The sequence below is a fragment of the Microseira sp. BLCC-F43 genome (genome assembly GCF_041929235.1).
Taxonomy (GTDB): Bacteria; Cyanobacteriota; Cyanobacteriia; order Cyanobacteriales; family Aerosakkonemataceae; genus Microseira.
This window is the reverse complement of record NZ_JBHFNP010000029.1, coordinates 57,672-113,268: the sequence shown is the minus strand read 5'-3', so window position 1 is coordinate 113,268 and position 55,597 is coordinate 57,672. Positions and strand designations below refer to the sequence as shown.

Here is a 55,597-nt window from a genome sequence, read left to right as displayed (position 1 = left end):
GCATTATCAGCGGTATCCGTCCCCAAATAGCTCAAACTATCGTCCACCTGGGCGTAGACTTGAGCGATGTGGTCACAAAAGCGACTCTAGCAGATGCGTTAGCCCTAGCAATGCAACGCCGAGGACTCACCGTAGTCCAACGCCCCTGAATTATCTTCCCACGATGATAAACTGACACAAGAACACAGGCAATTAGCAATTAGCAATTAGCAATTAGCAGGTACTTTGTGGAACGCATTCCCATACTTCAAATGGGTTCATTTCTCCTGGTAACGATCCAGGTAGATATGCACGATCGCTTAGCCCTAACATTACAAGATGACCTCACCAACCGCATCGTCAAAACCGGGGCGCGGGGCGTCCTGATCGATATTTCATCCCTGGAAATTGTAGATTCTTTTATTGGGCGCATCCTGGGCAATATTGCTAGCATGTCGCGCATTTTAGATGCGGAAACCGTTGTGGTCGGGATGCAGCCAGCAGTTGCGATTACACTGGTAGAGTTAGGTTTGTCCCTCACAGGTGTCCGCACTGCTTTAAACGTAGAACAAGGAATGGCGATGTTGCGGAAGTCGTTGGGGTTCCCTCCAGAGGAAAACGACAGCCATGCTAGAACGTGAGATAGTCGAGATTCGCTCCTCATCAGACGTTGTGATGGTGCGGCAGAAAGTGCGAAGTCTGGCGGTAGAATTGAAGTTCAGCTTGGTAGACCAAACCAAAATTGTCACTGCCGCCAGCGAACTGGCGCGGAATACGGTGGACTACGGTAAGGGAGGTACGGTGACCCTGGAAGTCCTCAACGTCGGAACTCGTAAAGGTTTGCGCCTGACGTTTGAAGACAATGGTCCCGGCATTCCAGATATCGATCTGGCATTGAAAGACGGTTACACCACGGGGAGTGGTTTGGGGTTGGGGTTAAGCGGCGCTAAAAGGCTAATGCACGAGTTTGAAATTGCCTCTGAACTGGGTAAAGGAACCCGCGTCACAATTACACGATGGCGTTAATTGAAACAAATCCCCGACTGCTTGGATCGGTCACGGAGCTAGGGAATTGAAAGCTAATAAATATGTCTTTAGTTAGATAGACAATTAAAGCTAATTATGCATATTAATAAGAAAGCTTTCAAATACTCAATTATTATAAAATATACAGCAAAACGCTAAAAATCCCTTCATGAAAGATTGTATTGCCCTACCAATTACAGAAACCTCGCAAGTCGGAGAAGCGCGCAGGTTTGCCGCCGCGCTGGCGACGGATATGGAATTCAACGAGACGGAACGGGGCAAAGTAGCAATTATCGTCACAGAATTAGCAAACAACCTGATTAAACACGCCAAAAACGGGGAAATTATTCTAAGAATTTTGCGAAATAACCCAGAATATGGCATAGAAATTATCGGCTTAGATACTGGATCGGGAATGGGGAATGTTTCACAATGCCTGCAAGATGGTTTTTCCACCGCAGGTACACCGGGGACGGGTTTAGGGGCAATTGGGCGTCAAGCTACTGTTTTTGACATTCATTCAGTGCCGGGGGTGGGTACTGTTTTAGTCGCGCAATTTTGGCCTAAGAAAAACCCAGGAATTGCCTTGCAGAATCCCGATACTTTAGAAATTGGTGTGGTGAATTTGCCCAAACTGGAACAGGAAATCTGCGGCGATGATTGGGCTGTAGTGAATTTGTATAACCGGAGTTTAATTTTAGTGGCGGATGGATTGGGTTCGGGAATTTTGGCAGCAGAAGCATCGCGGGAAGCGGTGCGAATCTTTCGTGCCAAAGCCGCACTCAATCCTAAAATAATTATGGAAATGGCTCACGCTGCTTTAAGAAGTACGCGAGGGGCGGCGGTAGCAATTGCGGAAATTAATCGAGTTGAAAAAATGGTGCGATATGTGGGAATTGGCAACATTTCGGGTGCAATCGTGACGGGAAATAAAAGCCAAAGTATGGTTTCTTATAATGGAACGGTAGGGCATCAAATTCGCAAAATTGAAGAATTTATTTATCCTTGGAACGAACGATCGCTTCTAATTATGCACAGCGATGGTTTAGGCACTCAATGGTCGCTAGAACGCTATCCCGGCTTGATTTCGCGCCATCCAGCTGTAATTGCCGCAACCCTATACCGAGATTTTAAGCGAACCCGGGATGACGTAACTGTATTGGTGGCAAAAATGAGCGAGAGCGAGCAGGTTAGCAGGTGAGGGGGTGAGCGGGTGAGTGCATAAAAATGGTTTTAGCCGCGTCAAATCGCTCTGATAATTCCACCTGCCCACCTGCACCTCTGCACCAGAATCCCCATACCCAAATTTTTATGATTTATCCAATTCTGACTGTAGAAATACGCTTCGATCAAGATATTGTTTTGGCACGCCAGCGGGCGCGTCAAATTGCTAACTTATTAGGGTTTGATATCCAAGAACAAACGCGCATCGCTACAGCAGTTTCAGAAGTTGCCCGCAACGCTTTCCAGTATGCAGGTAAAGGCAAAGTTGAATTTCTGATAGAAGGGCAATCTCCCCAAGTATTTGTTACCCGCATTTCCGATAGCGGTGAGGGAATAGCCAATTTACAAACCAACTCGCATAATGGGATGGGATTGGTAGGGGCGCGAAGATTAATGGATGAGGTGCTAGTTGAATCATCCTCTGGACGAGGAACCGGGGTGCAACTAATTAAGCAGTTTCCCAAAAACGGTACTTCCCTAACCAAGGCTCAATTAAATCAGATAGTAGCTCAACTAACGCGCCTGCCTAAAGATCCATTTGCCGAAATTCAACAGCAAAATCAGGAACTGTTGCAAACTTTAGCAGAATTACAAAAGCGACAGGAAGAATTAGCGCAACTCAACCAAGAATTAGAAGATACTAATCGGGGAGTAATTGCGCTTTATGCCGAGTTAAACGATAAAGCTGAATCCCTCAAACGCGCCAGCGAACTCAAAAGCCGCTTTCTTTCTAATATGAGTCACGAGTTTCGCACGCCGCTGAATGCTATTATCAGTCTTTCCGATATGTTGTTAAATCGTTTGGATGGAGATTTGACATCAGAACAAGAAAAGCAGGTAACGTTTATTCGCAAGTCAGCAGCGTCGCTGACTGACTTAGTTAACGACTTGCTAGATTTGGCAAAAGTCGAAGCTGGAAAAGTCGATGTTCGCGTCACCGCTTTTGAAGTGACGGATTTGTTTAGCGCGTTGCGAGGAATGCTGCGCCCCCTGCTAAATAATAACGCCGTTGCTTTAATTTTTGAAGAACCCAGCGCCATTCCAACTCTGAAAACCGATGAGGGAAAAGTTTCTCAAATTATGCGTAATTTTATTTCCAATGCGCTCAAATATACCGAAAAAGGAGAAGTGCGCGTAACTGCTAAAATGGGTGCGAACCAAACCGTTATTTTTTCCGTCGCCGATACCGGGATTGGCATTGCCCCTGGTGACCAAACCCGCATTTTTGAAGAATTCGTTCAAATCAATCATCCCCTACAAAAGCGGGTGAAAGGAACTGGGTTAGGGCTACCCTTGTGTAAAAAACTATCCGAGTTGCTGGGAGGAAGCGTTGCTCTCCAAAGTACGTTGGGGGTTGGTTCCACATTTTCTGTTACCCTGCCCATCGTTTATTGTGCAGTCGCAGAAACGGATTTTGGCGCAGGGAATGACGGCGATAATTTCACTAACAATCCAAAAATTAACAACCAAAATGCCAAATATTCATCAAAGTCTTTACTTAACAAAATTTTAATTATTGATGATGAGGAAGTGTCTCGTTATACAATTAAAAGTTGGCTGGCGGATATTCGCTGTACTGCGCTCGAAGCCGCCGATGGTTACGAAGGGTTGTATCGAGCGCGAACAGAACAGCCGCAGGCGATCTTGCTGGATTTGCTCATGCCCGGTTTAACTGGATTCACCGTTTTAGAACAGTTGAAATCCGATCCGGCAACCTCTGCAATTCCAGTAATTATCGTCACCTCGAAGCGCTTGGAGGCTGAGGAATACGAGCAGCTGGCAGCAAAAGCAGTTGCGATTGTTTCTAAAGAAAGCAACTCGCGGGAGGAAGCGATCGCTCAACTAAGAGCAGCACTATTAAAAGCCGGATTAAATTTTTAAAGATGAGGGATGAATCATGGAGGACGAACTAAAACAATCGCGAATCATCCTAGTTGTAGACGATGATGACGCCAATCGCTATGTTGTTTCTCGCATTTTGCGTCAGGCAGGTTTCCTGGTCAAGGAAGCAGCAACGGGTACAGATGCTTTGCAATTGGCAACCGAGCAACCAGATTTGATTATTTTGGATATTAAACTGCCCGATATCAACGGGTTTGAAGTGTGTCAGCAACTCAAAGCAGAACCCGCTACCAGTTTAATTCCCGTCTTGCATCTTTCCGCGTTTAAAGTCACTGCTGCGGATAAAGTCCACGGGTTAGACAGCGGCGCAGATGGCTACCTAACCCACCCAGTGAATCCACTGGAATTAATTGCTACAGTGAAAGCGCTGTTACGCATCCGCCAGACGGAAAAACAATTACAGCAAAGCGAAGAAAAATTCCGCGCTATCTTTAATCAGACATTTCAGCATATCGGAATTTTGTCACCAATTGGTTCGATTATTCAAGTCAATCAGTCGGCATTAGATTTTGCTGGACAAAAACTAGAAGATGTGGTAGGGCGTTTGTTGTGGGAAATGCCTTGGTTTTCTGCCTCGCCCGTCTCCCAAACCTGCACTGAACAGCAGTTGCAAAAAGCGATCGCACTAGCTGCTACAGGTAAGTTTGTGCGGTATGAAGTCCAGATGCAAGGAGCCAACGATAGAGTCGCGACGTTCGACTTCTCGCTCAAACCGATACTAGACGAGAGGGGAAACGTGGTACAGCTAGTTTACGAAGGAAGGGATATAAGCGATCGCCAGCGTGTAGAAGAAGAACTGCGTCGCGCGAACCAAGTCAAAGACGAATTCCTCGCGGTACTGTCCCACGAGTTAAGATCGCCCCTAAATGCGATTTTGGGTTGGTCGCAACTGCTGCGTTCTCGTAAGGTAGATGGAGTAGCGACTTCTCGCGCATTGGAAACAATTGAGCGCAATGCCAAATTGCAGACTCAAATGATTGAAGATTTGCTCGACATTTCCCGGATTATTCGCGGCAAGATAGAACTCAATATTGCCCCAGTCAACCTAGTTTCAGCGATTGAAGGCGCCATCGCCACGATGCAGTTGGCAGCACAAGCTAAAGCAATTCAAATTCAAACCGCATTAGACCCCAATGGGGCAATAGTTTTAGGCGATCGCAACCGCTTGCAGCAAATTGTCTGGAATTTGCTTTCCAACGCGATCAAGTTCACCCCCCCTGGCGGACAGGTGGAAGTAAAATTAGAAAAATTGCAGATTGAAAGAGGATTGCAGATTTCAGATTTAAGATTGCAGATTTCAGAAGAAAATAACACCTCAAATCTGCAACCTGAAATTTTAAATCTCCAATTAACTCAATCTGAAATCTCAAATCCCAAATCTGAAATCTCTTATGCTCGAATAACAGTCAAGGATACGGGTAAAGGGATTAGCGCTGATTTTCTGCCTTACGCCTTCGATTATTTTCGCCAAGCAGATAGTTCGATGACTAGAAATCATGGGGGACTGGGACTCGGTTTAGCGATCGTGCGGCATCTGGTAGAGTTGCACGGCGGGACAGTTTACGCCGCCAGTCCGGGAGAAGGAAAGGGAGCAACCTTCACCGTCATGCTACCGCTGATGAACGTTCCACCCCCGACAAAACCCGACAGGGATGGGTGGGAGAGTTACGCAGATCTGGGCGGCGTGCAAGTGTTGGTAGTTGATGATGAACCCGATACCCGCGAATATATTACCTTCGTGTTAGAAGAGTCTGGCGCAGTCGTCACCGCAGTTGCTTCGGCAAACGAGGGACTCAAGGTACTTGACAAATCGCTACCCGATGTGCTGTTGAGTGACATTGGGATGCCGGGGAAAGACGGATATGCTTTGATGCGAGAAATTAGAGAGCGATCCCCCGCAGAAGGAGGAGAGATTCCGGCGATCGCGCTGACGGCATATGCCAGAGTTGAAGACAGCGAACAAGCTTTATTAGCAGGTTTCCAAATGCACGTATCTAAACCCGTCGAACCCGATAATTTAATTACTGCGGTTGCTAATTTAATTGCAAACAAAGCTAATGGCTAATGGCTAATTGCTAATGGCTAATTGGTAAATTTTTTGGCATTAACTACCAGCTTTTTCATGTCGTTCGTAAGCTTCCACAATCTTTTGCACTAGGGAATGGCGCACGACATCTGCTTGGGTTAGCTGACAGAAGCCAATGCCTTCTACATGTTGCAGGATTTTTTGCGCCACGGATAGACCAGAGGGTTGATTCGGCGCTAAATCGGTTTGGGTAATATCTCCAGTTACGACCATGCGGGAACGAAATCCCAGGCGCGTCAGCAGCATTTTCATCTGAGCGGGGGTGGTATTTTGAGCTTCATCGACAATCACAAAGGCATTGTTGAGAGTGCGTCCCCGCATGTAGGCGATGGGAGCTACTTCAATGATGCCGCGTTCCATCAGATTGGGGATTTTTTCTGGGTCGATCAGTTCGTATAAAGCATCGTAAATCGGACGGAGATAGGGGTTGACTTTTTGCTGGAGATCCCCTGGTAAAAATCCCAACTTTTCACCCGCTTCTACTGCGGGTCGAGTTAAGATTAACCGTTCGTACTCGTTGGCTAAAAGTGCTTGAACGGCTAAAACGACGGCGAGGAAGGTTTTACCGCTACCAGCAGGTCCGATGCAAAAAGTCAAGTCGTGGGTGCGGATAGCTTTAACGTACTGTCGCTGACGGAAGGTTTTGGCGCGGATTTCTTCGCCTTTGCGGGTACGATAGAGAACGTCGCGCTGTAAATCTTGCAACTCGTCGGTGCGGTGGGTATCGAGAGCGTGACGCGCGGTGAGAATATCGACGCTAGAGATAATTTTGCCTTTGCTCCAGAAATCTTCAAGCGAGCGCACCAATCTTACAGCTAGGTCAACTTGATTCTCAGTACCTTTGATCTGTAAGTCTTGTCCCCGCATTACCAACATCGCACCTGTTTGCTTCGACAGAGTTTTCAAATTTTCTTCTTTGTCGCCAGATAGAGCGATCGCGCTTTCTATACTTGGCAGTTGAATTGTCGTCCCCTCTACCATTCGTTTAAAGAACCTTCTAGCAGATTAACCGCCTTGCTTGATTTCATCAGAAAAATTGGGTATAAACCCCGTGCTAGAAGCACGGCTTTACATTTTGTGGACTTCAGGTACAATTAAGGTTGCCACAAAGACCTTAAAGGTGGGTGAGACTCCCCGTGGTGGGACATCTAGTTAAAAGACGATAGCCCGAAATGGTCTGTTTGGTGCATTGCACTCATGCCCCAACCTCTATAAGTAAAGACTTAGAGCGAGTGAAGCAATCAGAATACTGAAAAGTAGCCTCAATCGTGGCAACACCGGATAGAGTAGTCGCAATGGGCACCGCGTATCGCACAACACGCGAGATTCGAGTAACTACGGTCTTGGGAGTTGTGGTTCGAGCAATGTCCAACGGTGGATATCTCCTTTTTAAAGAATCCTCTCGCCTTCAGCCAGAGGAGTGTCAAAAATCCAAACTCAAATATGAAAAAAGACGCCTGTCGGTTCTGCGTTGGTCTAGCTTGCCGAGTGCCAGCGCTACAACGGGAACGTACCATTCACAAGCTGCTACAGGCGTCCAATCGCGTTCTATAATATCGGCCTTCCAGCCTTAAGATCGGCATTTCTAGTACGATCGCTTGCGGGAAGCTTCCGCCTTACGCTTGCGGCGGAGGCTGGGTTTTTCGTACCGTTCGCGACGCTTGACTTCCGACAAAATACCGGCTTTTTGAATCTTCTTTTTAAAGCGTCTTAACGCCGAATCTATTGATTCATTTTCTCCTAAACGGACTTCTGCCACGCGCTATTATTCACCTCACTTATGCTCTTAGTTTGGATTGTTAATTAGCGACTGATTGGTTACTTGTAGACACGTTAACTGCAACGTCTCTACAGCGATCGCCTCTGTAGTATTGCACCTGAAAAGTCCCTATAATTAAACAGCTGTTTTAGAGCCATTTAGGCGAGCAGCTTGTAGGAAGTACTTTTCACGCCTCAATACTACGTCATCGACCGGGCTGTTTAAGGAGTTTTCGCCATCTCCACAGACAATTGTACCCAACTGCGACAGAACCTCAAGGTGCTTTGATCGCCTTTCATTCCACGGGCTAAAAGCACATAGAAGGAAAGGCGAGCCTCCTTGATTGTAATAGTTTTGCAACTTCTGCCTTTCAAAACGTGTGTAAACGTGTTGGTTTCTTGGTTTGACCCAAGCACATCGCATCTTTTGCCAGATGTATGCCCTGACGCGGGGAAGAGACCAGTAGTACCTGTCTCTTGTCTCAAACAAATACGGTTTTTAGACCGTTTGGGGCATTTCTGCCTCCACCAACGCCAATCAACGTTTTTTGATTCTATGGCTGTGGCGTCAACCCTTAACTTCCGTAGTTCGTCACGCTACGTTTTTCGGCAACTTGGTGATGTTTGATGATGTTTGCCGAAAGAAGTGTTGGCGATCGCCATCTCCCATCTACATGCTAGCTGCGGAAGCGGATTCTGGGCGAAGACCTGGGAACCGGAGCTTTGCGAGGTGGGGAACTTCTCGTGGGAGGCTCATGGCTTCCCGCACCATTTTCTCTCTCTGGCCCTATACCACCGTAAATATCCAGGTAGACTGATTGTCCAGCGGCTTTGGCAGCCGCTTCAATCACCGTCCGGATTGCCTGAATATTCCTGCCACCCCGACCAAATACTCGCCCTTTATCTTCTCCTTCAAACGCCAGACGAATCCAAACTTTTGGTTTGCTGGGGTTTGTTTCGCAGTCTATCTTCAACGAACTTGGCGACTCTAAGAAAGGCTGCACTAGAAATCGCACCAGTGCAGCATAATCTGGCATAGCTACTTGGGCTGGGATGGACGGTTTACTGGGTGGCTTTTGCGCGGACCTGCTCGAAAACATTAGCTTTTTCCAAGATGTGGCGAACGGTGTCTGTTGGCTGCGCTCCTTGTTGGATTCGCTTAACGATCGCAGGAATGTCTAGCTTTGTTTCGTCGGTTCTGGGGTTGTAGAAACCCAGTTCTTCCAAAGGACGACCATCGCGACGCGAGGTACTTTTCATGGCAACGATCCGGTAACTAGCTTCCCGCTTTTTGCCGTATCGTTTTAATCGAAGTTTGATCATGTTGCAGCAATCATGCTCTCAATTGTGACTAATCATCCATTGTACGTCTTTCGCCTGGTACTGGAAAATTGCCAGCCTGACGTACAAACGTGACACTAAACTTCCCTACGCTGTAGGGTGCGTTAACGAAGTGTAACGCACCATCTCTATCATATGCACTGTCGCTGGGTAAGTCCCGTCTCAGTTTGACGCGCTTCTGGCTGGTTCTGCAAGGGTTGCCCCTTCGGGCTTTAACACCCCAGCGAAAGTCCCCATCCCTCAAGAGGGTGGGGATGGACAGTGGGCGCGGCAGCGCCAATCTCTTGTTAATTATGATCTCAAAGTTGACCAAAGCCTTTTTTCTTTTTCTCTTTTTTCTTTTTCGGTTTGGCTGCCCCCTGGTTATAACCCCGCCAACCGGGTGGCGCTGGACGGTTGCCCCCACCAAAGGGAGAAAGACCCCCTCCCGGCATTCCAGGCATTCCCGGCATGGCAGGCATCCCGCCCCCTTGCCCCATTTGCTGCATCAGACTCCGCATTTTTTGGAAATCGCTCACCAGCTTGCTGATATCCGATTCTTGGTAGCCGCACCCGCGGGCAATGCGACGGCGGCGACTGGGGGACGCCGATAGCAAATCCGGGTTTTGGCGTTCCTCTTTGGTCATCGAATTAATCATCGCTTCAGCCCGCTTTAACTGGGCTTCCCCTTGCTGAAGTTGGTCGGATGAGAGCTTGTTCATCCCTGGAATCAACTTCAGCAAACCCCCCAGCGACCCCATATTTTTCAGCAGCCGCAACTGTTTGAGAAAATCCGTAAAATCAAACTTCGCTGCCAGGATTTTCTCTTGCATCTTGGCGGCGTCTGCCAAGTCCATTTCTTCCTGGGCTTTTTCTACCAGGGTCAGGACATCTCCCATGCCCAGAATGCGCGACGCCATCCGGTCTGGGTAGAACGGTTGCAGCGCCTCTACCTTTTCCCCGACGCCGACAAACTTAATCGGCTGACCGGAAACCCGCCGCACCGAAAGCGCTGCCCCACCCCGCGTATCCCCGTCCAGCTTGGTTAAAATCGCACCCGTAATGCCGATTTGAGCGTGGAACGTGCGGGTAAGGTTCGCCGCCTCCTGCCCCGTCATCGAATCCACTACCAGCAGGGTTTCGTGGGGTTTAACCGTCTGCTTGATGCGGGCTAATTCCGCCATCATGTCTTGGTCGATTTGCAGGCGACCTGCGGTATCGATTATTACCGTATCGATGCCTTCTGCCTTGGCTCTTTCTACGCCCTGACGGGCAATTTCCACTGGGTTGGCATCAGTGCCCAGTTGAAATACGGGTACGTTAATTTGCTGACCCAGGGTAACGAGTTGGTCAATCGCCGCTGGTCGATACACGTCCGTCGCCACGAGTAGGGTGCTGCGATCGCACTTTTGCAGGTGCAAAGCCAGCTTAGCAGTAGCCGTAGTTTTACCCGTCCCCTGCAAACCCGCCATTAGTACGATAGTGGGGCGAGTTTCTGCGATCGCTAGGGGGACGTTGGTTTCCCCCATCACGGCTACCAACTCGTCGTAGACAATTTTGATAAACTGCTGGTCGGGTCGCACCCCAGCAAAGACTTCGGCTCCTTGTGCCTTGACTTCGACCTCAGCAATAAAATCTTTAACCACCTGGAGGTTTACGTCTGCTTCTAAGAGGGCGCGACGCACTTCCCGCAGAGCCTCTTGTATATTCGACTGGGAAATGCGATCCTGCCCTCGCAGTTTCTTCCAGGCAGCTTCTAAGCGTTCGGATAGGGCATCAAACATAGAATCGGTACTTTATCAGATATCAGTTAACGAGTGAAGTACGCACTACCAGACTTAGGGGTTCTGGTGGGGGCTTCCAGTTTCATTCGCCGTTGCCACGTTGGCCGTCCGGAACAGGCATCCGGTGATGGTCTTACACAGCGTCCACGATCTTGCCGTTCCTAGCATCAGTGTGCCATCATCGCAAAAGGTTAGTCTTCGCGCCAGGAGTGACGATTGGTGGCTCGACAATTATACCTAAGTGCGATCCCTGTTAGCCAACAGGTTAAGAGCTTCTCTTTATTGTATGCCTTTAGAGCAAGTTTCCAAATATTGGTAACTTAAGCTGGCATTTTTCCAGCATAATTATCAAAGATAGCGAGATTCATTTAATTAAAATTAGCGGTTAATCAACTATTATCGTTAACCTTTAGATCGAAAGCAGCTTGAGATTTCATTCATGGCAAAAACTAACTCAAAGAAGAAATCCAAAAAACAGGCTGCATCTGAAACTCCTAAACTCAGTCCCAAGGAGGAAGCCGCACTAAAAAGGCAGGCGGCGAAGCACCGACAAGAATTCATCACCTACACGAGTGCCGTTGTCGGTGGATCGCTCTTTCTTGGCTTAATGCTGTTTCCAGTTGGCGGAGTGAAAGCCACAGTGGGGGTATTTGCCGGGTTAGTCGCGATGTGTCTGTCTTTCAAATATTACCGTCAAGCGCTTTGGGCATTTCTGATATATGTGCCATTTGGTGGTACGGTTGTGTATGCGGTTGCGGGCGGAAATGCGCTATTCCAACTGGCAAAAGATGGGTTTTACATTCCGGCAGTCGTTACCCTTTATCAGGAATGCCAGCGGAAACGGCAGCCTTTTCTGATTCCCGAAAAGCTGAAACAGCCTCTGATATTTTTACTGGTGCTTTGTTTGCTGACGCTGCTGGTGGTCAACGGCGCTCAGCAGATTCTTCCTGTGTGCAATCCGACTTTGCCACGTGGTACGGCCTGTAAAAAACAAAATGAGCAGGCAATTATCCTGGGACTGATGGGGCTTAAAGTTCTGCTGGGATACCTGCCCTTAATCACCTGTGGATACTATCAGATCCGCAATAAGAAAGAGTTGCTATTTTTGACCCGATTGCATCTGGTTCTGGCGATTATTTGCTCGGCTTTGGGGTTTATGCAGTACTTTTTCCTCACCAGTGGCAGGTGTGTGGGAACGCGAGGGATGTCTGGAGAGGCTTTATTTAAGGCAACCCTGGAAGCACGGTGTTTGGTAGGTGGTGCGTTGGTGTTTAGTCCTGAAGTTGGGATGATTCGCTTGCCGGGGACTTTCGTTTCTCCCTGGCACTGGGCTTGGTTTTTGATTGGTAATGCCTTTATGACGTTTGCCACTGCCTTTAGCGACCCCTCGCCCCTGTGGCGGATGTCGGGTTTGATTGGCATGGCTGGGGTTTTTGTCAATGCGGTGATTTCTGGTCAAAGAATTGCTCTGGCATTGGTTCCCGTAGTCACGATTATTTTGTTGGTGCTAACGGGTCAAGTGGCTAACTTGAAACGGTTTATACCCATAGCATTAGGACTTGGGGTGCTGGGGGCTGTTGCTGCGGCGATGTTCCCCGCAATTATCCAAGAACGGGTGCAAAGCTTTGTAGACCGCTGGAATGCTTCACCCCCCACTGATTTTATTGCCGCTCAGGCAGGTAGCACCTCTGGCAGACAAGAGGGAATTTTTGGGGCGGGTTTGGGACGCGCTACAAACTCGGCACGAACTTTTGGGGATGTGGAGTTAATTGAAACTTACTATCCAAAAATGTTCCACGAAATCGGCCCGTTGGGGGTGCTGGCATTTTTGGGACTGGTGACAACCCTAACGTTCGTCACCTTCAAAGCTTACCGCTCGGTGAAGGAAAAAAATTTACGCAGCTTTGGTGCCAGTTTTTGGGTGTTTGTTTTGGTCATCAGTTACAACACTTACTGGTATCCTTTGGATACCGATCCGGTTTGCGTTTATTACTGGTTTTTTGCCGGAGTGATTTTAAAATTGCCGGAAATAGATAAGCAGGAACGGGAAAAATTAGCCGCAGAGGAGGCAAAGGATCCCAAAAATAAAAAGAAACAAAAACTCAAATCTAATAAAACCGCTACTACAAAGAAGGCGGCGTAACTGGTAGATAATAAAGCCAGTGGCGAGGCTAGAACTGACAAAAGGAGCTGCTTGACCGTGACTTGGCCTTTGATTTCGGTAGTTATTCCCACTTACGGACGCGAGGAACCCTTGCGGGATACGATCGCGGATGTTTTGCAGCAAGATTATCCAAATTATGAGGTGCTGGTGGTCGATCAAACAAAGACGCACCAGAGGGAAACTCAAGCTTATTTGGAAAAACTGGCGGCAGATGGCAAAATTCGCTGGTTTTGCGTTGATTGGGCGAGTTTGCCGGGGGCGCGAAATTATGCGGCGCGGCGGGCAACGGGGGAAATTATTCTGTTTATTGACGATGATGTTCAGCTCAAACCCGGTTATTTAGCTGCCCATGCCCGTAATTATATAGATCGTCCGGAGGTGGGGGCAGTTGCTGGGCGAGTTTTCGACCGGATGAAACTAACTGATTCCGGCGGAGAATTGACGATTGAGGATTTACCACCCCAGGCGATGGATCCCGGAATTGCTTGGTATTACATTGACTTGGTGCATACAGTAAAGCCGCAGCAAGTGATTTCGGCGAGGGGATGCAATATGTCTTTTCGCCGGGAAATCTTTACGAAGTACGGACTGCACTTTGACGAACGGTTTAAAGGCAGTGCGGTGCGGGAGGAATCGGATTTTTGCTTAAGGTTGCGGCAGACTGGTTATAAGATTTGGTACGACCCAGAGGCGGATTTAGTTCACTTGGGGGAAGAAACGGGGGGTTGTCACGATATTAGTACGCGCAGTCTCCGATACCAAATCACCTTCTATCACAACCACTTCTTAATGGCACTCAAAAACTTAACGCCTTTCCAACAAATGCGATTATTTGCTCGTTTGTTTGACTGTCACGTGTTGGGGAATCCCCCTTGTAATAAAAGTGGTTCTCCCATCAAAATTATCACCCGCGCTGGATTCTACTCCCTGGGATTTATTAACGCGCTGGGTACGCTGATAAAATCTACGATTGATGACGGTCAAATTTACACTCAACAAGATAGCGTTAATGGCGTTCCCAGGCAGAGCCGTGGTCACGAGGGGTAATGGGTAATGGGTAATGGGTAATGGGTAGTATTTTAGATTTTATTGCTATATTTTTACCAATTACCAATTCCCAATTACCAATTACCAATTCCCAATCCCCAATTCCCAATTCCCAAAGTTATGAAAATTTTAGTTGCTAGCCACACCTATATTGTTGACCTCAATCGCGAAAAGCTACGTGCTTTAGCTAATCTAGAACCGGGAATTGAAGTCACCGTAGTTGTGCCGCGCCGCTGGCAACCCGGTGGCGTTCAAAATAAAACGATTGAAACGCAATTTTTACAGGAAGGTTCGTTTCAAGTCGTGCCGGTTTCTAATTTTAGTCAAAACAATCAAGGATTGCTTACTTTTGGCATCGATCTGATTTCTTTGTTGCGCCGATTTCGCCCTGATATAATTCAGGTAGAACAGGGTTCTAAGGCTCTGGCTTATGCTCAATTTATTTTCCTGAATCAGATGCTGGGATTAAAGGCAAAGAATGTATTTTTTACTTGGTGGAATTTGCCTTATGAATTAAAGTTTCCCGTTTCTGTTCTGGAAGCTTATAACCTGAGCAACACTCACGGAATTGTAGTGGGAAATAAAGATGGGGCTGAAATTTTGCGCCAGCGCGGCTACAATGGCCCGATGAAAGTTATGCCGCAACTCGGTGTTGATGAAATTCGGTTTAAACCCCAGCGTCAACCAGAATTAGCGGCTAAATTGGGGATAAATTCGACTGATTTTGTTGTCGGGTTTGTCGGGCGATTTGTTGAAGAAAAAGGATTGCTGACGCTGCTATCAGCATTGGCTGGGTTACATGATAAACCCTGGAAATGGCTCTTACTAGGTCGCGGCCCGTTGCAATCAAATTTAATGGAAATCGCAGCAGAAAAGGGAATAAAAGATAAACTGATTTGGGTAGAAAGCGTTCCTCACGATGAAGTTCCTTGCTATATCAATTTGATGGATACTTTAGTGCTGCCTTCCGAAACAACTTATAAGTTTAAAACCCTGACGGCAGCGGGGTGGAAAGAACAGTTTGGTCACGTGTTAATTGAAGCAATGGCTTGCAAAGTGCCGGTGATTGGTTCTGATTCTGGCGAGATTCCCCATGTGATTAAAGATGCTGGTTTAGTCTTTCCAGAAGGGAATGTGGAAGCTTTGCGAAATTGTTTATTCCAGTTGATGGAACAACCTGAATTAAGAGATAATCTGGCTGAGTTGGGTTATCAACGGGCAATGGAACAATATACAAACAAAGCTTTAGCTAAGCAATTGTTGGATTTTTATCAGGAAATTAGTTAAACGAACCACTCCAGGCACAGAGGACACGGAGAAGGATGGGAAGGGGGTAATTTGAGAATGCTAGGAGAACAAGATATTAAGATAAGGGAGGCAAATAAACAGGAAGATTCTCTGATTGCCAGACATTTTTATCAACTGTGGCGGGACAATGATGTTCCTAACCAATCTATCCAGTATAACTGGCTTGAAATTACGCTTCAATTTATAGAAAGGGCGCGTCAAGAACTCTGCTACAAAGCTTTTGTGGCAGAGATTGATGGTGAAGTGGTTGGGTCGGCTGGGTGTCAGCTTTTTGCTGGTTTATACCCACAGGCGCTAGCAGAAGAATACCGAAAATATGGATATATTTGGGGTGTCTATGTTGAACCGCCTTTCCGCGGACAGGGTATTGCTAAAAAACTTACTGGTATGACAGTGGATTATTTAAAGTCACTTGGCTGTACTCAGGCTATTCTACACGCTTCTCCATTAGGCAAACCTGTTTATTCTAGCCTTGGCTTTTCACAAAGCAATGAAATGCGGTTGGATCTGATTTGAAAATTGGTAATGGGTAATTGGTAATGGGTAATGGGTAATGGGTAATAGAATTAGGTTGAAAATTAAGTCTAGGGCAGGCGAGACGCCTACCCCACAAGAGTTTTTACAGAGGTATAGTTTAGTTTTGCAAGAAGTCTACCAATTACCAATTACCAATTACCCATTACCCATTACCCATTACCAATCACCAATTATCTAAAATTATGCGAATTCTGCAAATTGTTCCTTCAATTTCTTTAGTTTACGGTGGCCCTAGCCAAATGGTGCTGGGTCTTTCTGCTGCTTTGGCTAGGGCAGGGGTTGAGGTGACGGTTCTCACTACTGATTCTAATGGAGATACGGGGCAAGCGCCGCTGGATGTTCCCTTATATCATCCCGTCGAACAAGATGGGTATCAGGTGCGGTATTTCCGCTGTTCTCCATTCCGCCGCTATAAATTTTCCCTCGATTTGTTGCGTTGGTTATATCAACACGCCAAAGAGTTCGATCTGGCACATATTCATGCTTTGTTTTCGCCTGTTTCTTCTTTTGCGGCGACTGTGGCGCGATCGCGCCACCTACCCTACATTCTCCGTCCCCTCGGCACTCTCGATCCAGCCGATTTACAGAAGAAAAGGCAGCTAAAACAAATCTATGCCGCGCTGCTAGAAAAACCTAACATCGCCGGTGCTGCTGCTATCCACTTTACCAGCCTCCAGGAAGCTAAAGTTTCAGAACGATTCGGTGTTTCTACCAAGGATTTGGTCATTCCCTTGGGTGTCACCCCTTCTCCCACCCTCAACAAGGGCGAATTACAATCCAAAATTCCGATAGTGCTTTATATGTCGCGGATTGACCCAAAAAAGGGGTTAAATTTGCTACTTCCAGCTTTAGAAAATCTTTTAGCTGAGGGATTTAAGTTTCATTTTGTGCTGGCTGGTGGGAATCCGCAAGACCAGGCTTATGAGGCGAAAATAAAGGCACAGGTGCAGGGGTCGCCGTTAGTAGAACACACTACTATTACTGGATTTGTCACGGGCGATCGCAAAACAAACTTCCTACAACAAGCCGATCTATTTGTCCTGCCTTCTTATTACGAAAACTTTGGGATTGCGGTAGCAGAGGCGATGGCATCTGGAACGCCCGTGGTAATTTCAGATGGAGTTTATATTTGGCAGGATGTGCAACAGGCAGAAGCTGGCTGGATTGCCTCTCTTACCCTAGAATCACTGATGAAAGCGTTAAGATTAGCACTTAGTAATGCTGAAGAAAGACGGCTTCGGGGTGAAAGGGCGAAAGAATATGCGTTGAGGCATTATAGTTGGGATGCGATCGCGCAACAGACCATCGGGGCATATCAAGAAATTCTGTCGTTGAAATAAGACCTGGTGCGATCGCCGCTGGGGTAGGATAACAATTCCTACCCGAATGTTTTGGGCAAATTGTAAAAAGATCTATTGCCCGACCGGAGAACCGGATTTTATGGCACAATCGCAAAGTAGATAATTGATCGGTTTCAAAATCGGGGGAAACTTGTTATGGCGCTTAGATTAGGCGACACTGTACCTAACTTTACTCAAGCCTCTAGTGAAGGCGAAATCAACTTTTACGACTGGGCAGGCGACAGCTGGGTGGTTCTATTCTCGCACCCTGCGGATTATACACCCGTTTGCACGACGGAATTAGGGGAAGTCGCCCGCCTCAAGCCGGAATTTGACAAGCGAAATGTGAAAGCGATCGCTCTGAGCGTAGACGATGTAGAATCCCACAAAGGCTGGATCGGCGATATTGAAGAAACCCAAAGCGTCCAGCTCAATTATCCGATTCTGGCAGACCCGGATAAAAAGGTTTCTGACCTTTATGACATGATCCACCCCAATGCCAGCAATACGGTAACAGTTCGGTCTGTGTTCGTAATCGACCCGCAAAAGAAACTGCGTCTGACCTTTACCTATCCTCCCAGCACGGGGCGCAACTTTGATGAATTGCTGCGGGTAATTGACTCTCTGCAACTAACGGATAATTACAGCGTGGCAACTCCTGCCAACTGGAAAGATGGGGAAGATTGCGTAATTGTCCCATCCCTCAAAGATCCGGAAGTGCTGAAGCAGAAATTCCCCAAAGGATATGAGGAAATTAAACCCTATCTGCGGATGACGCCTCAACCCAATAAGTAAGGCAAAAGTCAAATAGGGTGAGCAATACTCACCCTATTTGGTTTTCCCATATTGTTAGCTTATACTTTAAAGTGTCGCTTTAAATTGTTGATGGGCTGCTCGATATAATGCCATGAAAGCATTGCCACAACAATCGTGGTTACAGTGTTAAGCACAAATTGAATTCCCACTGACTTGGGATAGGAAAAGCCCAAATAATTCAGGATAGTAGGAACAACCCAGCCAGCTACAAAACTGTGATAAATGTATATTCCATAACTAATCTTACCCAGGTAGACAAGCGGTTTGAATTCTAAAATACTGCCTGTAATGTTCCCGAAACCCCGTGCAGCACGATCTACTACCCAGACAAAAAACAAAGCGTTGATACTATCTTGAACGACTAATCTGAGTCCAGGATCTATATGGTTTTTGGTAATAATGAGAGCGAAAGACAACGAACCTCCGATCCAGAAACCCAGATTGGATAACAAACTCTTAGATCTAGATCTATTCTGGTTGTAATTGTAAAATGCTAATAAAGCTCCTAAGCCAAGGGAATCAAAGCAGGCGGGGGTAAGCAGGTTGATTCTAATTCGGTCGTTTAATGCCATTTGCAGGCATAAAATCCTGAACAAAGGCGCGATTATAATTGTTGAGTAAATTAGCTTATCAAGATGCTTTTTAGGCACGAATAAAACAAACAAAGGCCAAAATAAATAGAATTGAAACTCAATAGCTAAAGACCAAAAGGGTGAATTAATATCCCACTTATGCCAAGCATAGTAAAAATTGGATAAGTAGGCAAAATGCCAAATAAAAGATGGATGAAGCCCTAGAAAAAATATTGTTGTAAAAAAAAGAGTGAGATAATAAATAGGTAAAATTCGCAGGAAACGCCGGATATAAAAATTGCGTATATTAACCCAAATGCGTTGATTACCTTCTAGGTTTTCCCTAGTATTTAATAAGATCAAGGTAATCAGAAACCCACTAAGTACAAAGAACAACTTGACTCCAAGTGTACCTACTCCAACCGTGGAATTAAAAAAAAATTGTTGAGGTAGCCAGTGGTAAACTAGGACACCAAATACAGCTATTGCTCGTAAAGCATCTAGCTGAATCATGTGTTTTAATTGATTTTGTTTTTTGACTTTTCCGGTGAGTTGGAGTTGTAATTGCATGGAGATTTTGGAATGGCGAATGCATGTTGAATGGTGACGGCTTCTGTCTAGTAGCCGCCTTGTAAACCAAGGAAAATATGCACATAAAAATATCAGTAAACCCTGAAGGGTTTACTATATGCACCCCAAAAAAAGCTCTCCTCAACACCTACGATTAAGAGTAAGTAGGCGGCGCAAGAATTACTGTTAATGAAAGAGTGGCGAAAAGGCTAGCGCACCCTCGTTACCAGTCGCCACTGGAGATTAAATATTAGCCAAAAAACGAATATTCATTTTCACAAACCTTTCACAAAATATTAGCTGTAGGCCAATGAATGCATAACCATATTGCCTGACTGTCAATCGAGATAACAGGGAACAAACTTACCGACAGAAGTCATAGGCATACACTCGATATTGCTGGCACTATATCCATAATCATACTGTAAATTTTTAGATCTGTGTCAAGCTCCCCGTGGAGTAAACCAACCTCAACAATGAAATTAGTGGGTGGCTCTGGGTCACTTTAATTTTTAAATATGCTATGGCATAGGTCGGGTATCGCTTGTCTTTATTGGCGTTCGCATATTTATTTAAATAGGAAAAAAGCATCAACAAAAAGTAGGAAGACTCGATAAATACTGAAGTATTAAGCAAATAGAAAAAGTTTTCATAAATCGGCAGTTCCTATCTGCAGGAAAATACGGTAAAGTTGAGATAGAGGTAAAAAATGAAGCGATATTCGGGTATTCCAGAAAATTGAAGCGGACGCGGGGACACCCCATGGTAGGATCGAGGGGATTCCAACTTTGAACAAGAAGGGGAGACTGTGATTAAAAACTCCCCGCGTCACCGTGTCAGAACTTCCCCGTGTCTTCTTCTCTTCTCCACAAATAAATTCGGGAGGCTCAAGACTAGGTGCTTCTCACTGGAGAAGGGTGCAAGAGAGCGTCTGCGGGTGCTGGTCAAGCGATCAGTAAAGCTGATTAATTGGCTCAAATGCTTGCAGCCGTAGGCATTTGCCATACCCGCTGGTCAGAGGGTCTGATGAAACCAGGTTTGGCACGCCAAAAACTCTTGTGGGGTAGGCATCCTGCCTGCGTTTGACTTGGTATTCGGTCCTTGTCTAATACCGATATAGGTCAAAATCTTTATAGCGAATGAGATTAGGTAAATTGACGATGGACATCAAAGACGGATTTGTCGGCACAATTGGCAACACGCCGCTGATTCGCTTGAACAGCTTTAGCGAGGAAACTGGATGCGAAATTTTGGGTAAGGCAGAATTTCTCAATCCCGGCGGTTCGGTTAAAGACCGCGCTGCGCTCTATATCATAAAAGAGGCAGAAGAAAAAGGCTTGCTCAAACCAGGGGGTACGGTTGTCGAGGGAACCGCTGGCAATACGGGAATTGGACTGGCGCACATTTGCAATGCCAAAGGCTACAAATGCCTAATTATTATCCCAGATACTCAATCTCAGGAAAAAATGGACGCATTAAGGACGCTGGGTGCGGAAGTCCGTCCCGTTCCCGCCGTCCCCTATAAAGACCCCAATAATTATGTCAGGCTATCCGGTCGAATTGCATCTGAAATGGAAAATGCAATTTGGGCGAATCAATTTGATAATTTAGCAAACCGCCGCGCCCATTACGAAACGACGGGAAAAGAAATTTGGGAACAAACCGATGGCAAAATTGATGCTTTTACCTGCGCTACCGGAACGGGTGGAACTTATGCGGGAGTGTCGATGTATCTGAAAGATAAAAATCCCAACGTTAAAACAGTTTTGGCAGATCCGATGGGTAGCGGACTTTACAGTTATGCCAAAACGGGAGAAATCAAAATAGAAGGAAGTTCGATTACAGAAGGGATTGGTAATAGCCGCGTTACGGCGAATATGGAAGGCGCACCCATCGACGATGCGCTCCAAATTGATGATAAACAAGCAGTAAGGGCGATTTATCAACTGCTAAGAAAAGATGGACTGTTTATGGGTGGTTCTGTGGGAATTAATGTAGGTGCGGCTTTTGCGCTTGCTAAGCAGATGGGGCCTGGTCATACAATTGTGACAATTCTTTGTGACGGCGGTGCGCGGTATCAGTCGCGGTTGTTTAATCGGGAATGGTTAGCGGCAAAAGGTTTATTACCTGATTAGTCAGTCGTCCCGGTAAAAAGCAGCGGGGCGGGTTTATATAAACTTATATATGCTAGGTAAAACCCGCCCCTACACCACTAACAAATGACAACTATGCAAATCAACGCATTGGCAGTTTATCAGTCTGGTGAAGGCTTAAAGCCTTATAGTTTTGAACCACAGCCACTCCAAGGTTATGACTGCTTAATTAAAGTTTTAGCTTGCGGTATCTGTCACTCGGATATTCACATGATCGATGGTGACTGGGGGAACTCCCGGTATCCGTTAGTACCCGGTCATGAAGTTATTGGGGAAGTGGTCGAGGTTGGGAACCAAGTACGGCATCTGAAAGTGGGCGATCGCATCGGCGTTGGCTGGCAAATGTCTGCGTGTCTGCAATGCTCTGATTGTCTCAAAGGTAACGAAAATCTCTGCGACCAAAACAAAGCATTGATTGTCAACGGCTATGGCGGTTTCGCCGATTACTTAACTGTAGACTCGCGTTTCGCCTTTCCCATCCCCCCCGGAATTGACACCGAAGTTGCAGCGCCGCTGTTGTGCGGCGGTATCACTGTATACTCAGGTTTGCGCTATGCTGGCATGACTTCCGGGCAAGAAATTGGCATAATTGGCATCGGCGGTCTGGGTCATTTGGCGGTGCAGTTTGCCAGTCATTTGGGAAATAGCGTCACGGTTTTTACCACCTCTGATGATAAGGCGCAGTTTGCTACCCAACTAGGGGCGCGTCACGTCGTGGTTGTACCCCCCGGAGCATCCCCGCCCCCTCCAAAGCAAAAGTTAAATATATAATACTCAGTACCGTTCCGATTTCCTTAGATTGGGGGGCTTATTTGCAATATCTCGATTCTGACGGGACTTTATCCCTAGTCGGCGTGGCTTCCGAGCCGCTTAATATACCGCTGTTCGCTTTACTTAGCAAGCGTCGCCGGGTTATGGCTTCTCCGATTGGTGGGAGAGGGATGATGATGGAAATGCTTTCGATTGCGGATCGGTTTGGCATTAAACCGATTGTAGAGACGTTTCCTTTGCCACAAGCGAACGAGGCGATGCAGAAAGTCCGGGATAACAAGGTACGCTATCGAGCCGTTTTGACAGTTAATTAAGGCAATGGAGTCTGCTAGAACGGTTTTGGTTTGCCAAAATAATGCCTGTCGCAAACAGGGTGCGGCTAAAGTGCTAGCAGCATTTCAGGCGCATCCTGTGGCGGGGGTTTTTGCGATCGCTTCCCGTTGTCTGGGACAATGCGGCAATGGGCCGATGGTACTGATTTTGCCGGAGGAAGTTTGGTATAACGGGGTACATCCCGATGAAGTGCTAGCAGTCGTAGAACGACATTTGCGGGGAGGTCAACCTGTAAAGGCAATGCTGTATCAAAAGTTTCATCGGCAGAATTAAATGGGGATTTAAGTCAAATTCAGATCTTGCACCTGTTGCTTGTCCCCCGCCGTGGAATAAATTCCCAGGGTTTTTAGCCCAAGTCCACTTAAGTGGACTGGTTTGTATTTCAGTCCTGTTTTAGAGGACTTTTGCTATCAGCTTTGGAATTTATTCCCTGGCGGGCTGTGGGTATTAGTGCAAGATTTCAGTCATAATTAATTGGGTCAGGACTTACGCAGGTCGAAGCCAGAAACCGGGTTTTTGATAGAAACTTTGGTGTTTGCGTAAGTCCTGTGGGTATATCCCTATGGGGAACGGTGTTCTATGGGGATTCAGGGTGAAAGTCTTGCTCAAATCTGGCACAAAGGCACAGGACAAAGTCCCGTTGTGGCACAGGGAGAAAGCAGCCAGCGTCCACTATGACTTAAACTGCATAAGTGCAATGGGGCAAGACATAGATATAAATGGAAGTCTTAGGTCAAAATGAAATTATGACCATCGCACAACTCACATCCAGAATCGACGCGGTTAAAATCTACGCTGCTGGTGCAACAATCGCACGCATCGCCGAGTTGCGCCTCACACCAGACTCATTGCCAGAACAAGTAGAAATTGCTTCATTGCCTCTAGCTTTGGATGATACCAGCGTCCGGGTGCGGGTTGAATTCGATGGCGGTAATGTCCCCATTGCATCGGATATTCGCATTGGTTTAGCTGTTCCTCCGCCATCAGAAACACCCAATCCACCAGCGGATGAAGAACTACGTGCAGCAAAAGCAGAAGTGCAGCGTCTTGAAGATATTATTGCCTTAATCGATAACGAGATGGCAGTATTATCTGGGCTAGAAGTACCGGATCGCCCGGAGGGAGAACCTGGGAAAGCACCACCGCCGTCGCCTATGAGTGCAAGACTCGCACTGGCTAATTTTAGCGACGAACAAATCCGCGCCAGAATGCAGGAAAAGCGGGAAACATTAGAAATGTTGCGTCATGCTAAAGAACATCTGGTAGATTTACAACAAAAACAGACACTTGCTTCTACTGCTAGAAATGCTAGACCGAACGAACTTCGCAAAACTGCAATTGTTAGTTTAAGTTATGAAGGCGAATTCAATACAGAGCAACAGACGCGGTTAGTTATAGAGTATTTTGTACCGGGGGCGCGTTGGAATCAGACTTATGTTTGTCGTTTGAATAGTGTTGATTCAACTGCAAATATTGCAATTCGCGCCTTAATTTGTCAGCGTACAGGTGAAGATTGGTCGGGCGTGCGGTTGGAACTTTCAACCGCATTGCCGATGGCTTGGTGTGCCTTGCCAGAATTGCCTTCGTTGCGACTTGGTAAGGCGCAACCTGTGGTGAAAAAGACTGGTTGGCGCAGACATCCTATAGGTGCAGAAATACTTTTTGAAGATTACGATCGCCAGAAAAAGATTGCTCTTGCTGCTGTTGATAAACACCAACGCATCGCCAATCTTTTCGCTCCATCTGTATCGCGATTACAAAAAATTACCAGCATTCAGGAATTTGAGAAAGCTTTTGCTGGTGCTGGTGCGGCTATGGATGAATTTGCCGACTTGGAGGCGATGCTTGCTGAGTCAGAAAAAACTGAAGAAATTTCAGAAGCAATTCCGATGCCAATGGTTGTTTCTGAGGCACCAGCAGATGCACCTGAATTTATCCGTCGCGCAACATTGGCAATAAGAACTAGAGCTACCACCCCAAGAGCATTAGTGGGTAGCTTCCAGCAAGGACATGCCCTCAGCAACACCACAAAAATAACAGATTATTCAAGCAATTATATTGCCTACGGTTTAATGCGGCTAGGTGCGGCAAACGACAAAACAAAGCGCGGTAAATTATCGCTAGAACAAAGAAACGAAGTTTACCTAGAAATCCTCCAACGCCAGAAAGTTGTTGTAAATTTTGACATCACAAAAGTCGTCCAAACAGCAGTAAACACAGCCGAAAGTTGCCTTGATCTCAACCTTCCTCCCGGCGGTATTAACGTGCGAGAAGTTGCAGCTTCTTTTGACTATGCCTACAGCGCCAATGGCAGAATTGATATTCCTTCAGATGGTCAATTTCATTCTGTCGCCCTCACAAACAAAACCACAAATGTAGACCTGCGATATATCGTCGTTCCCCGTGAAAATACCAACGTTTTCCGTATAGCCGAACTTCGCAACCCCCTACCAGCACCCCTACTCAGCGGCCCTGGGGATGTTTACGTAGATGGCGAGTATATTTTATCAAGCAATATTGCCACCGTACCCCCAAAAGGAAAAATGGAAATCGGACTGGGAGTCGAACAAGCAATCAAAGTAGCCAGAAACACATTTTATCAAGAAACCCGCTCTGGCACGGTATTAGTCGCCTTTAACGAAATGCAACATAAAATTGAGATCGAAATTACCAATCGCCTGTCCAAAGAAGCGCGAATTGAAGTGCGGGAAAGAATACCCGTTCCCCAAGAAGGTGCTAAAGTAGATGTGCAAATCGATCGCGTCTCGCCAGCATGGGAAAAGTACGAACAAGAGAAACGCGGCACGCCGATTCGAGGCGGTTATCGCTGGCGGGTAAAAGTACCTGGTGGACGCAAGGCAAACCTATCAGCAGACTACACGATTAAAACCTATGTCGATAGCGAAATCATCGGAGGAAATCGGCGAGAGTAATAATACTTCGTGGAAAAATCCCTGCAACGGGTGAAGCGCCGATAAAAAAACTTGTTGAGCTAGAAAGATATCCATATGATTTACCTGGCGCATTAAACCGATATCTTAAATCAACACAAGACATTTATCAGGGGCAAAACTATGCAGCCGGAACGACAAAAACGAATGATCGGCTACTTTATTGAAGAGGCTACAACACACCTAGATACCATCGAACAGGGTTTGGTAAATTTGAGCAACAGTATTGATAAATACTCGATTGTTAACGATCTTTTGTTTGCTGCTCACTCCCTCGCCGGGGGAGCCGCGATGCTCGGGATTGACAGTATTTCCAGTATTTGTTCCAATTTAAAATCTTGTTTTCAAACCTTGCAATTGGAAAGTTCGGTAAAATTTGACCTGAAGCTAAAAAAAATGTTCATGCAGGCATTTTACGGGATTAAAGAGTTAGTTTATCATCTGAATCAATCTTCAGAACTCAGCGATGCTAAAGCGATTAAAGTTATGTCAGAAATCGAAATAACTTTCGCTCAAATTAGGGATTATATGGATGGAATGGGGAAGCGATCGCTCCAAAAGGACCCCCCCACTTTTTTAACCGATGAAACTCTATCCATGTTCGATTTTTTTGAATAGGTAATTGCTAATTGCTAATTGCTAATTGCTAATTGGTCACAATTATTACCTGGTTACCGCTGGCAATTGATCGTTGACGTAGACATTAATTAATCAAGGGTCATCTCTATGCAAGCACTTCAACCTCCAGTATCGGTCATTCAAGAATTAACTTTATCCGCTTTGTTTCTATTGTGACGCTGCTGGAAGACCGGGCACAAGTGAGGCGAATTGGCAAGAGCAATTTTACTCCAGGACTGTGGCGAATTAAAGTAGAACAAGTCGCACCAGTTTTATCAGATAAATCCCTGCGCGCCGAATTTTGTCAGGACTATCCCAACGCACGCATTGATGATGTTAGAGTGCGGCGGGAAATGTTAGTTAAAGAAGCGGATAAACCGGATGAAATTAAAGCATTAGAAACCGAAATCCGTTCGCTAACCAAAACCTTTAACAATACCGCTGAAGACCGCCAGCACCTCGAATCTTGCTTTGAAAAAGTCAATGCTATCCTGGCAAAAGGTTTGCAAGAACTGCCTATCGATGCCATTTGGGGACAAATCGATCCTAGAACTTGGCGCGAGCAATTTTCTACTCTGTTTAAACAATTGCGAGACTTGCGGGTAGAAATTTTGAATAGCTATCACACCCAGGAAGATTTAAGTCAGAAAATTAATGACTTGATTGCTAAAGCAAGTGCATTATCTCGTCCCGATATGATGTATAATGCCCGCATCGAAGCAGATTTAATGATTCCTCAAGCGGGAGAATATGAAATTGCCTTTGATTATGTCGTTCCTAATGCGATGTGGCGTCCTTGGCATCAGGCGCGTTTGTTGAGGACTGAAGTCCTTACGAACCTGGAGGGGACTGAAGTCCCTACTACTAACTTGGAGGGGACTGAAGTCCTTACTACTAACTTGGAGGGGACTGAAGTCCTTACTACGAACCCACCTGCAAACTTATCTTTTCGCGTTGATGGTTGCGTTTGGCAACGCACGGGGGAAGATTGGAACGATGTAGATTTAGTATTTTCTACTGCAAGAAGCTCGCTGGGAACTGAACCGCCACTGTTAACAGATGACACTTTAAATGTTCAAGAAAAATCCCAGGCAATTATTATAGAAGCTCGCGATCAGAAGATTCAAACAACTGGAAGAGGAATAACCCAAACCGCTGTCCCTGAAGAAACTCCTGGCACTGTAGACTTACCAGGCGTTGATGATGGCGGCGAAGTCCGTACTCTCCGACCTGCAAAAAAAGCGACTATTCCTTCTGATGGTCGTCCCTACCGCGTGCCTATTTTTTCCTTTGAGTCGGCAGCGGAAATTGAGTATATATTAATGCCGGAAATGTCCTGTCAAGTTATGCTTAAAACCGAACAAACCAATACTTCTCAATTTCCCATTTTGGCAGGACCAGTTGATTTAGTAAGAACATCTGGTTTTGTCGGTCGTACCGAGGTTTTATTTATTGCACCAGGGGAGAAATTTGCTTTAGGATGGGGACCGGATGGTGCAATGCGGGTGCAACGGACTCAAACCCAGGAAAGAAAAAAAGATCATCTCACCCGGTGGAATATTGTCACCACTACGACCAAGTTATTCCTTTCTAATATTGGAGCAGAATCAAGAGTGATTAAAACCACTGAGCGAGTGCCAATTTCGGAGTTGGATCAAGTAAAAGTTGAGGTAATTTCAGATAAAACTTCCAACGGCGTGCAACCTGATGAAAATGGCTTTTGTACTTGGAATTTCCAGATGGAACCTTACTCGCAACTCCAGGCATCTCTAGTTTACCAAATTTCCGCCGCACCAGAAGTACGAGGAATTTAGGGTTAATGTAGGGGCACGGCATTAACCACCTTTGCGATAGTAAAAAATTTGTCTATGCCGTGCCCCTACTGGGACAGCACGGCATTAACCACCTTTGCGATAGTAAAAAATTTGTCTATGCCGTGCCCCTAATTGTCGGTCAGTTGTACAACTTTTGGTAGCAAACTCCGATAGGGAGGTGGAAGACTTTCTTCTAAGCAGGTATAAGCGGATTCTTTAACTAATATTTTGCCGGTCCAATCCGCACTAAAATCTTCACCAGGGATAAATCCCTGTGCGGCGAGGGTTAGACAAATCAAGTCTTTCACTTCTTCTAGCAAATCCAGGTGAGTTTCTAAATCGTAAAAGTTGTTCAAAGTCCATTCCAAGGTCTGGGAGTCGGTTTCGGATAATTCGATTAGGACTGTTGTGAAGATCTCGGTTGTGTAATCAAAACCCGCTAAAGCACTTAGGGTTTTTCTATAAGATTCTACTAGAGTTTTGTTCTGCTTCTTTAGGGCGCGGATAATCAACCGACAGCTAAAGTCAAACATTTCAGCAGAAGTGCGATACATGATAACGCTCCTTGGGACTGAAAATTTAGAGAGGATGCTTAAAGGCAGTGTCCCTGCCCGATTACTTCCAGTGTCTAACAGATCCGATGGGGTTGAAGGAGAAGTTAGCGATTTTAAGGAGAACTTAAGCAAGATTTACACAGAACTGCGTTCGCTACTGAATTGCTTTAGTAAATTATGTTACAGCGTCGTACTGGTCTGCGTATAAGGTATATCGACTCAACAGGGCGATATCTAAGTCTGGCAATAACTCGCTGCGCTCAATTTGTTCGTAGCGATCGCGCAAGCGATACAGTTTGAGTAAGCCATCTTCCCAAAACCAGACTTCCGGAACGCCAATTCGTTGATATAATTCTAATTTGTTGATTCCTCCACTGGTGAATATTACCTCAATTACCAAGTCGGGAATGGCTTTCTTTGTCTCCAAATTGTAGGATTCATCCGGCTCTTTTTTCGCATTTTGCTCCTCGCTACCTAGAGTGGGGCCACCTTTAACATAAAACCGGATACCTTTTTGCCTCATATAAGCTTCTAACAGCAAGCCGATTGTACTCTTAGTTTCCTCGTGTTCTGGACTCACTGTCATAATCTCTAAGATGCCATCTAAATAAGTAAACCTGACTCCGGCTACATTTTCAAATGCTGCTTCGATGGCTTCTAGCTGCGACCAGCTAATGCCATAAAATGTCAAGCAGCGTTCTTGATTTTCTGGTTGGGATATAGTTACTGCCACGATTGGTACTCCTTGTGAGAGCCTGGAAGAGTAATTATTTAATGAACCGCAGAGGCACAGAGGACGCAGAGGTAAGAAATAAGGAAGAGGTTAGTCGCTATTGGGGTTGGCGTGTCAGGAAGGGGAGATCGACTATTTGGCCTTCGGTTTCTCCTACTTGGACTTTTAATCCTTCACCACCGGCTTTTGTGCGGATATAAGCTAAGCCAAATGGCCCTTGTTCGGTTTCGGTGTAACTTGTTAGCTTGCCAATTTTTTCTTCTCCTATCATTACGGGGGTTCCGGGTTCGGCGGGTGCGTTGAGACGGACTCCCCAGAGTTGCTGTTTTACGCCTTTATATGTGTTCAATCTGGCAATTGTTTCTTGACCGATATAGCAGCCTTTGTTGAAAGAAATGGTTTGCCACAATCCAGCTTCGAGGGGATTATAATCATCGGTTAATTCCCGGTCTGGTACGGGGCGTCCTTGTTCGATTCGTAACCGTTCCCACATGCGATCGCCCATCGGTACTGCCCCCGCTTCTACTAATGTTTCCCACAACGCCGCTGCATTATCAGCTGAGACAATCAGCGTATATCCAGGTAGTGCCAACCCACTCCCAACAGCAACGCGAACCTCGATTTGATCCCCCCCTTCAGAAGGGTTTTCCCGCTTGTCCGCTGCTTCAGAAGGGTTTTCCCTCTTGTCCGCTGCTTCAGAAGGATCCCCCCCTGGGTCCCCCCCTTGGTAAGGATCCCCCCCTGGGTCCCCCCCTTGGTAAGGATCCCCCCCTGGGTCCCCCCCTTGGTAAGGATCCCCCCCTGGGTCCCCCCCTTGGTAAGGGGGGTTAGGGGGGATCTGCAAAACTTGGTGATTGGCGTAAGCTTGTCCCACAATTGCAGTTGCACCCAGTTTATCCAACAGCGCGTCACTTCCTGGCCCAATCAAGGCGAACATCGCAGTATCATCGGTGACATCTTTTAACTGCACCCGATCCATCGGGAACAGATATTTATCCATCCATTGGATTAACTGCTGACGCCGACTAGGTGAAACCAGCAACAGTACGGTATCTTCGGTGACATAGGCGGTTGTTAAATCTATAGTCCGCGCGGTGGAACTGACAAAAACCGTATCGCAGCCTTGTCCTGGTTTTAAGCTTTGAAAATCGTTGGTAGTTTGATTGTGCAGGAAGCGGAGGCGATCGCTATCGGCAACTTGGATGCGTCCCCAGTGGGAGAATTCGCATACTACCACACCCTGTTTTGCGGATGGGTTCGCGCAGCGTGCCGTCAGGCGTATCGCTGCCTCATCGTTGCCAAAACTCACTACCACCCCATCTGCAAAAATTGCTCCAGCAGCCGTCAAGACATCCTGCAACGCCTGAATCATGAAATTTCCTTCCTTTTTAACCTTTATTAAATAATTGGCAGATTGGCAAATATCTGCCTCACTGTCTGCTGTGCCTTCGCATCTAAGCGATTCCAATCTACATTCCCCGTCTCATCGATCAGGCTGGTATCGATCTCGACTTCGAGATTGTCTGGATCGACAATGACAAGATTGTAGTTGCAAAAGCAGACCTGATAACAAAGTTCCCACAGATCGAGGGTAAATTGCTGACTTTGATGTTGCAAAATTAACCGATATCCTGGATAGGGTTGCGGCAGGCGGACGATCGCTTCTTCAATTTCTTCTCGTGCCTCTGGCGACGCATCTTGGAGTTGTTGCCGCAGTTGTTGTACCCTGGCTTTTGTTTCCTCTGTCGTGCCTTCAGGCCAAACTGGCACATCTTCGTAAGTCCCTTTCCAGACAGATTCTTCCAACTGCTTGCGAATGTTATCTAAAATGCGGAGGAAAGCTGGTTGCATCAGCAGTTCCGCTTGTTGCCATGCGACGATGTTTTTTATTTTCGGCGGCATACTTATGATTCGATCCTGGGCGAGAGCAATTAGTTTTATCTTATTAGTAGCTTTATATATATCATGTCAGAAATCCGACTTTATACCTATTGCTACCTCTGCCACTCCCCCAAGGACAGTATTTCAGACAGATTCAACTAAATCTAATAATATTGTGGAATCTCAAGTTAAAAATAAGACTCAACTCATCGATATTCCCTCAGTTAATCCCAATATCGTCCTCGACATCCGCTATGCTACTCAGAATAATTTTACCAAAAGAAGACTCTACCCTGTAGCGCGATGCCTGCTAAGAGCATCGGTTGCCAGAAAGCTTTCTCTCGTGCAACAAGATTTGGAAAAACAAAGTTTGGGGCTAAAAGTTTACGATTGCTATCGCCCCTTATCTGTTCAAAGACAAATGTGGCGATTGTTTCCCAATCCTCGCTACGTCGCCAATCCTGCTATAGGTTCTCGACACAATCGCGGTGCAGCTGTGGATGTGACGCTTGTAGATAGAAATGGTGATGAATTAGAGATGCCAACCGAGTTTGATAATTTTACCGTGAGGGCGCATATAAATTATAGCGGCGGCAGTTCCCGTTCTCGGAGAAATCGCCAGATCCTGCAAAATTCGATGAAACAACGTGGATTTATGCCAATGCCAAGCGAATGGTGGCATTTCGATGGGGCGGGGTGGGAAAATTTTTCAGTTCTCGATCTGCCGTTAGAATCAAGTCCTTAATTAACGCAAGTTGCTAGTTATGCAAATTGGTAATTGGTAATTGGTAATTGGTAATTGGATTCATGGCTCAGTCTACTCTTGAGAATTACCCATTACCCCAGAAACCTCGGCTAAAGAAACAAAGGTGAAGAGTTAATTTCTCGCAAGAAACCCACGATTTTTCAGCTCGCCCTTTGTTTCTTTAGCGTCAAACCCACGATTTTTCAGCTCACCAAAGTTGGTTTATCTGCTGAGTAGGTGTTCAAGTTTTGTAGGTCTATTTGGATTGGAACCGTTCACATTGAATTGCTTCAACATTGCGTAGATAGCCAAGTTTAGGAGCATAGTTGTTAGGGCAAGTTACATACACGATGTCTTGAGGTCGGCTGACGACTAATCGATAAGAAGGCGGAACAGTCGGGTCATTTCCTGCGCTCGTTTCAATTCGTGGAGCAATTTGCCGAACAACTTGAGCGACAACTGGCGATTTGAACAATGTAATTGCACTGGTTAATAACACAAAAATACTCGCGATTAGAACTGTCCGCAGCCTAGATTGAGTGGTAATTTTCATGGTTTATCTTGATTGAAATATTGATGTTTTCCAGGAGGGATGCAATTTCAAAAGATTGCTAAAAAATGGCAATCACGATTACACCTGTGAACACCGATTAACCGAAAGTTTAGAGATGGGAAACTTTTCCACCTCTTTAAGAGCTGATCGGTGAGGGTCGCGATGCCAAAGGCACAGCAAATGCTGCTCGCAACCCTAGACGGGTACTCACCTGTTCTCACCCTTTAACGCCCAGGTACAGCTCTCAGCGATTCGATGCGATTATTCAGCCTGCCTAGATTGGCGAGCGACTGTCTCGGTTTAATCTCAACAAAGTCACCTTGAAAGTTCTTCTGGGCATAGAACCGCCAGGTCTGATTGTTATTGACCCGATCCGAGGAAGCTACATTATTGAATCTGCCCAGATCTGGAACTGCCGCACTCGTTCTAAAGACACGTCCCTGAAAATTGGCTTCAGAATACAACACGACATCGGCTTGCCCCTGAGTCTGAGCTGTCCTTTCGGTTGTATTTGCAGATTGCCGTTCTTGTTGAGCAGTAGCCTAGTTCCTTGTCGAAGAATAGAAACCCGGATGGGTGAGCGTAAGTCCTGATATTTTTGCCGAGGGAGCCATTAGCCATTAGCAATTAGCCGCTATGCATGAGATAACTAGCAACTTGAGTTAATAGTTGCGAATTTCGATCCGCCCCCCATATCTTGTCACGTAGTAAGAGCCGCTTACATCCTTGGTTTCGACTGGATTTTCCTCGATTTCAATATACAGTTCCTTGTCAAAAAATGGAAAAGGTGTATATTGTGCTAAGAGTGCAAGCGTACTGGCAATACCAGATGGCACGTTCGCAATCAATAAAACTTTTCCGGTATTATTCCAATTTTTGAACGCCACATTGCTAGAGTTGGGATCGGTTTTAAATTCAACTTTAGCAACCTGGGATGTTTTGGTAATGATAGATAGCATATTGGCTTCAACTAGCTACTAGGTGTGTGTTGCTTCTAAGCTAATTGAATAAAAAAGTAAAAGACAGCACCCAGAAGGGTACTATTGTTGGCCCTCGCCAATACCGAGTTTTCAGACTTGCCATAAAAACTCAGGTAAAAAAAGGGTCTGGTGCATCATTTTCAATTTCTGCGCGAGCGGGGTCTTCTTACCTCTGGAATCCGCTCTAAAACAGCTTTATAAACGTAAACGCGAGCGCAATATCTGGCTGAAGTAGAACAGGTAGCTTCGATCGCAACATTGCTAACATTGGTAACATCGAATGAGAAAGAAGCTGTTTGTCCAGCACCAACTGTCCGAGTTGCCGCTTGTCGCCCATCCAGGTAAATATTGACGATGTTGGCAGGACTGCCTGCATCGGTGTCAAGCATCCCCAATCCCAACTCCAGGGTTTTAAATTTAGCTTGCTCGTCCTCGTCTCTGATTCTACAGGTGACTGACGCTGAGCCATTGCTGGGATTGAGATTCATCAGACTTCTGTAGACGGCTCTGGCTATGGCAATATTTGTTTCATCATATCGAAAGCGTCCGGGGCCACTACCGACGCATACAGTCCGTACCAGGGAAGACGTGCGTATCCGTTCCCGTTGCTGTCCCTGTACGACTTGTTGGCCTAGAGTTACTAAGGCTAAGAATAGCATCGCACCAGGGATGAGTTGCGCTATCAACTTGGTTTTTTGCATAGGGAAACTGGCATAACAGGTAAAAATCCTTACTAATCATATCGGAATCTTTCGCGCCAAAATTGCCCGCTTTTATGCTTGGGGAGGTTTGTCAGGCGCGATCGCATCTACTCTATACCCGTAGCTGCTTCTTCCTTCGCCTCAATAATATCCCCCAGATAAAGCTTGACGAACTCCCTAACAGCATCGGGATTGATTTCCCAGAGCGCTTTTGTAATCTCTGTTATTGTCTCCCCAGTTGGATCGGTGCGTTCGTGGGTCCACCGATACACGACGGTGCGCTCAATGCTTATTTTGACTGCTAGCTTATTCTGGCTGATTTTGTTGGATTCCAAGACTTGTTTGAGCGCTCTACCTGCTTTTCCCATAACATAAATTGTGTCCAATGAAGATATTTTTACCAAATTTACGGATTGCTACAAACCGTCAAATTTTAGCAACGGGCTGATTCCGATCCCCCTGTGGTGGTACGATCGCATCCATAGCTAGGGGTGTCTGTAAAACCAGGCTGAGATCAAACCCTTGGTACCTGAGTCTGGGTAATACCAGCGGAGGGAAGCTGTTTATTCGAGGAATTCAATATGCGTTCAGAATGGATTGCCAAGCGTCGTGGTGAAAGTAACGTGACGCAAATGCACTACGCGCGCACTGGCGTCATTACCGAAGAAATGGAATATGTCGCTAAGCGGGAAAATCTCCCCGTTGAGTTAATTCGCGACGAAGTAGCGCGGGGACGGATGATTATCCCCGCTAACATCAATCACACTAATCTAGAACCGATGTGCATCGGCATCGCTTCTAAATGTAAGGTAAACGCCAATATCGGCGCTTCCCCCAATTCCTCGAATATTGACGAAGAAGTCAATAAGCTCAAACTGTCGGTAAAATACGGTGCCGATACCGTCATGGACTTATCCACGGGTGGCGGTAATTTAGATGAAATTCGCACCGCGATTATCAACGCTTCCCCAGTCCCCATCGGCACTGTACCCATCTACCAAGCATTAGAAAGCGTCCACGGCAGGATGGAAAATCTGACGCCGGATGACTTTTTACACGTGATTGAAAAACACGCCCAACAGGGCGTAGATTACATGACAATTCACGCGGGAATTTTAATCGAATACTTGCCTTTGGTCAAAACCCGCCTCACCGGAATTGTTTCTCGCGGTGGCGGTATTATTGCTAAGTGGATGCTGCACCATCACAAACAAAATCCCCTTTATACCCACTTCAACGACATCATCGAAATCTTCAAGAAATACGATGTTTCGTTTAGTTTAGGGGATTCTTTACGCCCCGGTTGCACTCACGATGCCTCTGATAATGCCCAACTGGCGGAACTCAAAACCCTCGGACAATTAACCCGCAAAGCTTGGGAACATAACGTGCAAGTGATGGTGGAAGGTCCCGGTCACGTGCCAATGGATCAAATTGAGTTTAACGTCAAAAAACAGATGGAAGAGTGTTCTGAAGCACCCTTCTACGTTTTAGGGCCATTGGTAACAGATATTGCACCCGGATATGACCACATCACTTCTGCAATTGGTGCGGCAATGGCGGGGTGGTACGGAACGGCGATGCTGTGCTACGTGACACCAAAAGAACACTTAGGACTGCCGAATGCAGAAGACGTGCGGAATGGGTTAATTGCGTATAAAATTGCCGCCCACGCTGCCGATATTGCAAGGCGTCGTCCGGGGGCGCGCGATCGCGATGACGAACTCTCCCGCGCCCGTTACAATTTTGACTGGAATCGTCAGTTTGAATTAGCCCTCGATCCGGATCGCGCCAGGGAATATCACGACGAAACTTTGCCAGCAGATATCTATAAAACTGCTGAATTCTGTTCGATGTGCGGGCCAAAATTCTGTCCGATGCAAACTAAAGTTGATGCAGAAGCTTTGGAAGAATTGGAGAAGTTTTTGGCAAAGGAACCTGTAAGTCAGTCCTAGATGCTAAATAATGCTTAGGGAGTAGGAATATAGATTATCTCTTTTCTATTCCCTAGCTTTTAGTCAGACAAACTTTACCAGTCTAGTCCATGTCAGAAGTCAAGCAAAAAACCAAACCCATTCAAAAAATTCTCTTTGGCAGTCCAGGCACAGGAAAAAGCTATCGGGTTCGTGAAATTGCCAATTATTACCGCAGAAGATTTGAGTATTACATAAAGTCAGAAAATACAGAAGAGATTAAAAGTAGAAGTATAAGAAAGCAATTTGTTTATGAATATCTTATTCAGAGGAATGAAAACTTTTTGGTCAAAGATTTTAGTCGGTTTTAACCGACTTGAGCTAAAAGCCTTTGAAATTTATTTCCGGGCGGGTGTTCGGGCAGGCGCAAGATGTGAGTTAACCCACCCTACTTTCTATAAAGTTGTGGCATTCAAGTACGGGGCAAGAAATCTGTACCTTCAGGTAACATTCACACCCAGTGTTGTCAGTTGCTTTTAGTCCGGATGGTAAAACTCTTGCCAGTGGGAGTAGGGATAAAACGAATCCGGTTGCATTGGAATTAAAGCAGTTTTCAATTGGGTGCAACACAGCGATTGTAGGGGCTAAGGCTAAAGTAAGTTTTGTCGCCAGATCAAAGTTTTTCTCCTGTTCCCTACCACAAACGGGATTGAAAGCAATCTTGTCTAATGATTCCGATGCAACCGGAATCTATATGAGTCCTATTATGTCCTTAAGCAATGGTTATGCAAGTGTTTTTGATGTTGTAGGGGCGGGTTTTACGAGATATAATTGCGCTTGGGCGCAAAGAATAAATAAACCCGCCCCGACTTGCAGCTACCGATGCCAGCGGAGATGATATCAGCCGTAACGCACCGCTACCGATGGTGCGTTACACTGCGTTAACGCACCCTACTTTCTACTTTCTCAAAATTTACATCACTCCAGACGCCCGCCAGCGATTAAAATCAAGCAGCGATTAGCGAAAGTCCTCTGAAGAGGAATGAAAAATTTTTGTTCAAAGATTTTAGTCGGTTTTAACCGACTTGAGCTAAAAACCTTTGAAATTTATTTCCGGGCGGGTGTTCCGGCAGGCGCAAGATGTGAGTTAACCCACCCTACTTTCTACTATTAGTTTCCGAAATTGCATTTTTGCCGTTGTAGCCACACATGGCTCCTACTTTTGCGATTATTAAGCGTAATAATAAAGTATGGCGAGACAATCATTCACAACGCTGCAACAAGAAACACCAGAAAATCCAGGTATTGCATCGTCTGCATTTCCCCTGCCGGGAGGGGGAATTACTTTGCTGATACTAGGGATAATTATAGGTTGGCTGGTTGTCCGCGAGCGCAATTCTCCCATTATGCGTGATGGCAATCAACCCCACTTCACCCAAGCACTTCAGTGGATTGCCTATAGCAAAGCGCTAGAAAAATCTCAGCAGTATGAGCAAGCTATTGCAGCTTACGATCGAGGCTTGACCGATTTTCCCCATGATTTTCGATTATGGCACGAACGGGGACTGCTGCTGGCGAAGCTACAACTGTTTGAAGCAGCACTCGAAAGTTACAATCGCGCCTACGAATTGAAACCCAATCAGCCAGATTTGGCACACGAACGCGGTGACACTCTGTTGCAGTTAAAACGGTACGATGAAGCGATTACCTCTTTTGATATCTGTTTGCGGTATTTTCCCTATAGCGCCCATATATTGGCAGATAAAGGTTACGCGCTCTATTGTTTGGCACAATATGAAGCAGCCTTGAAAGTCCTCAATCAAGCGCTGAACAATGCCACCCACGACCCCAATACGAGTGCTTATGCTCGCTTCTATCAGATTGAATCTTTGATTGAGTTACGACAGTTTGATGCTGCTTTACAGTCATCTCAGAAAGCAATGAAGCTTTATCCTAATGAGTTGTTGAAAGAACAGCAAAAAAAATTGCTATCAATGTAGAATGATTATACAATCGGTGAATCTGTCTTACAAAAGATGCTGAATAATTGGCGAAAAGGCTTGTTGAGACTGGGGAAAATTAGTGCGATCGCTTACACCTCCACCTGCGTTATTTTATTCTTCAGTCAGCCCTACTTTATCTTTAAACCAACTCGCGCTTTCCAAAAAAGTCCTGAATTTTATAATATCAAATATCAAAATGTTTATTTACCATTCCCCGGAAGTTCAAGCAACAACGTAATTCATGGATGGTGGATTCCATCTCAACGACGCCATTTAGGCACGTTACTCTATTTACATGGAAACAGTTTCAATATAGGCTCTAATATTACTCAGGCTTACCGTTTTCACCAAATGGGTTTTTCCGTTCTGCTAATTGACTATCGAGGATACGGTAAAAGTCAAGGCAATTTTCCCAGTGAATCTCAAGTTTATCAAGATGCTCAAATCGCTTGGAATTACCTGGTAAAACAAAAACAAATTACAGCCAATCAAATTTTTATCTACGGTCATTCATTAGGCGGTGCAGTAGCGATTGATTTAGCAGTAAAACATCCAGAAGCAGCCGGATTAATTGTGCAAAATTCTTTCACTTCAATGCAGAAGATGGCAGAACTAGATCCTTACTTGCGGATATTTCCAATTAGTTTAATTTTAAGACATCGATTTGATTCTATTACTAAAGTTAAATCGTTGCGGATGCCTGTGTTGTTCGTTCACGGCACTGCCGATGCGATGATTCCCAAAACAATGAGCAAAACCTTGTACGCTGCTGCACCCGAACCTAAACAGTTGCTGCTAGTTCCGGGTGCAAAACATAATAATGGAGATCTTTTTTTTAATCGCAGCGAATATCGCCAAGCTATCCAAAATTTTGCCGCATCAGCACGAAAATTATCGAGTACAAGAAACCCGGTTTTTTAGAAAAACCGGGTTTCTGAAGCTGCTACAGATTTTTGTACCGCTCCTGAATTTCCCGAATCGAAAATACTGCCTCAAACTTCAATCCAACACCTTGGTAAAATTCAGCACCACCTTGCTCCCTATCCACCAGTGAAATTACTCGAGCGACGCTATAACCAGCCCCGCGCAGCCGTTCCACCGCCTTCATCGCCGACTGTCCGGTGGTTACAACATCTTCTAAAACCACTACCTTTGCACCTTCTGGTAAATTGGGGCCTTCAATGTAAGCTTTTGTACCGTGTCCCTTGGCTTCTTTACGGATAATGAGTGCGGGAATCGGTCGATTTTCAATTGCAGAAACCACGCTCACTGCGGCTACAATTGGATCGGCTCCCAAGGTCAATCCAGCCACGGCGTCAGTATCCATCGGTAGCATTGGTAACAGAAGGCGAGCGGTGGCTAAAGCTCCTTGAGGATGGAGGGTCACCTGCTTGCCGTTGATGTAATAAGAAGCACGCTGCCCGGAAGAGAGAACAAAATCACCTTCTTGATAAGCTAGATTGCAGAATAAATCCAGAAGTTGCTGGCGCAGCAGCGTCAGATCTGATGTCTTCGCCCAGACACCGGAGTGGGCAGGTGTTCCAATCGTCATCGCCGTTGAGGGGTTGAAATAGCCAACAATGATTCTAAACCCAAAGTTGAGCTAGGATTTGAAAAAATGTGAGGGTGAATGATATGGGTATGCGATTGAGTTGCCTCAAAGGCGTAATGATTGTTGTAGCTGCGGCTGGTGGTTTTGCTAACAGCGCGATCGCTGACCCCTATATTTTCGTACCTGACAATGACAGAGCGGTTCGCATCGATCAGCAATTCAATCGGGTCTTTTTTAGCAACGATAGAGAGTTCTTCAAAAATCGTTCTATCGAGCGGCAATTGGACTTTCTGTTCGGACTGAGGAATTCTTACCCCGAAAACGAAATTAATCGAGATGGTAGGGGAGTCCACAACCTTTATGTAGAAGTGCTAGAACGGCAGGTGGGCAGCGATCCGATACTGCTTACCCCCGATCTGCCAAATCCCTTCAATACCTCGCTGCGACAGCTACCGCCCTCCAGTTTTAACCGCCCATTTGGGGGACGGGAGTTGATCAACGAGGAACTGCCGCCGCGTTAACGGTATAGTCAGTCCATAGTCAAAAGCCCAGCCCAAATTGTCAATGGGGCTGATAAAAATCAAAGGGTTCCAGCCGTTCAAAAGCTGAAACCCTTATCCTGTCTGGCGATGCGGATGAAAGGACTTGAACCTTCACACCTTGCGGTACTAGAACCTAAATCTAGCGCGTCTGCCAATTCCGCCACATCCGCATGGATTTCTATCATAGCACACATTAGAAGCCAAATTACTCGTTTTGTGACTCGCCTCACACAGCAAGTTATGTAAAGATCACGTGAAGCAAGCAGGTGCTGTCACCCGCGACATCAGTGGAATCACAGATATTAGATATATCGAGTTCAATGTTGTCGTCATGTTGTCTGTAACGCTTCCTCCAGTTAACCTGATTCCCGGTGCGATCGCCGATTTATTCGCTCAAGTCAGCAGCACAGGTTGCATTACATTAGCCGATCGATATGGACTGATGGCGGCGCTGTTAGACGACTCCCTCGAAGAAGAGGAACAGCGTTGCATCGACCGACTGATCCGCGCCTTGTATAGAGGACGGGTTAAGGTTGTCGATGAAATTTCTGCTGTAATGTAAAATTCACAACGCTTTAGAGTTGTGTTGTAGCGATCGCCTTCACAAAACAAAGCTGCAGTAAAAGTAGAGGGGATCGAATGATGAAACCAGGATTTTTAGCGCTTGTCACCCTAGTCGCCACCACAAGTTTAGCTGCAAGAGCTAGCGCTCAGCGAGCGAGCGTACCGCGAATACCCATTATCCGCACCGAAAGTCAAGATTTTTTTAAGCAGGGAAGAGAACAGTTTGAGGGAGAAATTCAGTTTCTCACCCTGAGAACCAATCTTCCTAACCAGGATTTGCTCAAAATTCGCGAGTTTCCACCACTAGAAGATGGCCCCTTTTCTTTTCAACGATCGAATGCCTTCTCAAACCGGGTTGGTCGTGAGGACAAGAGTCCTCAAGAGTAGCGATCGCACCACGTCAAAGAAACCCGGTTTTTCTGAAAAACCGGGTTTCTGGTCAGAATTTGAGCGCTCGCACTTTATCCTCGATTGTGCAATCGCGTAGAGGTTAGTACCTCTGTATTTGTTACGGGGGCGTCAAAAATGACTGTCAGATCCGCGTTAGGGATCAATCGCCGCAGTACTTGAAGGTGATCTAAGGCATCATTCCGGCGGCGAAACCGTGCAACCGTTATCCGCTGCATGTTTGGCAGGTGACGAATTATGCTCCAAGGATAAAGTTTTTCGCGATATGTCTGTTGTGTTGGTATCATAGAGCCATCCTTCCCACTTTGTGGGGCATTGTAAGGAAGGCGATCGCTGTCTCAGTTTTCCAGGCGGAGTAGCGATCGCTTACTCAGATAACTTTATGCCGCGAACGCGGCAGATGTCAAGTAGAGAATGGGTCTAATTAGGTTGCGAGTGAGAGAATTGGCTGCTGAAAAGGGTTGGACGCTCAAAGAAGTCTCCCAACGATCGGGAATTCCCTACGGCACAGTTAGAAGCTATGCTCATTCTCCCAAGCTGGCAACTGTAGACTACACCGCTTTGAAAAAGTTAGCCTATACATTTGATGTGATAATTGATGACTTGGTTGAAATATTAGAAGAGTAAGTCTGCCGTTGTTGGTATCATAGAGCCATCGTTCCCACTTTGTGGGGTTTTGAGGAGGAGCGATCGCTTATAGATGGGGCTTTCTTAGGCTAAGAGTAAGGGAATTAGCAGAAGAAAAGGGTTGGACACTTAAAGAAGTCTCGGAAAGATCGGCAATTCCCTACAGCACCATCAAAAAATACGCCCAAACACCCAGCTTAGCAACGGTAGACTATACGGCTTTATTGAAGTTAGCGCGTGTATTTGATGTGATGCTCGAAGATGTGGTAGAAGTGTTGGAAGAGTGATGGGTCTAATTAGGTTGCGAGTGAGAGAATTGGCTGCTGAAAAGGGTTGGACGCTCAAAGAAGTCTCCCAACGATCGGGAATTCCCTAGGGCACAGTTAGAAGCTATACTCATTCTCCCAAGCTGGCAACTGTAGACTACACCGCTGTGAAAAAGTTAGCCTATACATTTGATGTGATAGTTGATGACTTGGTTGAAATCTTAGAAGAGTAAGCGATCGCCACCTCTGTAAAATTGAGAAATAGTAGTTTAACTTTAAGAAACCCGGTTTTTTAGAAAAACCTGGTTTCTCAGGTGGTCGAAACCGATCCGAATCCGTTTAATCAGCTACCTCAAGAAAAATACGCGAGGCAAACTTGAAGCGTTGGGGGTTAAAATTCCATGATGATTGCAGCAGAACAACGCTACTATTCACCCGAAGAATACCTAGAACTAGAGGTAAATTCTGAGGAACGTCACGAATATATTGATGGTCAAATTATTCCCATGACAGGCGGAACACCTAATCATAACCAAATTGCTCTTAACCTTAGCGGATCGCTAAATTTTGCTCTCAAGCGTCAGTCTTATCGAGTCTTTGTTACAGATCAGCGACTCTGGATTCCCAAAAAGCGAATTCATACCTATCCCGATGTCATGGTTGTGCAAGGTCAACTGGAATTTGCAGCAGGACGAAGAGACACGCTCGTGAATCCGCTGATGATTGTTGAAGTCTTATCAAAATCAACTAAAAGTTATGACCGGGATGAAAAATTTGCAGCGTATCGCACCATTCCCAGCTTTCGGGAATATCTTCTGATTGACCAATACACCCTGCACGTCGAGCAGTATTCCAAAACAGATAACAACCGCTGGATATTTACTGAATACGAAGATGAGGATGAAACGATATCTCTAGCTGCTGTTCCGTTTGAAATTGTCCTGGCGGATATTTACGATAAAGTGGACTTTGAAGATGAGGTCGTTGAGGAAATTAACCCAGTGCAAGAAGAGAGTGAACTAGGCTAAAAAGATTTATTTTGGCACAGGGAATGGGACAGGCAAGATGCCTATCCCACAAGCGAGAATTATTCCTTATATTTCTAGTTTTGGGGAGTTTTGTCGAGATTGTTAGAAGTGGTGGGAATTTTGATCGTAAACTCGGTTCCCCGACCTGGTTGAGAATTTACTTCCAACTTGCCATTGTGTTTTTCTACTATAATTTGATTGACGATCGGCAAGCCGAGTCCGGTTCCCTTCCCAACAGGTTTTGTAGTAAATAAAGGCTGAAATAATCGCTGTTTGACCGATTCACCCATACCAATCCCATTATCAGCAATCTGAATCGCGACCCATTGAGCAGAATCGGTCTCGGTTGTAATCTGAATCTGGGGAATTGGAACGCTCATTTTGCCTTGTATAAATGCTTCGTCAATGGCATCAATTGCGTTTGCCAGAATATTCATGAATACTTGATTCATCTGTCCTGGATAGCAATTTACTTCTGGCAATCTGCTATAACGCTTGATGACTTGGATGCGGGGACGATGGTACTCCTTACCCCCGATACGAAGGCTCTTTTCTTTGATACGATGTTGCAAAATCATCAGCGTGGTATCGAGTCCCTCGTGCAAATCCGCAGGCATTTTTGTATCGCAATCTGAGCGGGAGAAGGTGCGGAGCGATCCGGAAATGTTTTGTATCCGTTCAGTTCCTACCTGGAGCGAATCTAGAATTTTTGCCATATCTTCGAGGGCGAATTCCAGATCCAAGTCTTCGATTGCGTTAGTAATTTTTGCTGACGGGTTGGGATATTCTTGTTGATACAGTTGCAGAATTTCAGTTACACCGGCAATGTATTCTTGCAAAGGTGTAATATTGTTGGCGATGAAGCTGATAGGATTGTTAATTTCGTGGGCGACACCGGCAATTAATTCTCCCAATGTTGATAGTTTTTCTTGTTGCACAACTTGGATCTGAGCTTGTTGCAAAGCGGCGGTGCGATCGCGCACTTGCTCTTCCAATGATTCCGTAAGTTGCTTTAGTTGTAAATGCACCCGCACTCTCGCAATTACTTCCTCTTGTTCAAACGGTTTGGGGATATAGTCTACTGCACCGAGAGCAAAACCCTTCATTTTGCTTTCTGTATCCGCCAAAGCTGTGGTAAAAATGATCGGAATGTTTTGAGTAATCGGATTTGCTTTTAGGGCGCGACAAGTTTCAAATCCATCAATTCCTGGCATTTGGATATCCAACAAGATTAACTCTGGTTGATTGCGTTCGATTAGAGCGATCGCGCTTTCCCCACTGACTGCAACGCGGAAGCGAAAACCAGCACTACTCAACGCTTCTGACAGAACAGACAAATTTGTGGGATTGTCATCCACAATTAAAATGAATCCGGTGTGTGAGCGAGTTGTCATGATGGATTGGTTCCTGATTGAGTATTTACAGCGAATCGATGTATTGCTCAATAAAACTTTCTAGACGTTTGACTTGGAAACTATTAGCAAGCTGCACAATTTCGGCGGCAAAAGGCGTTAGCTTCTGATCCGAAAGAGGCAGTTTTTGAGCCATTTCTACAACTCCTTGAATATCACCATTTTGTACCAGGTTGAGTAACTGCTGTAAAACCTCGCTAGCAGGAGGAATCAGATCGACTGGACTTGTTGAGCTATCTGCATTGCCCTGATATATCCATTCTAATTGCAAGTATTCCTGTAGCAGTTGCATCAGGGTTTGGGCGTCTACAGGTTTGGGTAGAAATGCATTCGCACCGGCATTAATGCTCTTGTATTGATCGGTTTCAAACACGCTGGCGGAGGAAGCAATAATAGGGATGTCTTTGAATTGGGCAGAGGTACGCAGACGCTTGATCAACTCAAATCCATGCATTACAGGCATCACCAAGTCAGTCACGATCGCATCCGGTTTGCTTTCGTTGGCAGTCTCCAATCCTTCCTTACCATCATTGGCTTCGACGATTGTAAATCCAATTGGCTCGAGTAAATTCACAATCACCGAGCGATTTTCCCATTTGTCATCCACCACTAAAATGGTGCGCTTTTTGCCTTGATAGCCCACAATGGTTCCTTGGTGAACTACTCTAGAAGCAACTACCCATTCTTTCGCTTGGGGTAGTTCCACCTCAAACCAAAACTTACTGCCTTTACCAAACTCGCTAATGACTTCAATTTGACTACCCATCAACGAGATAATCTTTTGGCTAATTGCTAATCCCAAACCCGTACCTTCTGCTTGTTGTTTTACTTCTCCAACCTGTTCAAAGGGCAGGAATATTTTCTCAATTTGATTGGGTTTCATGCCCACTCCGGTATCTTCTACTTCAAAGCTAATTTTGGTAATTGTTACGTTTAATTCTTCCCGATTACCAATCACCTCAACCTTGAAAGTCACCCTTCCTTGCTCGGTAAATTTTATCGCGTTACCAAGCAGATTGATTAAGACTTGACGCAAGCGTTTTTCATCTGCACGAATGCCAGCAGGCAAGTTTGGATCGAGTTGGACAGCAAAGGCAATGTCTTTCTGTTCTGCCCGGATGCGGCAAATTTCCGTCACAGTTTCTAGAAATGAAGGCAAGTAAAAATAAACCGGATTGAGTTCCAATTTACGGGCTTCAATTTTGGAGATATCTAGCACATCATTAATCAGGGTTAATAGATGGGAACCGCACTGCCCAATAATTTCTATCCCTTTGCGTCCTTTATCCGTCAGAGTTTCGCTGCGTTGGAGAATTTGTGTATAGCCCAGGACGCCGTTGAGGGGTGTGCGTAACTCGTGGCTCATATTGGCGAGGAATTCGCTTTTGGCTTGATTTGCTGCATCGGCGGCTTCTTTTGCTTGCTGAATCTCCAGATTCGCCTGCTGAATTTCCTGGAATTTGTTCTGGAGTGCAATAGCCATTAGTTGAAAGTTGTTCGTCAATGCATTAATTTCGCTCACTTGGCTGCTGGGAAACTCTAACTCTTTCGGTGCAATCAGTTTATCCGGCAGGTTAGTTGTTAAGTTTGCCAGTTGGAGCAGAGGCTTAACCAGATTATAGCTAATAGCTTTTGCCAACAGTGGTGTCAAAACTGCGATTAACATCAAAACAGCAAAACCATTGGTATAAAGCCGATCTAAAAGCACAAGATACGGTGCGCTAGGCACTTCGATCGCCAATTCCCAGGGTAAATTCTCTCCAATTGATGCCTTTTGCACGTAGAAAGATTTTCGCCAACGAACCACTTTAGCCATAGGCTGAACTGTTGGTATCCAGCGATACGTTGTGTTATTGAGTTGTTGAATTTCCCCATTATTATCGCGATCAAATCGTTGTAAAAATTGGAGTTCTTGACGAGTACTGATAATCGCCCGCTGCTGCAAATCGAGGATGCTAATAAACTCTGTTGATGATTGATAATTATTTGTTAACCACCCAGCGATCGCATTCACATCAATCTCAGCAAAGACCTGACCTATTACACCGTCATCTTCTAAGATGGGTACGTTCTGAATTATCGATGGGTAATTCGCTCCTTGAGAAAATACTACCCCAGAGATCCTGGGCTGTTTTGCCATCAGGAAGGCTTTGTATTCCGGCTGCTCCAGTGTCGTAAAATCTGTGGGCATAGCCGAGACAATAATTTTTCCCTGAGCATCGGTAATATATAGATTGCGGATTTCTGCGAAGGAACTCTGGGCTAGTTTTGTAGTGTCTTGCAGTGAATTTGAGCTTGACATATTTGCATCTTTAGCATATAATGCAAGGTTTTCCAGCATTCGCTGCTTTTGCTGATACCAGTTTTGCAGTTCTGTACTCACATTCTTGGTTGTATTGTCCAAACTCGCTAAAATGTGATGTTCCTGCTCGGAAGTAGCACCCTGACAATTCCAAATCGTCAGCACCAGCGCCGGTATTAAAACAAAGGCAACGAACAAATTTAATAGGGTTTGCTCAAAAGCTATGGTTTTTTCGGCTTTAGAACGAACAATCCACTTAGAAATCGGTGTATGATTTAGAATTAAACAGGCAAGCAGGGCGTTAGAAATCTGATTAACCGGATTTTTAAATGAAATAAATAAAACAGAACTAGGCTCTACTTTTGCCAAAAAAACATAGAGTATCCACAATAAGGGGAACCCAATAAATCCCCAATAAACCACATCTAATAAAAGTAAATTGTTACTACGCCGCCGTAGTCCCCAACCGACAAAAAAAGCTTCCAGAGTAAATAAGATAAAGGCGCAGGGATGCTTCCACAGCAAGATTGTGTACGAACTGGCGATCGCACCCGCAACAGTGCCCCATCCCCACCCATACAGTCTGACAACAAGCATGGCAGCAAAGCTGCCAAATAACCAGTCTGCGTGCAAAACGATGGGAATTCTGAAGTAGTTACCCGCATAACCAGCGATAATTAACAGAAATAGGACTAGCGTCGTTCGCAGTTGATGTAGCGATCGCATCCGGTTGCTCAGAGGGTTCGATGGAGTTATAGTCTTTAAAGTCGTCATTGCTTTTCTCTGAGTCAGAGACAGATAGGTTAAGGTTGGCGAGGTCTCTAAAATATGCTTACAATCACAGATCATCTCCCACCAGTATAAATCTCCCTTTCCCTCACCTCAAGCTGGTGGAAAACTTCTGCCACGTCGCTAATGACTCGGTTTCATAGACCCTTAAAATAAAGGTAGGAGCATTTCTTAAATCGCCCTTGTCATAGGAAAGAAATCATGACACAAATTATTCCAGACCATGAAAATATTTCAGAAATAGCAGAACTGAGAGAGGAAATAATCTCAAAACGAGAGTCGGGAGAAGTTATGTTAGAAATCAAAAGATTAATTACAATTAGCAATTTTGATCGAGAAAATATCATGGCGCTTGTCGATTCATTTGTGCGGCAATTGGGATTTTCTGGTATTGGCGAGCGCTGGAAACAAATTAACCGAGAATCAGCCCAAAAAATCTTTAATTTTTCCCTGGCAAAAAATTTAGCTTATTCTGAAGAATCGATCGCCATTACCGATGCCGAAACAATTGCGGATAGGTTTATGAGTCTTTTTAAAGATAATTGCCAATTTTTTACAAATGCCATTTTTAATAATAACTATTCCCGTCTAGCTGAGTGGGATTCAATTACAGAATCTACCTTTGACACGGGTGTTGTCATTGTCAGCAATGAAAGAATAGGTATACTTTGGGTTCAAGATGAAGATTGAGCGGGGTAGCTAATTGGTAATTGCTAATTGCTAATTGCTAATTGGTAATGGCTAATTGCTGAAGCAGTGCCCAATCTATAAACGATTACCTACCTGTTCAATCTAAAATCTAAAATCTAAAATCTAAAATCCCTTGACCTCAATCTTTGCAGTCAGAGCTATCATCAGGAGTAGCATCAGGATAGAAAGTGCGAATGGCGCTATTTTTGGTGACAAACACAGCTTTAAAGGTTTTATTCTCGTCAGTCACGCTTAAAAGACAAACCTTATTAGAAGGACTGGTGTTGGGGTTATTTTTGTAGGCTAAAGCTGCTTTGGCGAGGATTTCTTCTGCGTTTAAGGTATAAGGATAACCCTTAATCCTAGACTGGGAAATACCGTTTCCTACTTTCATAACCGCGCCTATGGTGTATACTGCACCTGCCATTACTTCCTGATTGCGAGTATTATTAGCTAGCCTGCCAGCTAAACCCTTATTTTGTAAATCTAGATAACGGGCAGCATAGTGCAATCCACCAATTGAATCGCCTTTCTTTGGTTCGCCACAGAAGACGTGATCGAAGCCTTGTGCCTTAAACCAAATAGCAGTTAAATCCTCTAAAAAGTCCTGATTACTGGTATGTCCAGAAACTAGATATCCTCCCACATTAGCTTTGATATTTTCCAAGACAGGAGTATTGTTATTCATCATTGTTTTGAATGCTGCCTCGCTCACTACTTTGCCCGGTGCGCCGCAAAGCTGATTTACTGCCAGATCAAAGCTGTTGAGGACTGGCGGGGGAGGTGTGACATCTGCTGGACTACCGTACCCTAACCCTGTTACGGGGTTGTTAATATTATCAAAGAAAGGTAGGGAATTTCTAGGTAAAGCAGGCGCAGATTTAGATAATTCGGCATCAAAACTGGATTGAACATCCGCAGTTGGATAGCTGGTTGCATCAGAATCAAACCCATCTGAAATCTTGGCGTTATTGGCTTTTGTACATGCCGAAAATAACAGGTTTAGTATTAATAGACCACATATTAATTTGCCCCAGGGGCTTGGCTGGAAAAAATTTAACATTTAACTTGACTCATTGAGGTGTAAGATATTATAAATTACTGCTCGCGAACCAAGTATAATAGTGTCTTAAAATTAAATATTTTTTAACGAAAGCAGGACTGAGGCACGACGAACTTAGAAACCGGGTTTCTCTGAAAAATCGTCGGTTGGAAACTAGAGATATGCCTCCCTTCCGCAATCGCGTTCGCAGCAAGAAACTTTGGTGATACGATCGCCCTTGCGTAAGTCCTGAGATTATTTGTTGTTTTTCGTCGATGCGCTCACAGCTACTCGTAACGAACCCTACTTATTACTAACAGTGCCAACGCGATCGCCAAAAATTCCGTTATTAAATAAAATAATCGGAGGCGGGAGCCTCCGAATGCGTTCTCACCCAGAGGGTAGGAACGAGAGAAAAGCGGATAAAATAATCGGAGGCGGGAGCCTCCTGAATGGGTTCCCACGCAGAGCGTAGGAACGAGAGACACACAGAGTGTAGGAACTAGAGAACGAGAGAGGAACCTGCGTAGGCAGGTTTTGTCTGTGTAGTCCCAGACTTCAGTCTGAGGGGAACTAAACCTCGACTTTCACACCTTTCCAAAAGGCGATGTAGCCTTCAATATTTTTAGCCGCGTCCTTTGTCTGGGGATAGTACCAGGCGGCGTCTTTGTTCGCTTGTCCATCGACTTCGATGGTATAATAGCTCGCTACGCCTTTCCAGGGACAGGTGGTGTGGGTGCTGCTGTCTTTGAAGTATTGTTTGTTAATGGCGTCGGGGGGGAAGTAGTGGTTTCCTTCGACGACGACGGTGCGTACGCTCTCGGCTAAAGTAGCACCATTCCAAACTGCTTTCGGCATAGGTTTGTTTTGTTTTGTAAAGTCCACTTACTATTATGAGCAGGACTGACGCATCGATCCCCCCAACCCCCCTTCCCAAGGGGGGCTTTTTGGTTAAGTGCCAACCCCCCAAGGTTAGGGGGGCTTTTCGGTTAAGTGCCAACCCCCCAAGGTTAGGGGGGCTTTTCGGTTAAGTGCCAACCCCCCAAGGTTAGGGGGGCTTTTTGGTTAAGTGCCAACCCCCCAAGGTTAGGGGGGCTTTTCGGTTAAGTGCCGCACAAACTCAAGCTTGCAAGTCTAAAATAATCCCAGCACCCGCAACAGCCGTCTACCATGCAGACTCATACCCTGGAAAAAGCACTCAAACATTATTTTGGCTACGATACATTTCGTCCAGGACAGCGACAGATTATCGAACAAGCGCTGCAAAACCGGGATTTATTGATTGTCATGCCCACAGGCGGCGGCAAATCTCTCTGCTTTCAACTCCCTGCTTTACTTAAACCTGGTTTAACTGTGGTTGTATCGCCGCTGATATCTTTAATGCAAGACCAAGTAGATGCACTGCACGATAATGGCATTGGGGCGACCTTTCTTAATAGTAGTCTGAACTCTTGGCAGGTGCGACACCGGGAAGAAGCGATTCTAAATGGAAAAAGTAAACTACTTTACGTCGCCCCAGAACGTCTCGTCAGCGAAAGATTTCTGCCATTCTTAGATTTAGTCAAGCATCAAATTGGACTGAATAGTTTTGCTATCGATGAAGCGCACTGTGTTTCTGAATGGGGACACGATTTTCGCCCCGAATATCGTCAGTTGCGAATATTGCGTAAGCGATATCCAGATCTACCGATTATGGCGCTAACTGCGACAGCCACCGAGCGCGTCCGCCAAGATATTATCGAACAGTTAACGCTCCACGAACCTAATATTCACATTGCTAGTTTTAACCGCAAAAATCTTTATTACGAAGTTCGTCCGAAACAGAGAAACAGCTATACCGAATTATTGCTAGAAATTAAGCAGGCAAAGGGGGCGGGAATTGTTTATTGTCTCAGTCGCAAAGGTGTAGACGAACTGGCGTTTAAATTGCAGAAAGATGGGATAAAAGCTTTACCTTACCACGCCGGATTAACCGACGAAGAACGCGCCGAAAACCAAACCAGATTTATCCGCGACGACGTGCAGGTAATGGTGGCAACAATTGCGTTTGGCATGGGGATTAATAAACCCGACGTGCGGTTTGTTGTTCATTATGACTTGCCGCGCAATTTAGAAAGTTATTATCAAGAATCTGGACGGGCGGGACGAGATGGGGAACCTTCCCGCTGCATCATCTTTTTTAGTTTCGGCGATATTAAGAAAATAGAATGGGGAATTGACCAAAAACCCGACGAACAAGAACAAATGATTGCGCGTCAGCAACTGCGACGGGTAATTGATTATGCGGAAGGAACCGAATGTCGCCGCACGATGCAGTTAAGTTATTTTGGCGAATATTTTGCCGGAAATTGCGGCAATTGCGATAACTGCTGTGCGCCTAAACCTGTGGAAGATTGGACAATTGAGGCGATGAAGTTTCTGTCTTGCGTCGCCCGGTGTAAGGAAAAGTTTGGGATGAATCACATCATAGATGTGCTGCGGGGTTCTCGCGGACAAAAGGTTTTACAGAATAAACATGACGAACTTTCAACTTATGGAATTGGCAAAGATAAGACAGCAGAAGAGTGGAAAATGTTGGCGAGATCGCTGCTGAATCAAGGATTGTTAGATCAAACCACCGATGGTTACGCCGTCCTCAAACTCAATGCCCTAAGCTGGGAAGTAATGCGGCGTCAGCGTTCTGTTTCTATCGCCATTCCGAAGAAACCAACGACAACATTAGCAGAAACCAATCTGAAGAAAGCCGGATTTGAACTATTATTCGATCGACTGCGCCAACTCCGCAAACAAATCGCCGACGAACACTCGGTTCCTCCTTACGTTATCTTCCACGATTCTACTTTAAAATTAATGGCGCAAGTCCAACCCCAAACTTTAGCTGAATTTGGCGCGATTTCGGGAGTTGGCGCGCGCAAACTAGAGCAATACGGCGAAAGGTTTTTATCAGAAATCAAAGCTTATCGCCAAGAACAAGGATTGGGGGTAAGTAAGATTGCCCAAAAAGCCGATTCGCCAAACTACACCCAGTTAATTACTTTGGATTTATACGAACAAGGTTTATCCATCGAGTCAATCGCTCAACAACGGAATTTGAGAACAAGCACCATTACCAGTCATTTAGCAGAATTGATTGAAATGGGAAAAGAAATAGATATAGCAGGACTGGTATTTCCAGAGCGGCAAAAAATTATTATGGAAGCGATAGAAGAGATAGGAGATACTGAGGCGCTCAAACCGATTTATGAATATCTGGGAGAGCAGTTCACCTACGATGAAATTCGCTTGGTGAAAGCGTTTTGGCGAAAAAAGCAAAGCGAATAAATGGCTGGTGTCACAGCCAATAAGCTAACTGTACACCGATCGCGATCGCCGCGGGCAAAAAACTCTATATTGGAGCTAGATGGATTCTCAGTTGAAGCGATATCATTATGAATTTAATCAAACGGTTAAAACAGCAGTGGCGGTCAATTTTAATAGGATATCGTTTCTGGAAAATTGTGCAAGCTGCTCCACAGAACTTGGTTAAACTTACTTAAAGTTTACCATTCAACCAGAACAATTTCTGGAGGGTCTGCTTCCTGCTTCAACCAAGGGAGTCGGCTCCTTCTTGTCCGCAGGCGTTAAGTTCCGATCAAGCCGACCGTACTATATCGTGCGGAGCATTTTCAAGATTGATAGACGCATTTTCGTCCCTATCCTGTTTATGCCCGCAATTTTGACAGTCAAATACGCGATCTGATAGTTTCATTTCCTGAACGTGACCGCATTTAGAACACTTTTTGGAACTGGGATACCAGCGAGCTACAATTTCCACCTTTGTGCCATAATGCGCTTGTTTGTAAACTAGCTGGCGACGAATTTCATAGAAGCAATTGTCGCGCTCCAGCACTTGCCAACTTGTGATTGGCAATCATTCCCGAAACATTCAGATCTTCAATGGGTATATTGTAAATACGACGGCTGATGTCTGTCGTCATTTTCTGCGTCGTATCGTACCTAATATTGGCGATGCGAGCATGTTGACGAGACAATCGCTCGTAGTATTTTCTGGCGTTGAGAGATGGTTTGATTCCTTCTCTCCGATTTCCGATAACTTTGTTCCGATTGCGCCATTGTAATTTACCTAGCTTGGTTTTCGCTGTTTTGGTGGTAGATGGCATTGAGTACTTTGTTCCATCGGAAAGCGTCGCCAATGTTTTCACTCCCAAATCCATCCCTGCTTTTTGAACTGGATGGATAATCGGAGGAATTTTGTCAGCATCAATGACAAAACAAACAAACCATTTATTAGCAGTTCTTGAAACCGTGAAGGTTTGAGAACTGCACGTGAAGTCAATCCGTTCCTTCAGCCGAAACGCTTTTAAACCCGGTAGCTTAATTCGCGAACCTGCTTCAATAACGACTCGGTTTGTAAAAGGCAGCGCCGGTCTACCTTTCTCTGGGTAGATTCCAGATGTTTTGTAGACGGTAAACGAGTCACCAATCTTTTTAGATTTCTTTCTAGGAAATCCACTTTTTCCAGAGCGCCAACGCGATACAGCGTCTTTCAGATCGATAAAGGCAGACTGATATACAGTGGATGGATACTGTTTTGTCCACGCATATTCAGGCTGTTTCATGATGCAAGACGTGAATACTTTCTTAATCGCGTCGATACGTTTTGAATCGCTGGCTGAAACATCCTCGAAGTTCCAACTGGCGATTAGCATGTCCCGTCCAAAGTTGTAAACAAATCTCTTGAACCCAGCGATGCCGCGCAGTTGAGATACTTCCTTGTTATTCAATTTCAGTTCTCTTTTGATCGCGTACATCACTAAGCTATCCTGAACTTGTTTATCGCGGTGAACTCTAGTTAGTTTGGTAAAGAAAGTCATTATCTAGTCAAGCTCCAAGGCTTTTATGCCGCACAGATATATCCATCCAAGTTATGGCTAGCAATGCTTGCCAAAAATTTAATGAAAACCGCTTTGGAAGATATAGAATTGTGTGGCGCTCACTTAGACTCCTTGACCCAAGGTTGGCTGTTAGGAAAGCGCGCCAAACCGCTATTTGGCATTCAATGGAATACCCTTTGGGAAACGCCTCTAGAAAAGGTGCGCCAGCAATTGAACATACAAGAGTTACCCATTTCGACAGAGGCAAATGAAGCGGTATTAAGTAGAATAGCAAATCCGGTTTGAGCGCCCCCCTTAGATTTTACAGCCCGCGCAGGCGTAGCTCTGTTTCAGGACTTACGGAGCGAATAGAGATATGCAGGAGATGGTGCCGTACACCGCTCAGGATGCAACCTAGATATAGTCCACTTGAGTGGACTTTCTCTATTAGCCGGGGAGTTGAGTGCCCGGCGGGTTTTATGGGTAGCGACAAGGCTGCCGCAATCCAGTTTGTTTGCTATTCTAGGGAAAACTGGGAACTTTTGTGGTATGATGTTCTGGGACGTAATCAAGCTGGGATTGTTTTCTGCGGTTCGCTTTTTCTTGCTGCATCAAAAAAATTACTTTAGGTAAGGCGATGCAGAAAGCAGCGTTGAACAGCGTCATCAACAGACAATCTACGAAACTCATAGCTATAAACTCCGAAAATATAGCTTATTTAATTAAGTATCAAGCAAAAATCCTCAAAACAAAAGCACCCAATGGTTTGAATTACTTGTGGATGATATAAGCTGGACTGATGAGACACCCAACAATTCTGTCCACGCAGGGGGTATAATAAAGCGTCGTAGCGGGATAAGGTGGAATCACAGCCAAATCAACATCAAGAATCTCTTATGTTAAAAGATAACCCTACCTCTACCCCTGCTTTTAAACTCACCGAACAAGACCGCCGCGCGTTGAAAAGTTTGGTAGATTACTCTGAGTTAGAGTCTGTTGCGGAAATTTGGGCGATGGTGGGGCAAAAGTATGCCAATATCGTCGCTTTGCACGACCCCCATGCCAAACCAGAGGTGATGATTACCTATGCTCAACTGTACCAGCAGATGCGGCAATTCGCGGCTGGATTGCAAGTATTAGGAATCGTACCAGCATACGAACCTCCCAGAGTTGCCTTATTTTCCGATAACTGTCCGCGTTGGTTGATTGCGGATCAAGGGATAATTATGGCAGGGGGAGCAAACGTGGTTCGCAGTTCCCTTGCAGATAAAGACGAACTGCTGTATATTTTGGAAAATAGCGGCAGCAACGCTTTAGTGGTAGAAGACCTGAAGACGTTGAAAAAATTGGGCGATCGCATCTACG

General features: G+C 45.5%; 59 protein-coding genes, 1 tRNA gene, 2 pseudogenes and 1 riboswitch (2 of these 63 only partly in view). Of the genes and pseudogenes, 37 read left to right on the top strand and 25 right to left on the bottom strand.

Features of this window, described 5'->3' with window-relative positions; genetic code table 11:
- The 6 genes from ACE1CM_RS04420 to ACE1CM_RS04395 form a co-directional block, all read left to right on the top strand.
- Positions 1-149, top strand: the 3' end of a protein-coding gene (locus ACE1CM_RS04420; protein ID WP_374876198.1) for an STAS domain-containing protein. It extends 712 nt beyond the left edge of the window; the window shows 149 of its 861 coding nt (coding positions 713-861); its start codon lies beyond the left edge, outside the window; the stop codon is at positions 147-149.
- Positions 150-227: 78 nt separating this feature from the next.
- On the top strand, positions 228-620 hold the full coding sequence (locus ACE1CM_RS04415; RefSeq protein ID WP_374876197.1) for an STAS domain-containing protein: 393 nt from the start codon (positions 228-230) through the stop codon (positions 618-620).
- On the top strand, positions 607-1,005 hold the full coding sequence (locus tag ACE1CM_RS04410) for an anti-sigma regulatory factor (RefSeq protein ID WP_374876196.1): 399 nt from the start codon (positions 607-609) through the stop codon (positions 1,003-1,005). Before ACE1CM_RS04415 ends, ACE1CM_RS04410 begins: the two co-directional genes overlap by 14 nt.
- Before the next feature lie 169 nt (positions 1,006-1,174).
- Entirely contained in the window at positions 1,175-2,206 is a 1,032-nt protein-coding gene (locus ACE1CM_RS04405) for a SpoIIE family protein phosphatase (protein ID WP_374876195.1), read from the top strand.
- Positions 2,207-2,316: 110 nt separating this feature from the next.
- Positions 2,317-4,110, top strand: a complete 1,794-nt coding sequence (locus ACE1CM_RS04400) for an ATP-binding protein (RefSeq protein WP_374876194.1) — start codon at positions 2,317-2,319, stop codon at positions 4,108-4,110.
- A gap of 16 nt (positions 4,111-4,126) precedes the next feature.
- On the top strand, positions 4,127-6,196 hold the full coding sequence (locus ACE1CM_RS04395; RefSeq protein ID WP_374876193.1) for a response regulator: 2,070 nt from the start codon (positions 4,127-4,129) through the stop codon (positions 6,194-6,196).
- Positions 6,197-6,235: 39 nt separating this feature from the next.
- Here the strand turns inward: ACE1CM_RS04395 and ACE1CM_RS04390 are convergent, their stop codons facing one another.
- Positions 6,236-7,198, bottom strand: coding sequence for a PhoH family protein (locus tag ACE1CM_RS04390; protein WP_226575650.1), 963 nt, complete (start codon positions 7,196-7,198; stop codon positions 6,236-6,238).
- Positions 7,199-7,512: 314 nt separating this feature from the next.
- Between ACE1CM_RS04390 and ACE1CM_RS04385 the strand changes: the two genes are divergently transcribed.
- Entirely contained in the window at positions 7,513-7,791 is a 279-nt protein-coding gene (locus tag ACE1CM_RS04385; protein WP_374876192.1) for a hypothetical protein, read from the top strand.
- Between the two features lie 11 nt (positions 7,792-7,802).
- Here the strand turns inward: ACE1CM_RS04385 and rpsU are convergent, their stop codons facing one another.
- The 4 genes from rpsU to ffh all read right to left on the bottom strand — a co-directional run bounded on the left by rpsU (position 7,803) and on the right by ffh (position 11,079).
- Positions 7,803-7,976 (bottom strand): 30S ribosomal protein S21, encoded by a 174-nt coding sequence (gene rpsU / locus ACE1CM_RS04380; protein ID WP_226575652.1) that lies wholly within the window; start codon positions 7,974-7,976, stop codon positions 7,803-7,805.
- A gap of 676 nt (positions 7,977-8,652) precedes the next feature.
- Positions 8,653-9,012 carry a KH domain-containing protein gene (locus tag ACE1CM_RS04375; RefSeq protein ID WP_374876191.1) on the bottom strand — a complete coding sequence of 120 codons (360 nt, stop codon included), beginning with the start codon at positions 9,010-9,012 and terminating at the stop codon, positions 8,653-8,655.
- Positions 9,013-9,037: 25 nt separating this feature from the next.
- Complete coding sequence (rpsP, locus tag ACE1CM_RS04370; RefSeq protein WP_226575656.1) at positions 9,038-9,298, bottom strand: 30S ribosomal protein S16; 261 nt, start codon at positions 9,296-9,298, stop codon at positions 9,038-9,040.
- Between the two features lie 317 nt (positions 9,299-9,615).
- The gene (ffh, locus tag ACE1CM_RS04365; protein ID WP_374876190.1) at positions 9,616-11,079 is read right to left on the bottom strand and encodes a signal recognition particle protein; all 1,464 of its coding nucleotides are present in this window, start codon (positions 11,077-11,079) and stop codon (positions 9,616-9,618) included.
- Positions 11,080-11,518: 439 nt separating this feature from the next.
- Between ffh and hpsL the strand changes: the two genes are divergently transcribed.
- From hpsL to ACE1CM_RS04335, 6 genes are all read left to right on the top strand, one after another.
- Positions 11,519-13,222, top strand: coding sequence for a hormogonium polysaccharide biosynthesis protein HpsL (hpsL, locus tag ACE1CM_RS04360; RefSeq protein WP_374876189.1), 1,704 nt, complete (start codon positions 11,519-11,521; stop codon positions 13,220-13,222).
- A gap of 57 nt (positions 13,223-13,279) precedes the next feature.
- Positions 13,280-14,290, top strand: a complete 1,011-nt coding sequence (hpsN, locus tag ACE1CM_RS04355) for a hormogonium polysaccharide biosynthesis glycosyltransferase HpsN (RefSeq protein WP_374876188.1) — start codon at positions 13,280-13,282, stop codon at positions 14,288-14,290.
- A 120-nt stretch (positions 14,291-14,410) separates the two neighbouring features.
- Positions 14,411-15,577, top strand: coding sequence for a hormogonium polysaccharide biosynthesis glycosyltransferase HpsO (gene hpsO, locus ACE1CM_RS04350; protein WP_374876187.1), 1,167 nt, complete (start codon positions 14,411-14,413; stop codon positions 15,575-15,577).
- A 57-nt stretch (positions 15,578-15,634) separates the two neighbouring features.
- Positions 15,635-16,114, top strand: a complete 480-nt coding sequence (locus tag ACE1CM_RS04345; protein ID WP_374876186.1) for a GNAT family N-acetyltransferase — start codon at positions 15,635-15,637, stop codon at positions 16,112-16,114.
- Between the two features lie 203 nt (positions 16,115-16,317).
- Positions 16,318-17,475 (top strand): hormogonium polysaccharide biosynthesis glycosyltransferase HpsP, encoded by a 1,158-nt coding sequence (gene hpsP, locus ACE1CM_RS04340; protein ID WP_374876185.1) that lies wholly within the window; start codon positions 16,318-16,320, stop codon positions 17,473-17,475.
- A gap of 156 nt (positions 17,476-17,631) precedes the next feature.
- Positions 17,632-18,270, top strand: coding sequence for a peroxiredoxin (locus ACE1CM_RS04335; protein ID WP_226575680.1), 639 nt, complete (start codon positions 17,632-17,634; stop codon positions 18,268-18,270).
- A 59-nt stretch (positions 18,271-18,329) separates the two neighbouring features.
- Here the strand turns inward: ACE1CM_RS04335 and ACE1CM_RS04330 are convergent, their stop codons facing one another.
- Positions 18,330-19,433: an acyltransferase family protein gene (locus ACE1CM_RS04330; RefSeq protein ID WP_374876184.1), complete on the bottom strand. Its 1,104-nt coding sequence runs from the start codon at positions 19,431-19,433 to the stop codon at positions 18,330-18,332.
- 1,160 nt (positions 19,434-20,593) lie between these two features.
- On the opposite strand from ACE1CM_RS04330, the gene ACE1CM_RS04325 reads away from it, so the two are divergent.
- From ACE1CM_RS04325 to ACE1CM_RS04295, 7 genes are all read left to right on the top strand, one after another.
- Positions 20,594-21,568 carry a cysteine synthase A gene (locus ACE1CM_RS04325; protein ID WP_374876183.1) on the top strand — a complete coding sequence of 325 codons (975 nt, stop codon included), beginning with the start codon at positions 20,594-20,596 and terminating at the stop codon, positions 21,566-21,568.
- A gap of 93 nt (positions 21,569-21,661) precedes the next feature.
- Positions 21,662-22,357 (top strand): alcohol dehydrogenase catalytic domain-containing protein, encoded by a 696-nt coding sequence (locus ACE1CM_RS04320; protein WP_374876182.1) that lies wholly within the window; start codon positions 21,662-21,664, stop codon positions 22,355-22,357.
- Between the two features lie 41 nt (positions 22,358-22,398).
- On the top strand, positions 22,399-22,671 hold the full coding sequence (locus ACE1CM_RS04315; RefSeq protein ID WP_374876181.1) for a hypothetical protein: 273 nt from the start codon (positions 22,399-22,401) through the stop codon (positions 22,669-22,671).
- A gap of 4 nt (positions 22,672-22,675) precedes the next feature.
- Positions 22,676-22,963: a ferredoxin gene (locus ACE1CM_RS04310; protein ID WP_374876179.1), complete on the top strand. Its 288-nt coding sequence runs from the start codon at positions 22,676-22,678 to the stop codon at positions 22,961-22,963.
- A 473-nt stretch (positions 22,964-23,436) separates the two neighbouring features.
- Positions 23,437-25,623 (top strand): DUF4139 domain-containing protein, encoded by a 2,187-nt coding sequence (locus ACE1CM_RS04305; RefSeq protein ID WP_374876178.1) that lies wholly within the window; start codon positions 23,437-23,439, stop codon positions 25,621-25,623.
- A gap of 141 nt (positions 25,624-25,764) precedes the next feature.
- A complete protein-coding gene (locus ACE1CM_RS04300; protein ID WP_374876177.1) occupies positions 25,765-26,259 on the top strand; it encodes an Hpt domain-containing protein in 495 nt (164 codons plus the stop codon).
- A gap of 173 nt (positions 26,260-26,432) precedes the next feature.
- On the top strand, positions 26,433-28,073 hold the full coding sequence (locus tag ACE1CM_RS04295; protein ID WP_374876176.1) for a mucoidy inhibitor MuiA family protein: 1,641 nt from the start codon (positions 26,433-26,435) through the stop codon (positions 28,071-28,073).
- Between the two features lie 128 nt (positions 28,074-28,201).
- Here ACE1CM_RS04295 and ACE1CM_RS04290 read toward each other — a convergent pair whose 3' ends face one another.
- The 4 genes from ACE1CM_RS04290 to ACE1CM_RS04275 all read right to left on the bottom strand — a co-directional run bounded on the left by ACE1CM_RS04290 (position 28,202) and on the right by ACE1CM_RS04275 (position 31,262).
- Positions 28,202-28,627, bottom strand: coding sequence for a hypothetical protein (locus ACE1CM_RS04290; protein ID WP_374876175.1), 426 nt, complete (start codon positions 28,625-28,627; stop codon positions 28,202-28,204).
- 175 nt (positions 28,628-28,802) lie between these two features.
- A complete protein-coding gene (locus tag ACE1CM_RS04285) occupies positions 28,803-29,360 on the bottom strand; it encodes a Uma2 family endonuclease (RefSeq protein ID WP_374876174.1) in 558 nt (185 codons plus the stop codon).
- A 97-nt stretch (positions 29,361-29,457) separates the two neighbouring features.
- Positions 29,458-30,732 carry a YgfZ/GcvT domain-containing protein gene (locus ACE1CM_RS04280; RefSeq protein WP_374876173.1) on the bottom strand — a complete coding sequence of 425 codons (1,275 nt, stop codon included), beginning with the start codon at positions 30,730-30,732 and terminating at the stop codon, positions 29,458-29,460.
- Between the two features lie 26 nt (positions 30,733-30,758).
- The gene (locus ACE1CM_RS04275) at positions 30,759-31,262 is read right to left on the bottom strand and encodes a hypothetical protein (RefSeq protein WP_374876172.1); all 504 of its coding nucleotides are present in this window, start codon (positions 31,260-31,262) and stop codon (positions 30,759-30,761) included.
- Positions 31,263-31,266: 4 nt separating this feature from the next.
- Between ACE1CM_RS04275 and ACE1CM_RS04270 the strand changes: the two genes are divergently transcribed.
- Complete coding sequence (locus ACE1CM_RS04270) at positions 31,267-31,986, top strand: M15 family metallopeptidase (RefSeq protein WP_374876171.1); 720 nt, start codon at positions 31,267-31,269, stop codon at positions 31,984-31,986.
- 256 nt (positions 31,987-32,242) lie between these two features.
- Here the strand turns inward: ACE1CM_RS04270 and ACE1CM_RS04265 are convergent, their stop codons facing one another.
- From ACE1CM_RS04265 to ACE1CM_RS04245, 5 genes are all read right to left on the bottom strand, one after another.
- Positions 32,243-32,539 (bottom strand): hypothetical protein, encoded by a 297-nt coding sequence (locus tag ACE1CM_RS04265; protein ID WP_374876170.1) that lies wholly within the window; start codon positions 32,537-32,539, stop codon positions 32,243-32,245.
- 224 nt (positions 32,540-32,763) lie between these two features.
- Complete coding sequence (locus ACE1CM_RS04260; RefSeq protein ID WP_374876169.1) at positions 32,764-33,006, bottom strand: peptidase inhibitor family I36 protein; 243 nt, start codon at positions 33,004-33,006, stop codon at positions 32,764-32,766.
- Between the two features lie 195 nt (positions 33,007-33,201).
- Complete coding sequence (locus ACE1CM_RS04255) at positions 33,202-33,498, bottom strand: hypothetical protein (RefSeq protein WP_374876168.1); 297 nt, start codon at positions 33,496-33,498, stop codon at positions 33,202-33,204.
- Between the two features lie 161 nt (positions 33,499-33,659).
- Positions 33,660-34,220 (bottom strand): hypothetical protein, encoded by a 561-nt coding sequence (locus ACE1CM_RS04250; RefSeq protein ID WP_374876167.1) that lies wholly within the window; start codon positions 34,218-34,220, stop codon positions 33,660-33,662.
- Between the two features lie 107 nt (positions 34,221-34,327).
- Complete coding sequence (locus ACE1CM_RS04245) at positions 34,328-34,588, bottom strand: helix-turn-helix domain-containing protein (protein ID WP_374876166.1); 261 nt, start codon at positions 34,586-34,588, stop codon at positions 34,328-34,330.
- A gap of 109 nt (positions 34,589-34,697) precedes the next feature.
- Positions 34,698-34,794: riboswitch (TPP riboswitch) on the top strand.
- Positions 34,795-34,801: 7 nt separating this feature from the next.
- Here ACE1CM_RS04245 and thiC point away from each other — a divergent pair.
- From thiC to ACE1CM_RS04220, 5 genes and pseudogenes are all read left to right on the top strand, one after another.
- Positions 34,802-36,175: a phosphomethylpyrimidine synthase gene (gene thiC, locus ACE1CM_RS04240; RefSeq protein ID WP_374876165.1), complete on the top strand. Its 1,374-nt coding sequence runs from the start codon at positions 34,802-34,804 to the stop codon at positions 36,173-36,175.
- Between the two features lie 89 nt (positions 36,176-36,264).
- Positions 36,265-36,504, top strand: coding sequence for a hypothetical protein (locus tag ACE1CM_RS04235; RefSeq protein WP_374876164.1), 240 nt, complete (start codon positions 36,265-36,267; stop codon positions 36,502-36,504).
- A gap of 146 nt (positions 36,505-36,650) precedes the next feature.
- A pseudogene (locus ACE1CM_RS04230) lies at positions 36,651-37,031 on the top strand (hypothetical protein); the annotation flags it as partial.
- 352 nt (positions 37,032-37,383) lie between these two features.
- The gene (locus ACE1CM_RS04225; protein ID WP_374876163.1) at positions 37,384-38,133 is read left to right on the top strand and encodes a tetratricopeptide repeat protein; all 750 of its coding nucleotides are present in this window, start codon (positions 37,384-37,386) and stop codon (positions 38,131-38,133) included.
- Positions 38,134-38,169: 36 nt separating this feature from the next.
- Positions 38,170-39,057, top strand: a complete 888-nt coding sequence (locus ACE1CM_RS04220; RefSeq protein WP_374876162.1) for an alpha/beta hydrolase — start codon at positions 38,170-38,172, stop codon at positions 39,055-39,057.
- Between the two features lie 22 nt (positions 39,058-39,079).
- Here the strand turns inward: ACE1CM_RS04220 and pyrE are convergent, their stop codons facing one another.
- Positions 39,080-39,688: an orotate phosphoribosyltransferase gene (pyrE, locus tag ACE1CM_RS04215; RefSeq protein ID WP_374876161.1), complete on the bottom strand. Its 609-nt coding sequence runs from the start codon at positions 39,686-39,688 to the stop codon at positions 39,080-39,082.
- An 83-nt stretch (positions 39,689-39,771) separates the two neighbouring features.
- Between pyrE and ACE1CM_RS04210 the strand changes: the two genes are divergently transcribed.
- Positions 39,772-40,209, top strand: a complete 438-nt coding sequence (locus ACE1CM_RS04210) for a hypothetical protein (protein ID WP_374876160.1) — start codon at positions 39,772-39,774, stop codon at positions 40,207-40,209.
- A 109-nt stretch (positions 40,210-40,318) separates the two neighbouring features.
- Here ACE1CM_RS04210 and ACE1CM_RS04205 read toward each other — a convergent pair.
- Positions 40,319-40,400: transfer RNA gene (locus ACE1CM_RS04205), tRNA-Leu, on the bottom strand.
- 161 nt (positions 40,401-40,561) lie between these two features.
- On the opposite strand from ACE1CM_RS04205, the gene ACE1CM_RS04200 reads away from it, so the two are divergent.
- Both ACE1CM_RS04200 and ACE1CM_RS04195 read left to right on the top strand, forming a co-directional pair.
- Positions 40,562-40,792, top strand: coding sequence for a hypothetical protein (locus ACE1CM_RS04200; protein WP_374876212.1), 231 nt, complete (start codon positions 40,562-40,564; stop codon positions 40,790-40,792).
- 77 nt (positions 40,793-40,869) lie between these two features.
- Positions 40,870-41,181, top strand: a complete 312-nt coding sequence (locus tag ACE1CM_RS04195; protein WP_374876159.1) for a hypothetical protein — start codon at positions 40,870-40,872, stop codon at positions 41,179-41,181.
- 74 nt (positions 41,182-41,255) lie between these two features.
- On the opposite strand, the gene ACE1CM_RS04190 is transcribed toward ACE1CM_RS04195, so the two are convergent.
- Positions 41,256-41,489 (bottom strand): hypothetical protein, encoded by a 234-nt coding sequence (locus ACE1CM_RS04190; protein WP_374876158.1) that lies wholly within the window; start codon positions 41,487-41,489, stop codon positions 41,256-41,258.
- A 127-nt stretch (positions 41,490-41,616) separates the two neighbouring features.
- Between ACE1CM_RS04190 and ACE1CM_RS04185 the strand changes: the two genes are divergently transcribed.
- The 4 genes and pseudogenes from ACE1CM_RS04185 (at position 41,617) to ACE1CM_RS04170 (ending at position 43,123) form a co-directional block, all read left to right on the top strand.
- The gene (locus tag ACE1CM_RS04185; protein ID WP_374876157.1) at positions 41,617-41,829 is read left to right on the top strand and encodes a helix-turn-helix domain-containing protein; all 213 of its coding nucleotides are present in this window, start codon (positions 41,617-41,619) and stop codon (positions 41,827-41,829) included.
- Positions 41,830-41,891: 62 nt separating this feature from the next.
- The gene (locus ACE1CM_RS04180; protein WP_374876211.1) at positions 41,892-42,116 is read left to right on the top strand and encodes a helix-turn-helix domain-containing protein; all 225 of its coding nucleotides are present in this window, start codon (positions 41,892-41,894) and stop codon (positions 42,114-42,116) included.
- Positions 42,116-42,328: pseudogene (locus ACE1CM_RS04175) on the top strand (helix-turn-helix domain-containing protein). The gene ACE1CM_RS04180 and the pseudogene ACE1CM_RS04175 overlap by 1 nt, the downstream one beginning before the upstream one ends.
- A gap of 168 nt (positions 42,329-42,496) precedes the next feature.
- A complete protein-coding gene (locus ACE1CM_RS04170) occupies positions 42,497-43,123 on the top strand; it encodes a Uma2 family endonuclease (protein WP_374876155.1) in 627 nt (208 codons plus the stop codon).
- A gap of 74 nt (positions 43,124-43,197) precedes the next feature.
- On the opposite strand, the gene ACE1CM_RS04165 is transcribed toward ACE1CM_RS04170, so the two are convergent.
- Positions 43,198-44,517 carry a sensor histidine kinase gene (locus tag ACE1CM_RS04165; protein ID WP_374876154.1) on the bottom strand — a complete coding sequence of 440 codons (1,320 nt, stop codon included), beginning with the start codon at positions 44,515-44,517 and terminating at the stop codon, positions 43,198-43,200.
- Positions 44,518-44,542: 25 nt separating this feature from the next.
- Positions 44,543-47,611: an ATP-binding protein gene (locus ACE1CM_RS04160; RefSeq protein WP_374876153.1), complete on the bottom strand. Its 3,069-nt coding sequence runs from the start codon at positions 47,609-47,611 to the stop codon at positions 44,543-44,545.
- A 216-nt stretch (positions 47,612-47,827) separates the two neighbouring features.
- Here ACE1CM_RS04160 and ACE1CM_RS04155 point away from each other — a divergent pair, with 216 nt between their 5' ends.
- Positions 47,828-48,316, top strand: a complete 489-nt coding sequence (locus ACE1CM_RS04155) for a hypothetical protein (protein WP_374876152.1) — start codon at positions 47,828-47,830, stop codon at positions 48,314-48,316.
- Between the two features lie 139 nt (positions 48,317-48,455).
- On the opposite strand, the gene ACE1CM_RS04150 is transcribed toward ACE1CM_RS04155, so the two are convergent.
- Complete coding sequence (locus tag ACE1CM_RS04150; RefSeq protein ID WP_374876151.1) at positions 48,456-49,379, bottom strand: EndoU domain-containing protein; 924 nt, start codon at positions 49,377-49,379, stop codon at positions 48,456-48,458.
- 552 nt (positions 49,380-49,931) lie between these two features.
- Entirely contained in the window at positions 49,932-50,216 is a 285-nt protein-coding gene (locus ACE1CM_RS04145; protein ID WP_374876150.1) for a DUF427 domain-containing protein, read from the bottom strand.
- Between the two features lie 312 nt (positions 50,217-50,528).
- Between ACE1CM_RS04145 and recQ the strand changes: the two genes are divergently transcribed.
- Positions 50,529-52,679, top strand: coding sequence for a DNA helicase RecQ (recQ, locus tag ACE1CM_RS04140; RefSeq protein WP_374876148.1), 2,151 nt, complete (start codon positions 50,529-50,531; stop codon positions 52,677-52,679).
- A gap of 310 nt (positions 52,680-52,989) precedes the next feature.
- On the opposite strand, the gene ACE1CM_RS04135 is transcribed toward recQ, so the two are convergent.
- Together ACE1CM_RS04135 and ACE1CM_RS04130 are read right to left on the bottom strand one after the other, a co-directional pair.
- Positions 52,990-53,247, bottom strand: a complete 258-nt coding sequence (locus tag ACE1CM_RS04135; protein ID WP_374876147.1) for a zinc ribbon domain-containing protein — start codon at positions 53,245-53,247, stop codon at positions 52,990-52,992.
- Entirely contained in the window at positions 53,219-54,232 is a 1,014-nt protein-coding gene (locus tag ACE1CM_RS04130) for an RNA-guided endonuclease InsQ/TnpB family protein (RefSeq protein WP_374876146.1), read from the bottom strand. The genes ACE1CM_RS04135 and ACE1CM_RS04130 overlap by 29 nt, the downstream gene beginning before the upstream one ends.
- Before the next feature lie 63 nt (positions 54,233-54,295).
- Between ACE1CM_RS04130 and ACE1CM_RS04125 the strand changes: the two genes are divergently transcribed.
- Positions 54,296-54,538, top strand: a complete 243-nt coding sequence (locus ACE1CM_RS04125; RefSeq protein ID WP_374876145.1) for a Coq4 family protein — start codon at positions 54,296-54,298, stop codon at positions 54,536-54,538.
- A gap of 216 nt (positions 54,539-54,754) precedes the next feature.
- On the opposite strand, the gene ACE1CM_RS04120 is transcribed toward ACE1CM_RS04125, so the two are convergent.
- Positions 54,755-54,922, bottom strand: coding sequence for a hypothetical protein (locus ACE1CM_RS04120; RefSeq protein WP_374876144.1), 168 nt, complete (start codon positions 54,920-54,922; stop codon positions 54,755-54,757).
- A gap of 206 nt (positions 54,923-55,128) precedes the next feature.
- On the opposite strand from ACE1CM_RS04120, the gene ACE1CM_RS04115 reads away from it, so the two are divergent.
- Positions 55,129-55,597: the beginning of a long-chain fatty acid--CoA ligase gene (locus tag ACE1CM_RS04115; RefSeq protein ID WP_374876143.1), read on the top strand. 1,520 nt of this gene lie beyond the right edge of the window; the window shows 469 of its 1,989 coding nt (coding positions 1-469); it begins with the start codon at positions 55,129-55,131; its stop codon lies beyond the right edge, outside the window.

What these genes read in the sequence shown, in the direction of transcription:
- ACE1CM_RS04410 (WP_374876196.1), top strand. Translation starts at nt 607, where the DNA reads ATGCTAGAACGTGAGATAGTCGAGATTCGCTCCTCATCAGACGTTGTG.
- ACE1CM_RS04405 (WP_374876195.1), top strand. Translation starts at nt 1,175, where the DNA reads ATGAAAGATTGTATTGCCCTACCAATTACAGAAACCTCGCAAGTCGGA.
- ACE1CM_RS04400 (WP_374876194.1), top strand. Translation starts at nt 2,317, where the DNA reads ATGATTTATCCAATTCTGACTGTAGAAATACGCTTCGATCAAGATATT.
- ACE1CM_RS04395 (WP_374876193.1), top strand. Translation starts at nt 4,127, where the DNA reads ATGGAGGACGAACTAAAACAATCGCGAATCATCCTAGTTGTAGACGAT.
- ACE1CM_RS04390 (WP_226575650.1), bottom strand. Translation starts at nt 7,198, where the DNA reads ATGGTAGAGGGGACGACAATTCAACTGCCAAGTATAGAAAGCGCGATC.
- ACE1CM_RS04385 (WP_374876192.1), top strand. Translation starts at nt 7,513, where the DNA reads ATGGGCACCGCGTATCGCACAACACGCGAGATTCGAGTAACTACGGTC.
- ACE1CM_RS04375 (WP_374876191.1), bottom strand. Translation starts at nt 9,012, where the DNA reads ATGCCAGATTATGCTGCACTGGTGCGATTTCTAGTGCAGCCTTTCTTA.
- rpsP (WP_226575656.1), bottom strand. Translation starts at nt 9,298, where the DNA reads ATGATCAAACTTCGATTAAAACGATACGGCAAAAAGCGGGAAGCTAGT.
- ffh (WP_374876190.1), bottom strand. Translation starts at nt 11,079, where the DNA reads ATGTTTGATGCCCTATCCGAACGCTTAGAAGCTGCCTGGAAGAAACTG.
- hpsL (WP_374876189.1), top strand. Translation starts at nt 11,519, where the DNA reads ATGGCAAAAACTAACTCAAAGAAGAAATCCAAAAAACAGGCTGCATCT.
- hpsO (WP_374876187.1), top strand. Translation starts at nt 14,411, where the DNA reads ATGAAAATTTTAGTTGCTAGCCACACCTATATTGTTGACCTCAATCGC.
- ACE1CM_RS04345 (WP_374876186.1), top strand. Translation starts at nt 15,635, where the DNA reads ATGCTAGGAGAACAAGATATTAAGATAAGGGAGGCAAATAAACAGGAA.
- hpsP (WP_374876185.1), top strand. Translation starts at nt 16,318, where the DNA reads ATGCGAATTCTGCAAATTGTTCCTTCAATTTCTTTAGTTTACGGTGGC.
- ACE1CM_RS04335 (WP_226575680.1), top strand. Translation starts at nt 17,632, where the DNA reads ATGGCGCTTAGATTAGGCGACACTGTACCTAACTTTACTCAAGCCTCT.
- ACE1CM_RS04330 (WP_374876184.1), bottom strand. Translation starts at nt 19,433, where the DNA reads ATGCAATTACAACTCCAACTCACCGGAAAAGTCAAAAAACAAAATCAA.
- ACE1CM_RS04325 (WP_374876183.1), top strand. Translation starts at nt 20,594, where the DNA reads ATGGACATCAAAGACGGATTTGTCGGCACAATTGGCAACACGCCGCTG.
- ACE1CM_RS04320 (WP_374876182.1), top strand. Translation starts at nt 21,662, where the DNA reads ATGCAAATCAACGCATTGGCAGTTTATCAGTCTGGTGAAGGCTTAAAG.
- ACE1CM_RS04310 (WP_374876179.1), top strand. Translation starts at nt 22,676, where the DNA reads ATGGAGTCTGCTAGAACGGTTTTGGTTTGCCAAAATAATGCCTGTCGC.
- ACE1CM_RS04305 (WP_374876178.1), top strand. Translation starts at nt 23,437, where the DNA reads ATGACCATCGCACAACTCACATCCAGAATCGACGCGGTTAAAATCTAC.
- ACE1CM_RS04300 (WP_374876177.1), top strand. Translation starts at nt 25,765, where the DNA reads ATGCAGCCGGAACGACAAAAACGAATGATCGGCTACTTTATTGAAGAG.
- ACE1CM_RS04290 (WP_374876175.1), bottom strand. Translation starts at nt 28,627, where the DNA reads ATGTATCGCACTTCTGCTGAAATGTTTGACTTTAGCTGTCGGTTGATT.
- ACE1CM_RS04280 (WP_374876173.1), bottom strand. Translation starts at nt 30,732, where the DNA reads ATGATTCAGGCGTTGCAGGATGTCTTGACGGCTGCTGGAGCAATTTTT.
- ACE1CM_RS04275 (WP_374876172.1), bottom strand. Translation starts at nt 31,262, where the DNA reads ATGCCGCCGAAAATAAAAAACATCGTCGCATGGCAACAAGCGGAACTG.
- ACE1CM_RS04270 (WP_374876171.1), top strand. Translation starts at nt 31,267, where the DNA reads ATGATTCGATCCTGGGCGAGAGCAATTAGTTTTATCTTATTAGTAGCT.
- ACE1CM_RS04265 (WP_374876170.1), bottom strand. Translation starts at nt 32,539, where the DNA reads ATGAAAATTACCACTCAATCTAGGCTGCGGACAGTTCTAATCGCGAGT.
- ACE1CM_RS04255 (WP_374876168.1), bottom strand. Translation starts at nt 33,498, where the DNA reads ATGCTATCTATCATTACCAAAACATCCCAGGTTGCTAAAGTTGAATTT.
- ACE1CM_RS04250 (WP_374876167.1), bottom strand. Translation starts at nt 34,220, where the DNA reads ATGCAAAAAACCAAGTTGATAGCGCAACTCATCCCTGGTGCGATGCTA.
- ACE1CM_RS04245 (WP_374876166.1), bottom strand. Translation starts at nt 34,588, where the DNA reads ATGGGAAAAGCAGGTAGAGCGCTCAAACAAGTCTTGGAATCCAACAAA.
- thiC (WP_374876165.1), top strand. Translation starts at nt 34,802, where the DNA reads ATGCGTTCAGAATGGATTGCCAAGCGTCGTGGTGAAAGTAACGTGACG.
- ACE1CM_RS04235 (WP_374876164.1), top strand. Translation starts at nt 36,265, where the DNA reads ATGTCAGAAGTCAAGCAAAAAACCAAACCCATTCAAAAAATTCTCTTT.
- ACE1CM_RS04225 (WP_374876163.1), top strand. Translation starts at nt 37,384, where the DNA reads ATGGCGAGACAATCATTCACAACGCTGCAACAAGAAACACCAGAAAAT.
- ACE1CM_RS04220 (WP_374876162.1), top strand. Translation starts at nt 38,170, where the DNA reads ATGCTGAATAATTGGCGAAAAGGCTTGTTGAGACTGGGGAAAATTAGT.
- pyrE (WP_374876161.1), bottom strand. Translation starts at nt 39,688, where the DNA reads ATGACGATTGGAACACCTGCCCACTCCGGTGTCTGGGCGAAGACATCA.
- ACE1CM_RS04210 (WP_374876160.1), top strand. Translation starts at nt 39,772, where the DNA reads ATGGGTATGCGATTGAGTTGCCTCAAAGGCGTAATGATTGTTGTAGCT.
- ACE1CM_RS04200 (WP_374876212.1), top strand. Translation starts at nt 40,562, where the DNA reads ATGTTGTCTGTAACGCTTCCTCCAGTTAACCTGATTCCCGGTGCGATC.
- ACE1CM_RS04195 (WP_374876159.1), top strand. Translation starts at nt 40,870, where the DNA reads ATGATGAAACCAGGATTTTTAGCGCTTGTCACCCTAGTCGCCACCACA.
- ACE1CM_RS04190 (WP_374876158.1), bottom strand. Translation starts at nt 41,489, where the DNA reads ATGATACCAACACAACAGACATATCGCGAAAAACTTTATCCTTGGAGC.
- ACE1CM_RS04185 (WP_374876157.1), top strand. Translation starts at nt 41,617, where the DNA reads ATGGGTCTAATTAGGTTGCGAGTGAGAGAATTGGCTGCTGAAAAGGGT.
- ACE1CM_RS04170 (WP_374876155.1), top strand. Translation starts at nt 42,497, where the DNA reads ATGATGATTGCAGCAGAACAACGCTACTATTCACCCGAAGAATACCTA.
- ACE1CM_RS04165 (WP_374876154.1), bottom strand. Translation starts at nt 44,517, where the DNA reads ATGACAACTCGCTCACACACCGGATTCATTTTAATTGTGGATGACAAT.
- ACE1CM_RS04160 (WP_374876153.1), bottom strand. Translation starts at nt 47,611, where the DNA reads ATGACGACTTTAAAGACTATAACTCCATCGAACCCTCTGAGCAACCGG.
- ACE1CM_RS04155 (WP_374876152.1), top strand. Translation starts at nt 47,828, where the DNA reads ATGACACAAATTATTCCAGACCATGAAAATATTTCAGAAATAGCAGAA.
- ACE1CM_RS04150 (WP_374876151.1), bottom strand. Translation starts at nt 49,379, where the DNA reads ATGTTAAATTTTTTCCAGCCAAGCCCCTGGGGCAAATTAATATGTGGT.
- ACE1CM_RS04145 (WP_374876150.1), bottom strand. Translation starts at nt 50,216, where the DNA reads ATGCCGAAAGCAGTTTGGAATGGTGCTACTTTAGCCGAGAGCGTACGC.
- recQ (WP_374876148.1), top strand. Translation starts at nt 50,529, where the DNA reads ATGCAGACTCATACCCTGGAAAAAGCACTCAAACATTATTTTGGCTAC.
- ACE1CM_RS04130 (WP_374876146.1), bottom strand. Translation starts at nt 54,232, where the DNA reads ATGACTTTCTTTACCAAACTAACTAGAGTTCACCGCGATAAACAAGTT.
- ACE1CM_RS04125 (WP_374876145.1), top strand. Translation starts at nt 54,296, where the DNA reads ATGCTTGCCAAAAATTTAATGAAAACCGCTTTGGAAGATATAGAATTG.
- ACE1CM_RS04120 (WP_374876144.1), bottom strand. Translation starts at nt 54,922, where the DNA reads ATGAGTTTCGTAGATTGTCTGTTGATGACGCTGTTCAACGCTGCTTTC.